At 58.6% G+C, this 41,281-nt stretch carries 32 protein-coding genes; 11 read left to right on the top strand and 21 right to left on the bottom strand.

The annotated features are described in order from the left end of the window. Both FQ185_RS28725 and FQ185_RS28715 read left to right on the top strand, forming a co-directional pair. A partial coding sequence (locus tag FQ185_RS28725) for a transposase (protein ID WP_036984840.1) occupies window positions 1–113 on the top strand: 113 nt, incomplete at its 5' end. A 236-nt stretch (window positions 114–349) separates the two neighbouring features. Continuing rightward, window positions 350–1,216, top strand: a complete 867-nt coding sequence (locus FQ185_RS28715; protein ID WP_149420383.1) for a carboxylate/amino acid/amine transporter — start codon at window positions 350–352, stop codon at window positions 1,214–1,216. A gap of 106 nt (window positions 1,217–1,322) precedes the next feature. Here the strand turns inward: FQ185_RS28715 and FQ185_RS28710 are convergent, their stop codons facing one another. Further along, window positions 1,323–2,621 (bottom strand): mechanosensitive ion channel family protein, encoded by a 1,299-nt coding sequence (locus tag FQ185_RS28710; protein ID WP_149420382.1) that lies wholly within the window; start codon window positions 2,619–2,621, stop codon window positions 1,323–1,325. A gap of 193 nt (window positions 2,622–2,814) precedes the next feature. Between FQ185_RS28710 and FQ185_RS28705 the strand changes: the two genes are divergently transcribed. Continuing rightward, on the top strand, window positions 2,815–4,161 hold the full coding sequence (locus FQ185_RS28705; RefSeq protein ID WP_064679181.1) for a DEAD/DEAH box helicase: 1,347 nt from the start codon (window positions 2,815–2,817) through the stop codon (window positions 4,159–4,161). A 72-nt stretch (window positions 4,162–4,233) separates the two neighbouring features. On the opposite strand, the gene FQ185_RS28700 is transcribed toward FQ185_RS28705, so the two are convergent. Together FQ185_RS28700 and FQ185_RS28695 are read right to left on the bottom strand one after the other, a co-directional pair. Further along, the gene (locus FQ185_RS28700; protein ID WP_149420381.1) at window positions 4,234–4,509 is read right to left on the bottom strand and encodes a hypothetical protein; all 276 of its coding nucleotides are present in this window, start codon (window positions 4,507–4,509) and stop codon (window positions 4,234–4,236) included. A gap of 149 nt (window positions 4,510–4,658) precedes the next feature. Then, on the bottom strand, window positions 4,659–5,393 hold the full coding sequence (locus FQ185_RS28695) for a thioredoxin family protein (RefSeq protein ID WP_149420380.1): 735 nt from the start codon (window positions 5,391–5,393) through the stop codon (window positions 4,659–4,661). A gap of 178 nt (window positions 5,394–5,571) precedes the next feature. On the opposite strand from FQ185_RS28695, the gene FQ185_RS28690 reads away from it, so the two are divergent. Beyond that, entirely contained in the window at window positions 5,572–5,961 is a 390-nt protein-coding gene (locus FQ185_RS28690) for a transcriptional regulator (protein WP_149420379.1), read from the top strand. 125 nt (window positions 5,962–6,086) lie between these two features. Here the strand turns inward: FQ185_RS28690 and FQ185_RS28685 are convergent, their stop codons facing one another. The 3 genes from FQ185_RS28685 to FQ185_RS28675 form a co-directional block, all read right to left on the bottom strand. Then, window positions 6,087–6,956, bottom strand: coding sequence for a DUF6279 family lipoprotein (locus tag FQ185_RS28685; RefSeq protein WP_149420378.1), 870 nt, complete (start codon window positions 6,954–6,956; stop codon window positions 6,087–6,089). 66 nt (window positions 6,957–7,022) lie between these two features. Then, the gene (locus FQ185_RS28680) at window positions 7,023–7,745 is read right to left on the bottom strand and encodes a TorF family putative porin (RefSeq protein ID WP_149420377.1); all 723 of its coding nucleotides are present in this window, start codon (window positions 7,743–7,745) and stop codon (window positions 7,023–7,025) included. Between the two features lie 219 nt (window positions 7,746–7,964). Further along, complete coding sequence (locus tag FQ185_RS28675) at window positions 7,965–8,153, bottom strand: hypothetical protein (protein WP_017337097.1); 189 nt, start codon at window positions 8,151–8,153, stop codon at window positions 7,965–7,967. 352 nt (window positions 8,154–8,505) lie between these two features. Between FQ185_RS28675 and FQ185_RS28670 the strand changes: the two genes are divergently transcribed. Together FQ185_RS28670 and FQ185_RS28665 are read left to right on the top strand one after the other, a co-directional pair. Continuing rightward, entirely contained in the window at window positions 8,506–9,342 is an 837-nt protein-coding gene (locus FQ185_RS28670) for a S1 RNA-binding domain-containing protein (protein WP_149420376.1), read from the top strand. A 77-nt stretch (window positions 9,343–9,419) separates the two neighbouring features. After that, window positions 9,420–10,352 (top strand): DMT family transporter, encoded by a 933-nt coding sequence (locus tag FQ185_RS28665; RefSeq protein ID WP_149420375.1) that lies wholly within the window; start codon window positions 9,420–9,422, stop codon window positions 10,350–10,352. On the opposite strand, the gene FQ185_RS28660 is transcribed toward FQ185_RS28665, so the two are convergent. Continuing rightward, the gene (locus FQ185_RS28660) at window positions 10,297–11,478 is read right to left on the bottom strand and encodes an MFS transporter (protein WP_149420374.1); all 1,182 of its coding nucleotides are present in this window, start codon (window positions 11,476–11,478) and stop codon (window positions 10,297–10,299) included. The two genes, FQ185_RS28665 and FQ185_RS28660, sit on opposite strands and share 56 nt — an antisense overlap. A 104-nt stretch (window positions 11,479–11,582) precedes the next feature. Between FQ185_RS28660 and FQ185_RS28655 the strand changes: the two genes are divergently transcribed. Then, the gene (locus FQ185_RS28655) at window positions 11,583–12,476 is read left to right on the top strand and encodes a LysR family transcriptional regulator (RefSeq protein WP_149420373.1); all 894 of its coding nucleotides are present in this window, start codon (window positions 11,583–11,585) and stop codon (window positions 12,474–12,476) included. A 139-nt stretch (window positions 12,477–12,615) separates the two neighbouring features. Then, window positions 12,616–12,744 carry a PA1414 family protein gene (locus FQ185_RS30785; RefSeq protein WP_007914492.1) on the top strand — a complete coding sequence of 43 codons (129 nt, stop codon included), beginning with the start codon at window positions 12,616–12,618 and terminating at the stop codon, window positions 12,742–12,744. A gap of 218 nt (window positions 12,745–12,962) precedes the next feature. Here the strand turns inward: FQ185_RS30785 and FQ185_RS28650 are convergent, their stop codons facing one another. The 6 genes from FQ185_RS28650 to speB all read right to left on the bottom strand — a co-directional run bounded on the left by FQ185_RS28650 (window position 12,963) and on the right by speB (window position 18,555). Beyond that, entirely contained in the window at window positions 12,963–13,214 is a 252-nt protein-coding gene (locus tag FQ185_RS28650; protein WP_149420372.1) for an acyl carrier protein, read from the bottom strand. A 55-nt stretch (window positions 13,215–13,269) separates the two neighbouring features. Then, entirely contained in the window at window positions 13,270–13,995 is a 726-nt protein-coding gene (locus tag FQ185_RS28645) for an MBL fold metallo-hydrolase (protein WP_149420371.1), read from the bottom strand. A gap of 85 nt (window positions 13,996–14,080) precedes the next feature. Beyond that, complete coding sequence (locus tag FQ185_RS28640; protein WP_149420370.1) at window positions 14,081–15,460, bottom strand: sodium:solute symporter; 1,380 nt, start codon at window positions 15,458–15,460, stop codon at window positions 14,081–14,083. Window positions 15,461–15,621: 161 nt separating this feature from the next. Beyond that, window positions 15,622–17,133 carry a cytosine permease gene (locus FQ185_RS28635; RefSeq protein WP_149420369.1) on the bottom strand — a complete coding sequence of 504 codons (1,512 nt, stop codon included), beginning with the start codon at window positions 17,131–17,133 and terminating at the stop codon, window positions 15,622–15,624. Between the two features lie 54 nt (window positions 17,134–17,187). Further along, window positions 17,188–17,595 carry a nuclear transport factor 2 family protein gene (locus FQ185_RS28630; protein ID WP_149420368.1) on the bottom strand — a complete coding sequence of 136 codons (408 nt, stop codon included), beginning with the start codon at window positions 17,593–17,595 and terminating at the stop codon, window positions 17,188–17,190. Window positions 17,596–17,604: 9 nt separating this feature from the next. Continuing rightward, complete coding sequence (gene speB / locus FQ185_RS28625) at window positions 17,605–18,555, bottom strand: agmatinase (protein WP_149420367.1); 951 nt, start codon at window positions 18,553–18,555, stop codon at window positions 17,605–17,607. 312 nt (window positions 18,556–18,867) lie between these two features. Here speB and FQ185_RS28620 point away from each other — a divergent pair, with 312 nt between their 5' ends. Continuing rightward, on the top strand, window positions 18,868–19,764 hold the full coding sequence (locus FQ185_RS28620) for a LysR family transcriptional regulator (protein WP_149420366.1): 897 nt from the start codon (window positions 18,868–18,870) through the stop codon (window positions 19,762–19,764). Window positions 19,765–19,777: 13 nt separating this feature from the next. Further along, the gene (locus FQ185_RS28615; RefSeq protein ID WP_149420365.1) at window positions 19,778–20,374 is read left to right on the top strand and encodes a tRNA-uridine aminocarboxypropyltransferase; all 597 of its coding nucleotides are present in this window, start codon (window positions 19,778–19,780) and stop codon (window positions 20,372–20,374) included. A 139-nt stretch (window positions 20,375–20,513) separates the two neighbouring features. Here FQ185_RS28615 and FQ185_RS28610 read toward each other — a convergent pair whose 3' ends face one another. From FQ185_RS28610 to FQ185_RS28600, 3 genes are read right to left on the bottom strand one after another with little or no spacing between them, the layout of a single operon-like run. Further along, complete coding sequence (locus FQ185_RS28610; RefSeq protein WP_149420364.1) at window positions 20,514–21,881, bottom strand: HlyD family type I secretion periplasmic adaptor subunit; 1,368 nt, start codon at window positions 21,879–21,881, stop codon at window positions 20,514–20,516. 9 nt (window positions 21,882–21,890) lie between these two features. Continuing rightward, complete coding sequence (locus FQ185_RS28605) at window positions 21,891–24,050, bottom strand: type I secretion system permease/ATPase (RefSeq protein ID WP_149420363.1); 2,160 nt, start codon at window positions 24,048–24,050, stop codon at window positions 21,891–21,893. Between the two features lie 19 nt (window positions 24,051–24,069). Then, window positions 24,070–25,428 (bottom strand): TolC family outer membrane protein, encoded by a 1,359-nt coding sequence (locus FQ185_RS28600; RefSeq protein WP_149420362.1) that lies wholly within the window; start codon window positions 25,426–25,428, stop codon window positions 24,070–24,072. A gap of 594 nt (window positions 25,429–26,022) precedes the next feature. Here FQ185_RS28600 and FQ185_RS28595 point away from each other — a divergent pair. Next, window positions 26,023–32,466, top strand: coding sequence for a retention module-containing protein (locus FQ185_RS28595; RefSeq protein ID WP_149420361.1), 6,444 nt, complete (start codon window positions 26,023–26,025; stop codon window positions 32,464–32,466). 286 nt (window positions 32,467–32,752) lie between these two features. Here the strand turns inward: FQ185_RS28595 and FQ185_RS28585 are convergent, their stop codons facing one another. The 5 genes from FQ185_RS28585 to FQ185_RS31250 all read right to left on the bottom strand — a co-directional run. Then, window positions 32,753–35,392 carry a hypothetical protein gene (locus tag FQ185_RS28585; protein WP_149420360.1) on the bottom strand — a complete coding sequence of 880 codons (2,640 nt, stop codon included), beginning with the start codon at window positions 35,390–35,392 and terminating at the stop codon, window positions 32,753–32,755. A gap of 231 nt (window positions 35,393–35,623) precedes the next feature. Then, complete coding sequence (locus FQ185_RS28580; RefSeq protein ID WP_149420359.1) at window positions 35,624–38,257, bottom strand: hypothetical protein; 2,634 nt, start codon at window positions 38,255–38,257, stop codon at window positions 35,624–35,626. Between the two features lie 144 nt (window positions 38,258–38,401). After that, window positions 38,402–40,342: a cyclic di-GMP receptor LapD gene (gene lapD, locus FQ185_RS28575; RefSeq protein WP_149420358.1), complete on the bottom strand. Its 1,941-nt coding sequence runs from the start codon at window positions 40,340–40,342 to the stop codon at window positions 38,402–38,404. Window positions 40,343–40,364: 22 nt separating this feature from the next. Continuing rightward, window positions 40,365–41,072, bottom strand: a complete 708-nt coding sequence (lapG, locus tag FQ185_RS28570) for a cysteine protease LapG (protein WP_149420357.1) — start codon at window positions 41,070–41,072, stop codon at window positions 40,365–40,367. A gap of 134 nt (window positions 41,073–41,206) precedes the next feature. Further along, on the bottom strand, window positions 41,207–41,281 hold a 75-nt coding region (locus FQ185_RS31250; RefSeq protein ID WP_346243103.1), incomplete at its 5' end, for an IS3 family transposase.

Raw genomic sequence — 41,281 nt, 5'->3', positions numbered from 1 at the left:
AGTTGGAAGGAATAAACAATCGAATAAAGGTCATCAAGCGGATGGCGTACGGTTACCGGGATAGCGAATTCTTTTTCATGAAGATCAAGAGCGTCTTTCCCGGTAATCCGTGATGAACCTTTTTTTTGCCCGGGATTTGATGGGTGTACACAATCTGAATTTGACACAGACCTTGTGGGCGCGAGCTTGCTCGCGATAGCGGTGGATCAAATGACATTGTTGTCGACTGACACTCCGTCATCGCGAGCAAGCTCGCTCCCACAGGTTTTGTGTGTTTCCGACCGGCACCCCTTGTTCGCGATAATCGACAAAAACCGCTATCGTCGCCGCCATTCGAAACGAGGCGAGCATGGGCTATCTACTTTTTGTCACGCTGATCCAGGCGTTTTCCTTCAGTCTGATCGGCGAATACCTGGCCGGTCATGTCGACAGTTATTTTGCGGTGCTGGTGCGTGTAGTGCTGGCAGGATTGGTGTTTATTCCACTGACGCGCTGGCGGCAGGTCGAACCGGCGTTCATGCGCGGCATGCTGCTGATCGGCGCCTTGCAGTTCGGCGTGACGTACGTCTGTCTGTACCTGAGCTTTCGGGTGCTGACGGTGCCGGAAGTATTGCTGTTCACTATCCTCACGCCGCTGCACGTAACCCTGATTGAAGACGCGCTGAACCGGCGCTTCAATCCGTGGGCCTTGGTCGCTGCACTGGTGGCGGTGCTCGGTGCGGCGGTGATTCGCTACGACCGGATCAACCCGGACTTCTTCATGGGTTTCCTGCTGCTGCAACTGGCCAACTTCACCTATGCGGCCGGGCAGGTGCTTTATAAGCATCTGGTGGCCCGTCATCCGAGCGATCTGCCGCATTACCGGCGTTTCGGCTACTTCTATTTGGGCGCATTGGCGGTCGCGTTGCCGGCGTTCCTGCTGTTCGGCAAACAGAACTTCCTGCCTGAAGCGCCGCTGCAATGGGGCGTGCTGGTGTTCCTCGGACTGGTCTCGACTGCGCTGGGTTTGTACTGGTGGAACAAAGGCGCGTGCCTGGTGAATGGCGGGACGCTGGCGGTGATGAACAACCTGCATGTGCCGGTGGGGCTACTGATCAACTTGCTGATCTGGAATCAGCATGAAGAGCTGGGGCGGTTGTTCTTTGGGGCGATGGTGATATTGGCAGCGGTGTGGATCAGCCGGTTGGGTGTACGCCAATCAGTAACAGCCCACTGAGCCTGTGGGAGCGGGCTTGCCCGCGATAGCGGAGTGTCAGGCACCAGATTCGTTGACTGATATTCCCTCATCGCGGGCACGCCCGCTCCCACGGGGTTTTGTGGTGTTACATCAAGTGTTTTTCCGGCTCGGGAATGTTGCTCGCGCCCAACACTGCCGGCAGCAACCCCACGCGTAAATCCGCTCCACTGGGCTGCTGATAAAGGCTCAACCCAAACTCCGGCAGTACCGCCAACAGGTAATCGAAAATATCCCCCTGAATCCGCTCGTAATCGGCCCACGCGGTGGTGCGGGTGAAGCAGTAGATTTCCAGCGGAATGCCCTGCGCCGTGGTCTGCATCTGGCGGACCATACAGGTCATGTTCGGCTGAACTTCCGGGTGGCTCTTCAGATACGCCAATGCATAGGCGCGAAAAGTCCCGATGTTGGTCATCCGCCGACGGTTGGCCGACATCGCCGCGACATTGCCCTGGGCTTCGTTCCAGGCCTTGAGTTCAGCCTGTTTGCGGCTGATGTAATCGGTCAACAGATGAACCTGGGAAAGCTTCAGCTCTTCGTCATCACGGATGAAACGCACACCGCTGGCGTCGATGAACAGACTGCGCTTGATCCGTCGCCCGCCGGACTGCTGCATGCCACGCCAGTTCTTGAACGACTCGGACATCAGGCGCCAGGTCGGAATCGACACGATGGTCTTGTCGAAATTCTGCACTTTGACTGTGTGCAGCGTGATGTCCACGACGTCACCATCAGCACCGACTTGCGGCATTTCGATCCAGTCACCAACCCGCAGCATGTCGTTGCTGGTCAGCTGCACGCTGGCAACGAACGACAGCAGCGTGTCCTTGTAGACCAACAGAATCACCGCCGACATGGCGCCCAGCCCCGACAGCAGCAACAGCGGCGAACGGTCGATCAGCGTCGCGACAATGATGATCGCGCCAAGCACGTACAAGACCATTTTCGCCAGTTGTACGTAGCCTTTGATCGAACGGGTGCGGGCATGCTCGGTGCGTGCGTAGATGTCGAGCAGGGCGCTGAGCAGCGCACTGATGGCCAGCATCAGGAATAGAATGGTGAACGCCAGCGCCACATTGCCAAGGAAGATCAGGCTGGTCTTGCCCAGCTCCGGCACCAGGTGCAAGCCGAACTGGATCACCAGCGAGGGGGTGATCTGCGCCAGGCGATGAAAGACCTTGTTATGCCGAAAGTCATTGATCCAGTGCAGCGCTGGCTGGCGACCGAGAATTTTGGTCGCATGCAAAATGAGGAAGCGCGCCACTCGTCCGAGGACCAATGCCACCACCAGCAACACCATCAGCGCCAGGCTGGAATGCAGGAGCGGGTGCTGATCGAGGGCGCCCCAAAGGTCTTGGGCGTTGAGCCAGAGCTGTTTGATATCCATGGGTAAAAACGGTTCTTCTGTAGGACGCGACGGGGCGATTAGAGCATTTAAGACGCTTTGGATGACGTTTGAAGACAAAAGAGGCAACAAAAAAACCACTGATTAGCGCCGTTTGTATAAAGAAACTCGGCCTCAGCGCTCGAAACCGTTACCCTATGCAGCTGTTTTTTTGTATTTCTTCGAGGTAGCACCCGTGTTTTCCCAATTCGCCCTGCACGAACGCCTGCTCAAAGCCGTGGCCGAGCTTAAATTTGTCGAGCCAACGCCTGTGCAAGCAGCGGCTATTCCGCTGGCGCTCCAAGGGCGTGACCTGCGGGTGACAGCGCAAACCGGTAGCGGTAAAACCGCGGCCTTCGTTTTGCCGATCCTCAACCGTCTGATCGGCCCGGCGAAAGTCCGTGTCAGCATCAAGACCCTGATCCTGCTGCCGACTCGCGAGCTGGCTCAGCAGACCATCAAGGAAGTCGAGCGCTTTGCTCAGTTCACTTTCATCAAGTCCGGCCTGATTACCGGCGGTGAAGACTTCAAGGTCCAGGCCGCCATGCTGCGCAAGGTGCCTGACATCCTGATCGGTACGCCGGGCCGGATGATCGAGCAACTGAACGCCGGCAACCTCGACTTGAAAGAAGTCGAAGTGCTGGTACTCGACGAAGCCGACCGCATGCTCGACATGGGTTTCGCCGAAGACGTCCAGCGGTTGGTGCAAGAGTGCACCAACCGCCAGCAGACCATGCTGTTCTCCGCCACCACCGGTGGTTCGGGCCTGCGCGAAATGGTCGCCAAGGTCCTGAACAACCCTGAGCACCTGCAGCTGAACAACGTCAGCGACCTGAACGCGACGACCCGTCAGCAGATCATCACCGCCGACCACAATCAGCACAAAGAGCAGATTGTGAACTGGCTGCTGGCCAACGAGACCTACCAGAAGGCCATCGTGTTCACCAACACCCGGGCCATGGCCGACCGTATCTACGGCCGTCTGGTGGCGCAGGAATACAAAGCATTCGTGCTGCACGGCGATAAAGACCAGAAAGACCGCAAGCTGGCCATCGACCGTCTGAAGCAGGGCGGCGTGAAGATCCTGGTCGCCACCGACGTCGCCGCTCGCGGCCTGGACGTTGATGGCCTGGACCTGGTGATCAACTTCGACATGCCGCGCAGCGGCGACGAATACGTTCACCGCATCGGTCGCACCGGCCGTGCCGGCAACGACGGCCTGGCGATCTCGCTGATCTGCCACGGCGACTGGAACCTGATGTCGAGCGTCGAGCGCTACCTCAAGCAAAGCTTCGAGCGCCGCACCATCAAGGAAGTCAAAGGCACCTACGGCGGACCGAAAAAGGTCAAGGCCTCGGGCAAAGCCGTTGGCGTGAAGAAGAAAAAGGTCGACGCAAAAGGCGACAAGAAGAAAACCGGCGCCAAGGCTCCGACCAAACGCAAGATCGCCAACCGGCCGAAGACCGACGCCCTGTCGCTGGTCAGCAAGGACGGCATGGCGCCGTTGAAGCGCCGCAAGCCGGAAGCGCCGGCTGCTGAATAAAGCAGCGTCGTGACCCAATAAAAAAACCGGACAAATGTCCGGTTTTTTTATGTCTGGATTACCGAGTCTGGATCAACCGTCCGCTTTCTTCTCCGCCGATCCCAACTCCTTCAACCGCTGATCAATCAACTGGCACTTGTCCGGTAAATCCTTGCTGGCGGTGCCCAGATCCATCTTTTGCAACTCGTCGTTGATCTCCTTGGCCTTGGCCGGGTTCTGCTCGGTGAGTTTGGTCACCTCATTGGCCAGTTGTTCGCGTTTGGCGGTGGCTTCTTCGGGCGTGCAAGCCCAAACGGGGAGGGCGCAGGCGAGAGTGGCGACGAGGGTGAGTTTCAGCAGGGTTTTCATAGGGTGGGCCTCAGTTCCGGTTAAGGCGGGTTATCCGGTTGAGGGTTGAAGTGCGGAAAAAGTTCACAGACAGGAACGGGCACCGTGAATGGCGCCCGTTTTCATTCGTGCGGGCTTGCTCGCAATGGCCGCGACTCGGTCGCTGTGGTTTATCCCCCATGGCAGCAGCTGGCCGCTGCCTTGTCGTCATAGCGATCGTGAAGTTGCACCCACTCCATGATTTCTTCTTCGTTGCGACCCTTGGGCGTGAGATCAAGGTAGTTGTAGGCGCCGACCAACAGGTCCAGACCGCGGGCATAGGTGGAGTAGGTGTGGAAAATCTCACCAGCCTCGTTGCGATAAAACACGCTGAGGCCGGGGAGTTCCTCTTCAGCGCCGTCGGATTTTTCATAGTTATAGGTAGCTTTACCGGCGGCGACATCTTCTGCTCGCGCCGAGACGCCAAAGTCATAGTTGAAATCGCAGCCCTCGGACGACACCCAATCGAATTTCCAGCCCATGCGTCGCTTGAATGGCTGGAATTCGGCGTACGGTGCGTGGGAAACCGCAACCACTGCAACATCATGATGGGCCAAATGTTGGTTGGCGCCGTCGATGTGGTCAGACAGAAACGAGCAACCGGAACAACCTTCGTCCCAGCCTTTGCCAAACATGAAGTGGTAGATGACCAACTGGCTACGATCGCCGAACAGGTCCGTCAGTTTCAGTTCGCCGTTCGGGCCCTGGAAATGGTAGTCCTTGTCGATTTTCACCCAGGGCAGGGCGCGGCGTTCGGCGCTGAGTTTGTCTCGTTCCTTGGTGAAGGCTTTTTCGTGGGCCAAGTGTTGGCGTCGGGCGGTCAACCATTCTTCTCGGGTTACGACTGGATGGTTCTGAATGTTCATTGGATGTTCTCCTGCCGGGTGCTGGGAGGTGACGTACATAGCCTAGTCGTTTGACCTACGCCCATTTCGACATACCGCCGGTCGGTGCCGTTTAAAACCTTGGCTGAACGGCTGCTCATGGCACCGGTCACAACCTATGTAGGCCATCTCAATCGCGGGCATTGGAGGTTGAATCAGGATGACAACTTATAACTGGGATTTGATTGAACGCTTGCTCCACGAAGTGCAGCACGGGGAAGCCAGTTTCACGCCACGGTCCTATGCCGAGCAGTATGCGGCGGAGAAAGCAACGGAGGGCGAGGAGACGGAAAACCTGGATCACCTCAAAGCGGTGGCCGGCGAATACGAAAAGTTACTGCTGGAGCGCGGCTATATCGAGCCTCGTCCCGAGGAGCAGGGGGGCACCGGCTCGAACTACATTTTGACGCCTCGGGGCTCGAGTTTATTGAGCCTAATCGACAGCAGTATTCCGGGTAATGATCATCCGCGGCAGGTGCTGGATGAGCAGGAGGATGCGCTGGATGAGGTGACGTTTGATGAGGTAGCGTCGAAGGCGCAGATTGCCTGAAGATCCCCGATAACCAATGTGGGAGCGAGCCTGCTCGCGAATGCGGTGCGCCAGACAGCAGTGATGTCGACTGTCACTCCGCCTTCGCGAGCAGGCTCGCTCCCACATTTTGACTTGTGTTGGGCTTAGCCTTGCTTGGCGGCTTTCAGGCACTTCAAATCATTGAAGTCCTTGCGTACCCCTTCTATTTTCTTCAGCAACTGCTGGCGCTGTTCCGGCGTGCTTTCGGCCATCAAATCTACAAACAGTCCCCGTGCCTGAGCTTCGGTGTTCGCGAAGGCCTGACGGTAAGCGGGCGTCCATAGACTCTCGCGATTCACCAGAAGCGTCTCGATGCGCTGTGGGAATTCTGGACTCTGGCGCTGCGCAACCGCTGCACTGAACTGCTTCTGCCAATGGGCGCGATTGGCGATCCATTGCGTATTTTGGTCACCCAAGGCATTCGCCCAGGCGACTACCCGTTGCTGCTGACTGGGACTGAGCGGGCCGAGCCAGTCATTCAGGCGTTTTTCCATACGCTGGCCACGTTCCTTGATCTGCTGATCGAGAGACGGTTTGAGGTATTGCTCCTGGCGTTTGCGCTGGTCCTTGGCAAACGCGTCATTCATCTCCGCAACTTGCTTGTCATCCTGCCCCTGCAACAACTCGATGGCCGACGGGGTGATTTCCCGGGCGGTCTGAGCGATGGCTTGTTTGGCTTCCTGGGTGCGGGTTTGCAGCGCGGCGTCGGTGACCTGGTTGGTCTCGACCATGACTTGCAAGCGGTCTAGCCAGTCGAGGTAGCCCGGCAGTTGCGTGGTGCAGTGCCAGCTCAAATGTTCCTTGAGGCGCTCGTTGAACCAGTCTTTTTGCTCGCCGTTCATGTCGAGGTAGTCGCTGAGCGTCCAGGGAATGATCACGTCGAGGTTGCGGTAGGCCAGGCCCATACGGCTGCAGGCACCGAGGGCGAGGCTGAAGATGATGAGGACGACGATATGTTTCAACCAGCGCGACATAGGCGAGTCCTTGCGAAAGCGTAGGTCCTCATGTGGAACGCAGGATGAGCCCGACAGTTCAGCCGATCAATAGAAGGCGTGCTCGGCCCTCAGGGTGACCAGACCGTCACACTGGCTGTTGTGCCCCGAATACGCAGAGCAGTCGCTGCCGCTGAGGCTTGAATCACTGTAGATCAGGTTCAGGTCGATGCCCATGAACGGCCGGGAAAGTTGCACCGACCAATCGGTAAAGCTGCCTACATACCCTCCGTCGACTGACACCGGCGAGTTGAGCTGGTGAGTGGTGTATTTCATGCTGACCCCGATGCCGAAGGGCTGATTGCCGCCCAGGTCGGCGAACAATGTGCTGTTCTGTTTGTCCGGGTCGTTGCTGAACGCTGCGCCGAAACGGCTGCCCAGAAAGGTCAGGCCACCGAACAGCTCCTGGCTGTCGAGGGTGTCCACTTTCGGATAGCTGTAATGAATCATGCCGACTTCGTAACCGAGGGTGTGATCGAAAGGCTGTTTAAAACCCATGTAGGAATCGACTTCAAGATTGCTCCCTGGGCTCAACCCGACGCTCGGTGACCATTGACCCACGTAGAAGCCGCTGTCGTGGCTCAGGTCGAGGCCACCATGGAAGGAGCCGGTGCTGGAAGGTTTGACCAGGCCCTGGGCCATGCTGCGGGTGGGGGTGGTGCCGAGTTTGAGATCGAAGTCGCCCAGTTCACGCTGAAAGATTTGCGCATTGGCGCCCGAGCACGACAGCAGGGTTAGGGTGCCGAGCAATAAATAGGAGGGGTTGAGCATGCGTCACTCCATGACAGCGAGGAGCAGGAACTAAAAATCTACTGAAATGCTTGATCTAGACGTGTGCAAGCATACCGGCGAATGCTCGGCATCGAGGGCCGTTCGTCGATTTTTGAAATATTGATGGGTTTGGCGGGGTGTTGCGAGGAGGTTCCAGTCCAAGCGCTTCGAAGCTCAAAGCGCTTAGGGACCAGGTGACGCGGCGGATCCTGGGGGGAGTTACTTCTTGCCCAGAGTGATCTGCTTGGACGGGCCGAACGTCTGGCCGCTGACGCCTTTGGCAATTTGCTGGATCTCGCCGCCGGACTTGAGGAACGCAGCAATCTGGTTGTTGATCGATTCGCTGGTTTCAACGGCTGGAGCTGGCTTTGCTTTGCTGTTGGATGCTTTTACACGCATGGCGGCCATTAACCTATAGAAAATTAACTTGGCCACGCATCGTACAGGAAATACTTGACAATTGCTTGGTAAATATCCCCCTGAAATACACATCGCGAGTGCTGGGCTAAACGCAAGTTATTATTCGTAATATCCCCCTAAGCTGCTGTTTTAACTAAGAACATCGATGAAAAAATAGTGCTTTTTGGGCTGGCTGGATGCGAAACAGATCGCCAAGTCGGTCTGACGAGCGGCCACGCACAGTCGGAAAAAACCAGAAAAATTAAGGCCTTCAGAGGATTTTCCTGCGCCACCGGGCCGGCCATCGAACGCGGTCCGCAAAACCGGGTAGAATGCCGCCCACGCAATGAGGGTATTGGAAATGGCTTTAGTCGGGCGTTACAACAGTTTGCAAGTGGTTAAACACACTAACTTCGGTTTATATCTGGACGGCGGCGCGGATGGCGAAATCCTCCTGCCTAATCGTTATATTCCCAAAGATATTCCCAGCGAAGATGAAGACTGGCTCAATGTTTTTATTTATCTGGACAGCGATGACAAACTCATCGCAACTACCGAAAAGCCGAAAGTTCAGGTCGGTGAATTTGCCAGTTTGAAAGTTGTTGAAGTCAACAGCATCGGCGTATTCCTGGATTGGGGCTTGCCGAAGGATCTGTTGCTGCCGTACTCCGAAGAAAAGCGCCAGATGACCGCCGGCGAGTATGTCGTGGTGCACGTTTACCTCGACAAGCACACCCGACGCATCACCGCGACGGCGCGTCTGGATCGCTACCTGGACAAGACCCCGGGCAACTACACCCCTGGCCAGGAAGTCGATTTGCTGGTAGCCGAAGCCACCGACATGGGCTTCAAGGCAATCATCAACAACAAGCACTGGGGCCTGATCCACAAGAACGAAATCTTCAAGTTCATGCGCGCCGGTAAAGAAGAGAAGGGCTTTATCAAAGAAGTCCGTACCGACGGCAAGATCAGCCTGAGCCTGCAACCGGTAGGCGAAGAAGCGTCCACCAGCCTGAACTCGAAGATCCTCGCCAAGTTGCGCGAAAACAACGGCAGCCTGCCGGTCAGCGACAAGAGCGACCCGACGGTGATCAGCAGTATGTTCGGTGTCAGTAAAGGCAACTTCAAGAAAGCCATCGGTGCGCTGTACAAGAACGGCCAGATCGTCATTCATGCCGATCGCATTGAACTGAGCTGAATTCGCCCCGGCCTTGCACCGGGGTTTTGTTTTTACGGTTGAGTCACTGCCATGGATTGTGTTGTCGAGGTGTACTTGTGAGCGCCACCCGGCGTAGCGCCGATGGGTTTGCCCTGCAAGTAATGATCGGGTTGTGCCTGATCTGGGGTATTCAGCAAGTAATGATCAAGTGGGCGGCACCAGACATTGCGCCGGTCATGCAGGCCGCCGGGCGCTCGGGTATTTCCGCGTTACTCGTAGGACTGTTGATCTGCTGGAAAGGCGGCTGGGATCAAGTCGGTACTACCTGGCGCGGTGGACTACTGGCGGGTGCGCTTTTTGGCCTGGAGTTCTACTTCATATCCGAGGGCTTGCAGCTGACCACGGCGGCGCACATGTCAGTGTTTCTCTACACCGCCCCGATCTTCACCGCATTGGGCGTTCACTGGTTGTTGCCAAGTGAACGTTTAAGGCCTGTCCAATGGTTGGGCATTTTCCTCGCTTTTGTCGGGATCGCCATCGCGTTTGCCGGTGGTGTTTCCTGGGACAACCTCGATCAGCGCATGTTGATGGGCGATGCCTTGGGTGTACTGGCCGGCGCGTCTTGGGGCGCAACCACGGTGGTGGTGCGCGCCTCGCGTCTATCGGAAGCGCCGGTGACCCTGACCCTGTTCTATCAATTGATTGTCGGTTTCGTCGGTCTGCTAGTGATCGCGATGCTCACCGGCCAGGTCACCCACGTCAGCCTGACCACCGTGGCGGTGGCCAGTGTGTTGTTCCAAGGGTTGGTGGTGTCGTTCTTCAGTTACTTGACCTGGTTTTGGCTGCTGCGTCGTTATCTGGCGGCGAACCTGGCTGTATTTTCGTTCATGACTCCGCTGTTTGGCGTCACGTTCGGTGTGGTGCTGCTGGGCGAAGAACTGAGCTTCAACTTCGTGATTGGAGCGGTGCTGGTGTTGCTGGGCATCACTTTTGTCAGCGCTGAGCAGTGGGTGCGCCGTCGTTTGCGCAAAGCCCTCGGGCAGCACTGACCGGACGAAACAGCAAACCGCCAGCCAGCAGCAAACCACACCCGGCGAACACCAGTGCTGGCTGCAAACCGCCACTGAAATGGCTGCTCAACGCCGCCAGCAACGGGCCGCTGAGCTGGCCTACGGCAAAGCACGCCGTCAGCAACCCGGCGTTGCGCTGAGTGGCGTGGGGCGCCAGTTCCCGGGAACGTTGCATCACCAGTTGCATGCAGGCCAGGAACGGCGTGCCACACAGCATCACCCCCAGTGCCAGTCCCGGACCGCTACCCAACAGGCAGGCAAACACACCGGCGGCTTGCAGCCACAACGTCGCCATTAGCCAACGACGAGTGCCATTCAGCTGCTGGCGACGCAGACTCACCAGCACCACTCCGATGGCCGACGCCAAGCCAAAACATGGCCAGAATAAATCCGCCTGCCATTGGCCATGGAACTGCGCATTGGCCATTTGCGAGAGGAACGTGGCCGGAATGATGTAGCCCAAACCGTACAACCCATAGATCAGGCCTAAACGGCCGATGCCTTGATTGCCCGAACCGGCGACACTGGGTGTGACGACCACGGTCGCGGACGGCTGCGGCAGGAACGGCACAATCCCCAACAACATCACCAGACCAACGGCGGCGTATACCAGCCACAAGGTTGCGGAAGTCTGGCCCAGCAGGTTCGAACCCAGAGCCAACAGTCCTGTGAGAAAAATCCCCAGACCCGGTCCGGCAAATACCAGGGCACCGAGCCGTGGGCGCCCGGCCGCCGTTGCCAGTGGCTGGCTCAATGCGGTAATCATCACCAACACCCAGGCGCTGGCCACACCGGTGCCAAAGCGCAGCAGCAGATGTGACCAGAAACCATTGGCCCAGAACGAGGCCAGGGTCAGCAGCACACACAACCACAAGCCACCCAGCAGACGTCGACGAACTTGCTCCGGGCGGCGAGAGAACATCGCGTCCACCGCGCCGACGAAGTAGCCAAGGTAGTTGGCCGCTGCAATCAGACCAGCGGCGGTCAGGTCGATCTGGCCTTCGCTGAGCAGGTGCGGCAGTTGCGGCGTGAGGGCGAAACGCCCGATGCCCATGGCCATCATCAGGGCGATAAAACTGGCGAGTAAGCGAATCAGAGGAGACATAGGTCTGAGTTCCAACAGAGGATCAATGACCGTTAGGCTAGGATCGATTGACTTTCTTTAAAAATGAATAATAGTGAGTAACTTGTTCTGATTTGGAGAATGGTGTGGAATTCAGCCAATTGCGGATCTTCCAGGCGGTGGCCGAGGAAGGCTCGATCACTCGTGCCGCTGAGCGTCTGCATCGGGTACCGTCCAACCTATCGACCCGGCTCAAACAGCTGGAAGAGCAGCTCGGTGTCGAACTGTTCCTGCGTGAGCGTCAGCGTTTGCAGTTGTCGCCTGCGGGAAAAGTCCTTCTGGACTACACAGGAAAGCTGTTCGCCCTGCATGACGAAGCCAGCGCGGCGGTGCAGGGCGGGCAACCGGCAGGTGACTTCGTGCTCGGCACCATGTACAGCACGGCCGCCATACACCTTCCAGGGTTGTTGGCGGGCTATCACCGCAGTTATCCGGCGGTGAATCTGCAAGTGCGGTCCGGTCCCAGCGGTGAATTACTAGAAGGCCTGCTCACCGGCCGCCTCGATGCGGCGCTGGTGGACGGTCCGTTGGAATTGGCCGGACTTGATGGCGTGCCGTTATGCGACGAACGGCTGGTGCTGATTAGCGAGGCTGATCACCCACCAGTACACAGCGCACTGGATGTGCAAGGGCGATCCGTGTTCACTTTTCGACAGGGCTGTTCCTACCGGATGCGTCTGGAGGCCTGGTTTGCGCACGACCATGCGGCAATGGGCCGTGCGATAGAGATCGAGTCCTACCCGGGGATGCTTGCCTGTGTGATTGCAGGCTCGGGTGTGGCGCTGATGTCGGAGTCGATGCTCGCCAGCCTGCCGGGCCGTGAAAGCGTCGCGGTGCATTCGTTGGCCGAACCGTTTGCCAGCGCGACGACGTGGCTAATGTGGCGCAAAGGCATGGTCGGGGCCAATCTGAACGCGTGGATCGAGCAGCAACAGGCGGTCTATCCCTCGGTGCCGATGCAGGCCAAAGCGATTGTTTGAACTATCGGTCAGGTATTTTGATCAATTCAGTAACAGATCATTGCGACTTTGGGCGAGCAATGCGTAGGACTTCGGACTATTATCAGTGCGAAGCGACTACAGAATTCCGGTCGCTCGGCACTACCCTGAAGGGGGCACCATGAAAGAGAAAATCCAAAACTGGCTGCACGACTTGGGTGTTGCACTCGGTTTGATCGAACCGCCTCTGCAACCTGTGCCTATCCGCACTGACGACGAACAACGCCGACGCCAGCAGCGCCGCCGGTAAGCGCGACGCAGCCGTTGTTGCTGTAGCTGCCGATGGAGCAGCTGCCGAGCCTGCATTCGGCTGCGAAGCAGTCGCAATCTGGCTAACGCGATAAGTCTGAAGGAATGAGGTCGCAGGTTTCACGACGGCTTCGTCCAAACGCGGCCCGCACCGAACGCAGCCTCGCGATGCTCGGCAGCTGCTACGGGGGCACAGGCGAATCCAATTAACGGGCGGTTTCAATGCCGCCCGATTTCAATCAAAAACCGGCTCAAGTCGTTCGCCGTCCTCGCCGTCTTGAGCATCTGATCTTCTTCGGCCGTAAACGCGGTCAACCCCAACTCATCTTCCAGGTGGAAGATCAGTTCCTCAATGTCGTCTTTGTCCAATCCCAACTGCGCCAGGCTGGCGTTGTCGTCGAAGTCATCCTGACCCTCCAGCACGCGGCTGATGAAGCGATGCACGGCAGCACGAACGGCAGCTCTTTTCATGGTTGTTCTTCGAGGGCGTTATTGTTGTTGTCCCTAGGTCTGAGTACAGCAGGCTTCAAGCGTGCGAGCGCTGCCACTCGTCAATCATCGTGCGCAAATGCCCCCCGGAAAAACTCCCGAAATGCCCGCCATGCACCGTGCGGATCGGCAACGCGCGCAAACGCTGCAAACTGCGCGCGTAGTCGTCGAGGTTGGAGTGGTAGGCGTCTTCGATCAGCGGCCCGTCATAGATGATGTCACCGCTGAACAGGGTTTCGGTCGCCGCTTCATACAGGCTGATGCCACCCGGTGAATGTCCCGGTGTGTGCAGCACCTGCAGGACTCGGTCGCCCAGGTCCAGCACGTCGCCTTCTTCGATCAACCCGGTGGCTGGCGCGGCTTTGACTCGATACTCGGCGTAGCACAACGGGCAGTCAGGGTGGGCTTCGAACATCTCGTCGCCGACAAAAGCCGTGGATAACGTGTTCTCTCCGTCCGGTGAGGCGAGGATTTGCGCTTCGGCGGGGTGCACCAGTCGTTCGGGAAATTCGTGGTGCCCGGCAATATGGTCGAAATGGCAGTGACTCGCCACCGCCACCAGCGGCCGTTCGGTAATCCACGGCAATTGCTCGCGCAGACTCACCAGCCCGGAACCGCTGTCGAGCAGCAAGTCCTTGTCGCGACCCTGAATGTGCCAAAGATTGCAGCGGTAGAAGGGACGGATGTAAGGCTCGTGAATCAGGCGCACCCCGTCACTGAGTTGTTTGACCTCGAACCATTGGTCGCGGCTGACGATCTTCATAAGCTGATTCCTTCAGACGAAAAAAAACGGGTGTGGCAACCGACGCCACACCCGTCGAAGAAAACGTTAATCCATTCTTTTCAGCTTAGATGGCGCTCGCCACCGCTGCCGGACGACGGGACAGCAAGCTGATCACCACGAAACTCACCAGACCTACGCCGAGGCTGTAGTAGATCGGAGTGTTGGCGTCCATGCCGTCCTTGATCATGAACACCAGCGCGGTAGCGAAGCCCAGGCCCATGCTGGCGATAGCGCCGGCGGTGGTTGCGCGTTTCCAGAAGATCGCACCGATCAGCGGGATCAGCATGCCACCCACCAACAGGTTGTACGCCAGGGTCAGCGCGCTGATCACGTCGTTGACCACCAGCGCGATGCCGAGTACGGCGATGCCGGTCAGCAGGGTGAACAGGCGGTTGATGCGCAGGCTCGACTGTTTACCGCCGCGCAGTTTCGGCAGCAGGTCTTCGGTCAGGGTGGTGGATGCGGCGAGCAGACCGGCGCTGGCGGTGGACATCATGGCGGCCAGTGCAGCAGCGATCACCAAGCCACGAATACCGTCCGGCAGGGACAGCTTGACGATGGCAGCGAAGGCGTTGTTGACGTTGTCCAGGTCCGGGATCAGGACATGAGCGGCCATGCCAATCAGAGCACAGGCCAGACCGTAGAAGATGCAGTAGATACCCGCGAAGGTACCGGCGTACTGAGCGACTTTGGCTGTTCGGACGGTGAACACACGCTGCCAGATATCCTGGCCAATCAGGATCCCGAAGAAGTAGATCATGAAGTAGGTGATGATGGTGTCCCAGCCAATCGTGGTGAAGCTGAAGGCAGCCTCGGGCAGTTTCAACACCAACTCATCCCAACCGCCGACGCGGTATAGGCAGATCGGCAACAGGATGAACATCAGGCCGACGGTCTTGATCACGAACTGGACGATGTCGGTCAGGGTCAGCGACCACATGCCGCCGATGGCCGAGTAAACCACCACCACGCCACCGCCAAGTAGTACCGAGATCCAGAACGGCAGGCCGAACAGCACTTGCAGCACGGTGCCGATTGCCAGGATCGAGGTCACGCCAATCATCAGCGCATAGGCCAGCATGATCGCCGCGCTCGCGGAGCGGGCCATCGGGTTGTAGCGTTTTTCCAGGACCTGGGTGACGGTGTAGATCTTCAGCTTCAGCAGCGGTTTGGCGAGGAACAGGTTCAGCGCCACGATCCCGCAACCCAGTGCGGCGCAGAGCCAGAAACCGGAAATACCATGGACGTAGCCCAGGCGCACGGTGCCGACGGTGGACGCACCACCCAGAACGGTCGCGGCCATGGTGCCCATGTACAGGGTCGGGCCGAGGTTACGACCGGCGACCAGGTAGTCTTCGTTGGTCTTGGCCTTGCGCATGCCGAAGTAGCCAAGTACCAGCATCGCGGCGGCGTATATGAGAACGACGAATAAATCCAAAGCCATGATGGCGTGTCTCCGATTGTCTTTTTTATGGTGAAACAAAAATATTTCTGTGGGGCATCCCTCTGTGGGAGTGAGCCTGCTCGCGATAGCGGTCTTGCAGTCACATCAATGTTGGATGTGCCGCCGTCATCGCGAGCAGGCTCGCTCCCACAAGGGAAAGGTCAGGCTGGCTGACGCATTCCAGGTTTTGCCGGGATGCTCGTGCCCTTGCTGCGTGCATCATTCGGTCCGAACACCGCGGCCGGTTCCGGGAACAGGCTCAACAGCACCAGGTACACCAGCGACGCCAGGCCCAGGGTGACCGGCAGGCTGATGTCGATGCCGCCCGCCAGGTTGCCCAGCGGACCAACGAACTGTCCCGGCAGGTTCACAAAGCACAAACCCACCAGTGCACTCGGGATCCAGGCACCCAGCCCACGCCAGTTCCAGCCGTGGGTGAACCAGTAACGACCGCCTTTCTCGCCGCGGGTGAACACTTGCAGGTCATCGGGGCAATAGAAGCCGCGACGCACCAGCAGGCCGATGATCATGATCACCATCCACGGAGTGGTGCAGGTGATGATCAGCACCGCGAAGGTCGACACGCTCTGCACCAGGTTCGCCGCAAAACGCCCGATGAAGATGAAGGCAATCGACATCACGCCGATCAGCAGCGTCGCCTTGACCCGCGACAGCACGCGAGGGAACACGCTGGACATGTCCAGCCCGGTGCCATAGAGCGAGGTGGTGCCGGTGGACATGCCGCCGATTACCGCGATCAGGCACACCGGCAGGAAGAACCAGCCCGGCGAAACGGCCAGCAGACCGCCGACGTAGTTGTTGGCCGCGATGTAGTCCGGCGCCTTGATCGCTACGATGGTGGCGGTGGCGAGGCCGAACAGGAACGGGATGAAGGTGGCGATCTGCGAGATCACCACGGCGGCCATGATCCGGCGCTTGGAGGTGTCACGCGGGATGTAGCGCGACCAGTCACCGAGGAACGCACCGAAGGAAATCGGGTTGCTCATCGCCACCAGCGCCGCGCCGATGAAGGCAGCCCAGAAGCCCGGTTGCCCCATGCTGACGGTGCCGGCGTAGTTCACATCGAATGGCCCGACGAAAGCGAAGATGCCCAGCAGGAACAGCAGGCTGGCGCTCCACACGGCGATCTTGTTGACCCACAACAGGAAACGAAAGCCATAGATGCAAACCGTCAGCACCAGGATCGCGAACAGGCCGTAGGCCAGGCCCAGGGTCAGGTCGGTTTCCGGCAGGCCGATCAAGCGTTTGGCACCACCGATCAGCGCATCACCCGAACTCCACACCGAGAGCGAGAAAAACGCGATGGCGGTCAATAGCGACAGAAACGAACCGACGATTCGCCCGTGCACGCCGAAGTGCGCACCGGAAGACACGGCGTTGTTGGTGCCATTGAGCGGGCCGAACAGGCCCATTGGCGCGAGGATCAGCGAGCCCAGCAACACACCCAGCACAATCGCCCAGACGCCTGCCTGAAAAGACAGGCCGAACAGTACCGGGAAACTGCCGAGCACGGCGGTGGCAAACGTGTTGGAACCACCGAAGATCATCCGGAACAGATCCGTCGGGCCTGCGGTGCGTTCGCTGTCCGGGATCTGTTCGACCCCGTAGGTTTCAATGTGCGTAAGGCTTTGGTCTTTGTTGTTGTTATTCATGATCAGCTCCGATCATAAAGGCGCGCTCATCGTGCGTGAGCGTCACCTGTTTGGCTAAGGGGGTGGCAGCCCTTCCGGCATCGCGGACAAATGTTCGTGGCAGGCCAGCCATAGGCCTTGTTGTTGTCGGCGAAACACAATCGTCTCGCGCTCCTGGCTGAAGTGTTGCTCCCCTTGCATGCGCAGCTCGGTGGCCACGTCATGGATGAAAATCGCCACGTCACCTTGCAGGCTGACGAAGGCGTTGCTTGAAGTACACGAAAGCACTTCGAAGCCATCCTCCGAGCGCCAGGTGTCCCACAACGCCTGATAGGCATCGCGCGACAGCAGGGGCTGCTCGAGGGTGTAGAACACGAAGCTCGCGTCGGTGCTGAAGGCGCCGAAGTAAGCTTCGCGATCGTTACGGGCAAAGGCCGACACCAGATCGGCGGCGGCTTTCAATACCTGATCACGTTCGGTCATGACCCATCCTCAGCGGTGGACCACGCCAGGCAGTACGCAGAGCATTTCGTACAGCAGGTTGGCGGCCAGCAGCGAGGTGTTGCCGGTGGTGTCGTAAGCGGGCGAGACTTCTACCAGATCGCAACCGACCAGGTCGAGGCCTTGGCAACCGCGAACGATTTCAATCGCCTGAATGGTCGTCAGACCACCGATTTCCGGGGTGCCGGTACCTGGCGCCCAAGCGGGGTCGATGCCATCGATGTCGAAACTCAGGTACACCGGACCGCCGCCGACTTTCTCGCGAACTTCGGCCATCAGCGGGGCCAGGGATTTGTGCCAGCACTCTTCGGCCTGAACCACACGGAAGCCCTGGTTACGGCTCCAGTTGAAGTCGTCAGCGGTGTAGCCCTGAGCACGCAGGCCGATTTGCACCACGCGGTGGCAGTCCAGAAGGCCTTCTTCGACAGCGCGACGGAAGGTGGTGCCGTGGGCGATTTTCTCGCCGAACATGTGATCGTTCACGTCAGCGTGAGCGTCGATGTGCACCAGACCAATCTTGCCGTGCTTCTTATGGATGGCACGCAGGATCGGCAGGGTGATGGTGTGGTCGCCGCCCAGGGTCAGGGGGATCACATTGTGTTCGAGGATTTTGTGGTAGGACTCTTCAATGATCCGCACGGCGTCCAGCAGGTTGAACGTGTTGATCGCGACGTCGCCGATGTCGGCAACCGACAGCGAGTCGAACGGTGCAGCGCCGGTGGCCATGTTGTACGGGCGGATCATCACCGATTCAGCGCGGATTTCGCGAGGTCCGAAACGGGTGCCGGGGCGCAGCGAGGTGCCGATGTCCAGCGGCACGCCAACGAAGGCGGCGTCCAGGCCAGCAGCAGTTTCCAAATGGGGGAGTCGCATCATGGTGGCGATGCCGCCGAAGCGCGGCATTTCATTGCCGCCCAGTGGTTGGTGAAGAATCTTGTCCACGGGTAAGGCCTCATCGTCGTTGTTTTATTTATGTCGGTTGCGCCGCTCCGGGGAGGTACGGGCACCGTTGGGGGCCGATTCTGCGAAATGTAGTGGCCGGGAAGAATCGCTACGGTCAAATACTTAGTTCAGATTTTTCTAAACTAATGGCAGTGGCGACGATAGACTTGATACCGATCGTTCCCATGCTCTGCGTGGGAATGCATCCACGGACGCTCCGCGTCCCGCTATTTCGTGTATGTGACGCAGAGCGTCACGGGCTGCATTCCCACGCAGAGCGTGGGAACGATCTACAGGTGTCTGGAGACCCCCATGGCCAACGCTTTACCCGACCTGAAACTTTTGCGCATCTTCGTCAGCGTGGTCCGCCATCAGGGGTTTGCCAACGCCCAGCAAGCGCTCAACCTCTCGACCTCGGCCATCAGCACCTACATGAGCCAGCTCGAAGCGGCCCTCGGTCTGGTCCTCTGCCATCGCGGTCGGGGTGGTTTCAGCCTGACCAGCAAGGGTGAATTGTTCCATCAGGAAACCCTGCGTCTGTTGGGCGAACTCGAAGGCTTCGAACAATACGCCGCGGCGCTCAAGGGTGAACTTCGCGGCACTTTGAACCTGGGGGTGATCGACTCCACCGTCAGCGACAAGGCCTTGCCCTTCGCCGAAGCCATCGGTGCCTACACCCTGGAACACCCGGCCGTGCATTTGCACCTATCGGTGATGAGCCCGTATGAACTGCAACTCGGCGTGCAGGACAACCGCCTCGATCTGGCCATCGGTGCGTTTTCCACGCGCATGAGCGGTCTGGTCTACCTGCCGCTCTATCGCGAACAACACTGGCTGTACTGCAGCAGTCGTCATCCGCTATTTACTGAGCGGCGAATTCCCGAGCAAGTCATCACTCAGCAGCGCATGGTCGGTCGCGGCTACTGGAGCCAGGCCGAACTGGCCCGCCACGGCTTCAAACACAGCGCGGCGACCGTGGAAAGTATGGAAGCGCAGCTGATTCTGGTGCTGTCCGGCGCCTACATCGGTTACCTGCCGGAGCACTACGCCCAGGCGTGGGCCGACAAGGGAGATTTGCGGGTTTTACTGCCGGCGACCTTTGGTTACCAGGCGCCGTTTTCGATGATCGTGCGCCGCGGCCGCAGTCGTGAACCGCTGATTCAGACCTTCCGCGACCTGCTCAAAGCGCAACTGAATCAGGCTGTTTAAAGGAAAAAAAGCAATGTCCAGAATCCAGTGCCCGCGCTGTCTACGCCCGCAAACCCATTGCCTGTGCCCACTGATCCCGAACCTCGACAGTCGCACTCGCGTGTTGCTGTTGCAGCATCCCAGCGAAGTGAACCATGCGCTGAACACCGCGCGCTTGGCGGCGCTGGGGTTGAAGAATGCCAAGCTGATGGTGGGTGAGGTGTTCGAGGATTTGCCGACATTGTTGAATCAACCGGGTTATCAGGCGCGATTGCTGTTTCCTGCCGAGGATGCACAGCCGTTGCAGACCTACACCGCCAACGATCAACCGCTGTTGCTGGTCGTCCCGGACGGCACCTGGCGCAAGGCGCGCAAGATGCTGCACCTTAATCCGCTATTAGCGGCGTTGCCGAGGGTGACATTGGTCGAGGGTGCGGTATCGAGATATCGACTGCGCAAAGCACCTCAATCAGGGGCGTTGTCGACGGTGGAGGCGATTGTTCAGGCGTTGCAGACCCTCGAAGCACCGAGCTCTTTCGAACCGTTGTTAAAACCGTTCGAGGTGTTGATCGAGGGGCAGATTGCGGCGATGGGGGAGGAGACCTTTCGGCGCAATCATGGGCCGAAATAGTCGTTGTGATTGAGGGCCTCATCGCGAGCAGGCTCGCTCCCACAGTGGATCGCATTTCTTCTGGAAGAACTCGGTCAACTGTGGGAGTGAGCCTGCTCGCGATAGCGGTAGAACAATCACAGAAAATCCCGGCCAGAGACTACCGCTCGCGCATCGCCTCGGTCCGGGCTTTGAGTACTGGTTTGAGCAAGTAATCCAGCACGCTTTTCTCCCCGGTGATGATGTCCACGGTGGCGACCATCCCCGGAATAATCAGCAACGGTTTCGCATCCCCGCCCAAGTGATTTTTATCCGTCCTTACCTGAATCAGATAAAAGCTGTTGCCCTTGTCATCGGTAATCGTGTCCGCCCCGATCAACTCCAGCTTCGCACTCAGCCCGCCATAAATCGTGTAGTCGTAAGCACTGAACTTGACCATGGCTTTCTGGCCCGGATGCAGGAACGCCACGTCCTGCGGCCGCACCTTGGCTTCGATCAGCAGATTGTCTTCAATGGGCACGATTTCCACCATGTCGCTGCCCGGCTGAACCACGCCGCCGATGGTATTTACCTTCAGCACTTTGATAATGCCGTGAACCGGCGACACCACTGTGGTACGGGTTACCCGGTCGTCGATAGCAATACTCGATGCCGTGATTTTCGACAGGTCGGTGCGTTTCTCATTCAATTCTTTCGCCGCGTCGGAGCGGAAGGATTGTTCGGACTCGTCAATCTTGCTTTTGATCTCGTTGATCGCCGATTCGGCACGGGGAATCGCCAGCGTTGTGGCGTTCAGCGAGCCGCGAATCTCCACCGCGCTGCGTTTCAAACGCAAAATTTCCACCGGTGAAACCGCCCCGGAGCTGACCAGCGGTGCAGACATGTTCATTTCTTGTTGCAGCAGCGCCAGGCTTGAGCTGTATTGGCCCTGTTTGGAGCGGAACTCCGCGAGTTCCTGGGTTTTTTGCCGAAGTTGTTCACTCAGCGTGCGCTGTTCGCTGGCCAGTCGACGTTGCCGTTGTTCGTGCAGCGAGCGTTCGTCTTCGGCCACTTGCGGTGCCTTGGCGATCACTTCAGGCGAGAGCTTGAACGGCCGGCCTTCGGCTTCAGCCGAAAGACGTTCGACCTGCGCGGTCAACGCGTAACGATCCGCCTCGCTTTCGCCCTTGTTCGACAGGAATCGTGTGTCATCCAGGCGCAGCAGAGTGTCGCCCTTGTTCACCATTTGCCCTTCGCGAACGAAGATCTCGGTGACGATGCCACCCTCCAGGTTCTGAATCACCTGAACCTTGCTCGACGGAATCGCCTTGCCTTCGCCCATGGTGACTTCCTGCAGCACGGCGAACTTGGCCCAGACCACGGCGGTGATAATCAGCCCGGCGGCCAGCCACACGGTGATCCGCGACCAGCGCGGAGAATCCTGCAACGAGGCGCCGGCGGTTTCCGGCATGAATTCGCTTTCGGCGCTTTTGCTGAAACTGCCGAAGTAGCCCCGGTCCTTGGATGTGTCGGATGATGAACGGGCCATGGGTCGCTCCTAGACAGCCGCAGAGCCGACACGGCCCTTGCGCAGTGCATCGATGACCGCTTCTTTCGGACCGTCGGCGACGATCCGCCCGTTGTCCAGCACCACCAGCCGATCCACGAGGCTGAGCATCGAGGTGCGGTGGGTGACCAGCAGCAGGGTTTTGCCCTGGACCCAACCGTGAAGTTTTTGCCGCAGAACGTCTTCGCTGCTGTTGTCCATGGCACTGGTGGGTTCGTCGAGCAGCATGATCGGCGGGTCGAGCAACAAGGCCCGAGCCAGCAAAACCGCCTGACGTTGACCGCCCGACAGCAATTGCCCGCGCTCACCCACCGGCCGGTCGAAGCCCTGCGGATGCTGGCGAGCCAGTTCGGTGACCCCGGTGAGTTCCGCCACTTCGAGCATCCGTGAATCGCTGATGTAACGGGCGCCGAGGGTCAGGTTGTCGCGCAGGCTGCCGGCCAGCAGCGGCAGGTCATGGGCAACGTAACCGATCTGCTGGCGCAGGTCGGCGACGTCCAGTTGCCGCAAGTCCAGACCGTCGAGCAACAATTGGCCTTCTTCCGGTGAGTAGAAACCCATCACCAGCCGCGCCAACGTACTTTTGCCCGAGCCGCTGCGGCCGATGATGCCGATTCGCTCGCCGGGTTTCACGCTGAAGCTGATATTGGCCAGGGCCGGAGCGTTCTGGCCGTTGTAGTGGAAGGTCACGCCAACGACGTCCAGTGCACCTTGCAGTTGCGTACGCTCCAGCGGCCGCTGTTTGGCGTCGCGTTCCTGCGGCAAGGACATCAGTGCATCGGTGCTTTTCATGGTCAGCTGCGCTTGCTGGTAGCGGGTGATCAAACCGGCGATTTGCCCTAATGGCGCGAGCACGCGGCTGCCAAGCATGTAGGTCGCCACCAGCGCGCCGACACTGAGGTTGCCGGCAATGATGCTGTAGACCCCGGCGACGATGGTCGCCATGCCGGAAAATTGCTGGATGAACAGCGTGCCGTTGGTGGCCAGCGCCGAGAGGTTGCGCGCATGGCTGTCGAGGCGGGTGAGGGCGCCGTGGGTGCTTTCCCATTTGTGCTGGCGTTCGCTTTCGGCGCTGCACGCCTTGAGGGTTTCCAGGCCGCCGAGGGTTTCGATCAGCAACGCCTGGCGTTCGGCGCCGAGGCTGAGGCTTTTCTGCACGGTGTCGCGTAATCGGACCTGAATCACCATCGCAAAGATGATGGTGATCGGAAACGCCAACAACGGAATCACTACCAGCCAACCGCCGAGCAGGCCGATCACCACCAGCATCAGCACGGCAAAGGGCAGGTCGATCAGGCTGGTCAGGGTCACGGCGGTGAGGAATTCGCGCAAGCCCTGAAAGTCATGAATGCTCTGGGCAAAACCGCCGATGGTCGCCGGCCGCGCCTTCATCGCCATACCGGTGATGCGTTCGAAAAGAGTGGCGGAAAGGATCACATCGGTTTTCTTCCCGGCGGTGTCCAGCAAGTGTGCGCGGACCACGCGCAGCACCAGTTCGAAACCGGTGCCGATCAGCAAGCCGATGGACAACACCCACAAGGTCGACGTGGCCTGGTTCGGCACCACACGGTCGTAGGTCTGCATCACGAACAGCGGCACCATCAGCCCCAACAGGTTGATCAGGAAACTCGCCAGGATTGCATCGCTGTACAGCCATTTCGACAGCTTCAAGGTGTCGCGGAACCATGCCTCCACACGCGGTACCAAGGGTGAGCGCAAGTCTTCGAGTTCATGGCGCGGCCGGGCGAACAACGCCTGGCCACTGTAATTCTCGGCCAGCTCGTCACGGCTGACCCACTGTTCACCGCCATCGGCCTCGCTGGGCAGAATCAGCAGCCGGCCGTCATCGCCGAAGCGCCGCAGAATCGCGGTGCGGCCGTTGTTGAGGATCAACATCACGGGCAGGTTAAGCGCGGAAATATCCGCCAGTTCACGGCGCAGCAAGCGCGCCTGCAAACTGGCCCGGGCCGCTGCGCGGGGCAGCAGGTCCAGGCTCATGCGTTGGTGTGCCATTGGCAGCCCGGCACTCAGGCTGGCGCGACTGACCGTCGCGCCATGAAGTTTGCAGAGAATCAACAGACCGTCCAGAAGCGGGTCATCGAAGCTCAGCCGCGGATCGACACCGGTGTTGCCGGGTTCCATGCTGGTCACATTGATCGCTCCAGTTGCATTACCTCAGTTCAGGCAGACGCGCTTCGTTTTTTACTTCGGTCTGGGCGATCGTATCGGCGGGCAGCACCACCCGTTGTTGGCTCAGCAACTGGCCCATGTTCGCCAGCACGCGGTACATCGAGTATTCCTCGGTGTAGCGCACTTCGGTGTAGCGGCGGTTGGCGTTGTAGAGCTCGTTTTCACTGTCCAGCAGGTCGAGCAGGGTGCGTTGTCCGAGGCCGAACTGGTCCTGATACGCCACGCGCACGCGTCTGCTGGTGTCAGCGTACTCGCGGGCGGTCGGGGTTTGTTTCTTGGCGTTGACCATGGCGTTCCAGGCCAGGTGAATGTTCTCGTTGAGCTGGCGCAGGGCGTTGTTGCGGATGTCCATCGCCTGATTGATCTTGTGCGCATCGGACTGCAGGCGCGCCTTGTCGCTGCCGCCGCGGAACAGGTTGTAGTTCATGACTACACCCACTCGCCATTCGTTGTCGTGGCCTTCTTCGCCCTGCACGTTGTTGTTCGCACCCACGGCCGCTTCAGCGTCGAAGCGCGGGTAGAACGGCGACTTGGCGACTTCGTACTGGCTCTCGGCCGATTGCACGTCGGCTTGGGCGGATTTCAGGTACGGGTTGTTTTCCACCATGCTTTGCTGCGCTTCCGGCAGGGAGGCGGGCAGTTCGCCGCGGATGGACGGCGGTGTTTCGAGTTCATCGGGCAGGCGCCCCGTGACGGCGTAGAAATTCGACTCGGCGTCAGCCAGGTCGACTTCGGCGGTGTCGAGGTTGTTCTGCGCCAGTGCCCGGCGAGCGACGGACTGATCGGAGTCGGCGTTGCTGCCGATACCGCGCTGGGTTCGCAGGCCGATCTGATCGTTCACTCGCAAGTGCGCTTGCAGGTTGTTTGTGGCCAGGGTCACCAGTTCACGGCGCTTGAGCACTTCGAGGTAGACCTCGATGGTGCGCAACGCCAGATCCTGAGCGGTGCCCTGAGCGTAATAGGCCCGGGAGTTGACCACGCCTTTGGTGCGTTCGACTTCATTGGGGGTGTTGAAACCATCGAAGAGCATCTGCCGCAGACGCAGTTCCGATTGGGTGTAAGTCAGGATTTCCGTGTGGTGATTGCCGAACGCCCGTGTGTTGGTGTTGTCGCTGTACCCGCGCCCGTAGGCGGCGTTCAGATCAACTGATGGATAAAAGCCCCCCTTGGCGACTTTCACGTCTTCATCGGCCGAGAGGCGGCTGTCCACCCGTGACGCCAGTTCCGGATGGGTTGCAATGGTGCTCTGGATCGCCTCGGTCAATGACATGGCTTGGGCCTGGGATGAGCAGGCCATGGCCAGAAGAATCGCGCTGCAAAGTGGGGTCAAAACGCGCATGGATGCATCTCCCTGAAGTCCTATGGTGCTTTATCAGTCGCCAATTATTTGACGACATTTATAGGTAAAACCGTTTCATGCTTGTAACAACAGAGCTAAGAACATTCTAGAGAGAAGCTAAGAAGTATTTCTCATAAGGCTTATGCCAATAAAAACTTATGCGCTCTGCAAAATCCAGCACATTGTTCACTCCGAAAGCCTTGATTTATGAGCTTTAGGGAGCTCATTCGGGCCAGAGGAATGTTCCACCCACTTATCGACATAGAGCGGAGAAGTGCTGGAGGGGAGGGAAGCGGAACGGTTTGGAAGCGCCGGTTTTTTGTCACTCTGGTGGGTCAGAACCGTTACGCATCGCTCGCAGGGCAATTTGTTGCGCAACTGGATGCCGATGCCGTTGATTGCATGGGGTTTTATCCCGAATCGCACACGTCGCCCGCGAGCGGCACGCTTGGCGAGAACGTCGCCGGGGCAGCGGCTTGTTTCAAATAACCCAAGCAGCCCGGTAGACGATCCGCAGGGCAACTCCTTTGATCCATGAGCACGTTCTTCGCACAACCAGGGTGCCGACAGCGGTTGGCAGCGGAGGAAATGCACATGGCAACGCTCATCGGTATCGTCAGTAAGGTTATTGGCCAAGTGTTCGCGGTAGCGAACGATGGCACCCGACGCGCGTTGGTCGAGGGCGATCGATTGTTCGCTGGCGATCAACTGATTACCGGTGCCGAAGGCGCGGTGGCGGTGCATCTGCAAAATGGCCAGGAGCTAACCCTCGGGCGTGGCAGCAGCTTGCAAATGACCTCTCAGCTGCTCGCGCATCAGGCGCCCCATGTGGACACCGCTGAAGCGGTGACGCCGACTCAGGCGCAACTGACCGATGTCGAACAACTGCAAAAAGCGATCGCTGCCGGCGACGACCCGACGCAGACCGCTGAAGCGACGGCTGCTGGCCCTGAATCGACTGGAACCCCTGGTGGTGCACTGGGCGGTGGTCACAGTTTCGTCATGCTCGAAGAAGTGGGAGGCCGGGTCGATCCGACCATCGGGTTCCCTACCGCAGGTTTCAACGGCATCCCCGAGTTTCCTCTTGAGCGTCTGGCCGGTGATCCGGACAACGGCGATGACGGTGGTGCAGGCGCTGGGGGCACAGGCGTTGTTCCGGTAGTACCGGTCGTTCCTGAGGTGCCAAACAACCCGGTTACCCTCACCGGCCTGTCGGTGGCGGGGGGCGAACTGACCCTCAACGAAGCCAACCTGGCCGACGGTTCGGCCAGCAATCCCGGGGCGCTGACCCAACGCGGCACCTTTACCGTTTCTGCGCCCGACGGGCTGACCAGCCTGAGCATCGGCGGGATCAACGTGATCAGCGGCGGCGTGGCCGCAGGCTTCCCGCAGTCGATCACCACCCAGTTGGGCAATACCCTGACCGTCACCGGCTACAACCCGGCCACGGGTGTTGTGAGTTACAGCTACACCCTCAACGGCAACGAAACCCATTCGGCCGGTGATGGCATCAACAATCTCAGCGAACAGTTCACCGTGGTTGCCGGGGATCCCAATGGCGATACCGCCACCGGGTCTCTGGACGTCAACATCACCGACGACGTGCCCAAAGCGGTCGATGACAGCAACGCCAGCAACGCCTCGGAAACCCTGTTGACCCTGACCGGCAGCGTGCTGCCCAACGATAGCCAGGGTGCTGACCGCATTCCCGTCGGCCCCGACAGCGGGCCGATTGTCGGCGGTACCTTCATCGGGACTTACGGCACGTTGGTGTTGAACGCCAACGGCACGTACACCTACACCCTGAATACCAGCGACGCTGACTTCAAAGCCCTGCATGGCAATGGTAGTGGCACGGAAACCTTCTCCTACACCATCACCGACGCCGATGGCGACACCAGCACCGCCAACCTGGTGCTGAACATCCACAACAACGACGACCCGGTGACCATCGGTGGGCTCGATGTCGATGGCGGTGAGCTGACCGTCCACGAGTCAAACCTCAGCGACGGCACCAGCCCCAACGCACCTGCACTGACTCAAAGCGGCACCTTCACCGTCACTGCGCTCGATGGTCTGCAAACCCTGACCGTCGGTGGCATCAACGTGGTCACCGGTGGCGTGGCCGCGGGCTTCCCGCAATCGATCGTCACCCCGTTGGGCAGCACCCTGACCATCACCGGTTACAACGCCTCCACTGGCGTGGTCAGCTACACCTACACCCTGGTGGACAACGAAACCCACACGACCGCCAACGGTGCCAACAGCATCACCGAGAACTTCAACGTAGTCGCCACCGACAGCGATGGCAGCACTGCGTCGGGGCAGATCAACGTCAACATTGTCGATGACCTGCCGACCGCCAAACCCGACGCTGCATCGGTGGCGGAGGGCGGAACCGTCAGCGGCAACGTGCTGGACAACGACATCGGCGGTGCTGACGGCCCGGCCCTCAGTGGCGCGGTAGTCGGCGTGCGCGCCGGTAGCGATACCTCGACCTCGGTCATTGGCGGCCTGGGTTCGAACATCAACGGCACCTACGGTTACCTGACCCTGGATGCCAACGGCAACGCGGTCTATCACAGCAACCCGAACGCCGTGAGCAGCCCGGGTGCGACCGACGTTTTCACCTACACCGTGCGCGATGCGGATGGCGATGAAAGCACCACCACCATCACCATCGATGTCAGCAACAGTTGCATCGTGGCAGTTACCGATACTGACGTGACCGTCTACGAAAAAGCCCTGGACTTGACCAAGGACGGGCAGGATCTTGCGCCCGGCACTGTCATCGGCAGCCAGCCCGGCAGCACCGGCGAAACCGCTTCCGGCACCCTGGTCGGCTCGGTTACCGGCGCCAGCGGCGCGATCACTTACACCCTGATTGGCAGCGCGACCGGCACCTACGGGCAGATCCTGCTCAACCCCAATGGCACCTACACCTACACCCTGACCTCGGCGCCAAGCACCACGCCGCATGTCGACGATGGCGCCAATAGCCTGAGCGAAAGCTTCACCTACCAAGCCACCGATGCCTTGGGCAACACCACCACCAGCACCATCGTGGTGAACATTGTCGATGACGTGCCCAAAGCGGTGAACGACAACAACGCTCACGCAGCGTCGGAAACCCTGCTGACCCTCAACGGCAACGTGCTGAGCAACGATGTACAAGGCGCCGATCATGTGGCGACCGGCCCGAATTCCGGGCCGATCACTCCCGGTACTTTCACCGGTACTTACGGCACGTTGGTGTTGAATGCCAATGGCACTTACACCTACACCCTGAACACCAGCGATGCTGATTTCAAAGCCCTGCACGGTGGCGGTAACGGCACGGAAAACTTCGTCTACACCCTCACCGATTCGGACGGCGATACCAGCACCGCAACCCTGGTGCTGAACGTTCATAACAACAACGACCCGGTCATCATCAAGGGCCTGGATATCGATTGTGGCGAACTGACGGTCTACGAGAAAAACCTCAGTGACGGCACTCATCCAGACGCTGCGGCCCTGACCCAGACCGGCACCTTCACGGTCACGGCTCTTGACGGTCTGCAGAACCTGACGGTTGGCGGCATCAGCGTATTGACCGGCGGCGTGGCCGCAGGCTTCCCGCAATCGATCGTCACCCCGTTGGGCAGCACCTTGACGATCACCGGTTACAACCCGGCGACTGGCGTGGTCAGTTACAGCTACACCTTGGTGGATAACGAAACCCATCCGAATGCCAACGGTGCTAACGGCATCACCGAAAACTTCAGTGTGGTCGCCACTGACAGCGACGGCAGCACAGCCTCGGGTCAGATCAACGTCAACATCGTCGATGATCTGCCGACCGCAAAAGCGGATTTGGCGAGCGTGGTAGAGGGCGGCACGATCAGCGGCAACGTGCTGGACAACGACGTGGGCGGTGCCGACGGTCTGGCAGCCGGTGGTGCAGTGGTCGGCGTGCGCGCTGGCGGCAACACCTCGACCCCGGCCGTTGGCGGCCTGGGTACAAGCATCAACGGCGCCTACGGTTACCTGACCCTCGATGCCCACGGCAATGCGGTTTATCACAGCAACCCGAACTCGGTGAACGAACCGGGTGCCACGGACACGTTCACCTACACCGTGCGTGATGCCGATGGTGATCAAAGCACCACTACCATCACCATCGATGTCAGCAACAGTTGCATCAGAGCAGTCACCGATACGGACGTAACCGTCTACGAAAAAGCCCTTGATTTGAGCAGGGACGGTCAGGACCTGGCGGCGGGCTCTGTCACCGGCAGCGAGCCCGGCAACACCGGCGAAACCGCTTCCGGCACCTTGGTCGGCTCCGTCAGCGGTGCCAGTGGCGCGGTCACTTACACCCTGGTCGGCAACGCCACCGGCACCTATGGGCAAATCCTGCTCAACCCTAACGGCACCTACACCTACACGCTGACCTCGGCACCGAAATCGTCGCCGGGTGCCAACGATGGGCCGAACACCCTGAGCGAAAGCTTCACCTACAAAGCCACCGATGCGTTGGGCAACAGCACCACCAGCACCATCGTGGTGAACATCGTCGATGACGTGCCCAAAGCCGTGGCGTCGGACCGTTCGGTGGCGGCTGTGGAGATCGACTCCAACTTGCTGCTGGTGATCGACGTGTCCGGCAGCATGGCCGATGGTTCCGGCGTGAACGGTCTGTCGCGACTGGCGCTGGCCAAACAGGCGATCAGCGCTTTGCTGGACAAGTACGACGACCTGGGCGATGTGAAAGTGCAGATTGTCACCTTCAGCAGCGACGCCACTGACAAGACCTTGGTCTGGGTGGATGTGGCGACGGCCAAGTCGATCATCGCCGGCCTCACGGCAGGGGGTGGCACCAACTACGACGAGGCGGTGGCCGTGGCGCAAACCGCGTTCGAGACCAACGGCAAACTGACGGGCGCACAGAACGTCGGCTACTTCTTCTCCGACGGCAAACCTAACGAAGGGGCTATCGGTACAGCGGATGAGGCCGCCTGGAAAGCCTTCCTCGAAGCCAATGACATCAAGAACTATGCGATTGGCCTGGGGAACAACGTCGGCAATGCCAACCTCGATCCACTGGCCTATGACGGCGTTTCCAACACCAACACCAACGCCGTGGTGGTGACCGACCTCAAACAACTCAACTCGGTGCTGTCGGGCACCGTGGTTGGCGCACCGGTCACCGGTTCGTTGCTGGGCGAGGGCGGTACGTTTGGCGCCGATGGCGGTTTCATCAAAACCATCACGGTGGACGGCACCACCTACACCTATGACCCCAAAGGCAACAGCAACCAGGGTTCGCTGAACTTCAGCGGCGGGGTCAACCACGGTACGTTCAACACGGCCAACAACACCCTGAGCATCGCCACCGACAACAAAGGCACGCTGGTGGTGAACCTCGATACTGGCGAATACACCTACGTCTCGCAGAAAACCACAGCGGTGGTGCTCACTGAAAATATCGGCTTCACCGTCAGCGACAATGACGGCGACCTGGCCAGCTCCACGCTGGTGGTCAAAGTCATTCCGAACGCGCCGCCAGTGGCAGCCGACGACCATGTCATCACCAACGTACTGTCGGGCAGCGTCGTGGTACCGGGCGAGTTGTTGTTGGCCAACGACACCGACCCCAACGGCGATCCGCTGACGGCTTCGCCCACCACGTTCAACACCGGCTGGATTTCCAGAAGCGCAGACTTCACCGGCACCGGGGCGATCAGCTTCTCCTCAACCGGCAACAACAACGCTAACCAGGTATTGGCGAACGTGCGCAGCTCCTTCGCTGCGAACGCGGCAACGATGACGGCGATGCTGGTGGTCAGTGGTTATCTGGGGGCGGTGACCAAAGGTAATGCCAACGATGAGGACCGGATTACCGTCAACCTCAAACAAGGTGAAACCCTGAACCTGGACCACAACCTGGCGGGCGGTCACATCGCCATGGAGTACTCGATCAATGGCGGCGCGTGGTTCGCCCTGGCGGACGGGCAAACCCTGACCGCGACCTCGGACGGAACCTACCAGATCCATATCACCAACATCACCAATACCAGCGGCAGCGGCGCCAACAACGCGGAAAACTATCAGCTGACCATGACCCTCAACTACTCCGGCGGCCACGACATCACCCCGGACGCCCACGGTACCTACACCGCCAACGACAACCACGGCGGCAGCGACAGTGCCGCCGTGACCATCACCTATCAGGACGGCCATACCCTCACCGGGACGGCGGGCGATGATGTGTTGGTGGCGGGCGCCGGTAACAACGTGATCAATGCCGGCGACGGCAACGACGTACTCTCCGCAGGTTCCGGAAATAACGAGTTGCACGGCGGCGCCGGCAATGACTTGCTGTTCAGCGGCGCGGGCAACGACCTGCTCGACGGCGGCACCGGCAACGACACCGCGAGCTACGCCCATGCCACGGCCGGAGTCAAAGTCGACTTGAGCCTGGTCGCCGCGCAGAACACCCTGGGCGCAGGCACTGACACCCTGACCGGGATCGAAAACCTCACAGGTTCGAACTTCAACGATAGCCTCACCGGCGACAACAACAGCAACATCATCACCGGCGGCCTGGGCGACGACATCCTCAAGGGCGGGGGCGGCGACGACTTCCTGATCGGCGGCCTGGGCAACAACACCCTCAGCGGCGGTGCGGGCGCCGACACCTTCCAGTGGCTCAAAGGCAACAGCGGTCACGACGTCGTCACCGACTTCACACCGGGCACCGACAAACTCGACCTGTCACAACTGCTGCAAGGCGAGAATGGCACCACTGCGTCGCTGGATGACTACCTGCACTTCAAAGTCATTGGCAGCGGCGATTCGGTACTCACCAGTATCGATGTCAGCGCCATGGCCGGCGCCGCACCGAACCAGACCATCGAGCTGGCGGGTGTGAACCTGGCCAGCCACTACGGTATAACGCCGGGAGCGGGTGGCGTGGTTGCGGGGGGGCACGATACGGCGACCATCATCAACGGGATGCTCAATGACCATTCGTTGAAGGTTGATACCGTGTGATCTGAAGGCTGAAACGACAAAACCCGCCATCCCGGTAAAGGGATGGCGGGTTTTTTGTCTGCGGAGTCGTCGTTGATCATGCTGATCGTTCCCACGCTCCGCGTGGGAATGCCTCCCCCGGACGCTCAGCGTCTGCTTTTGGGACGCAGAGCGTCCCTTGCTGCATTCCAACGCGGAGTTTGGGAACGATCAATGGCAAATAAATACGTCCCCTTTTTCGTACTTGTTCGTAAATTAATACGTCACTTTATTAACTAATAAATCCTGATTTTTATCTCTTCGGTAGTTAAGCTGTCCAGCTTATATTGTCGATTACCGCGCCTTGATCAAGGGCGACAGGGTCGGATATTGTTATTATGAAGTAATGGCAGTAGGTGCTTGAGCTGAAAGTAATGGTATTTACAATGTGAGCGTCACCGAGTACTAAATACTTAATGTCTATGCGGTTGTCGTTGACGTCAAAGAAGGAAACGTTGTTTTGGCTGTCATGGGAGTTTATATAGATAAAACTGATTTTTCTCGCCACTCCATTAAGTTCAAATCTAAGGCTGATAGGTGATCCGCTAATCATGGATACGTTACCTACTACTCCCCCATAGTGTGATTCCGGCTTGTAAAGCCTCGCGGGGTTACGCCCGCCTTCAATGGGTTGAGTCGTCAGCGTCAGGCCGCTGGCGAAATTTATGGGGGTGTCATAGGGTAATGTTCTTAGTGTTTCCCGTTCCCAGTTTTCATGTCCTGATACGGGCTGTTTCGGTGATTTAACTGTATAGGCGCGTGTAGGGAATTGTGTTGCTTTAATTACATCTTCAACACCATCAAAACTCACCCTGAAGGTAATCGTTACTGTTTTCCCATCCTTAAGCGTTTTCAACCACTCCACCGCCGCCGGCCGGATCAGCCCTGGCAACGCGTTGTGCGGCTCGCCTTTGAGATCCTCAAGGAATACCGCCGCACCACTGGCATTGAATCCGTCATAGCGTAACCACACCCGCTGCCCCGCCATCTGATGCGGCCAGCCCGTCACTCGAAATTGATCGGTGAGCCGCATTTTTGTTACATCCAGTTCATTGCCTACCGCGCCATCAATCGCCGGTGTCGGCAGGCGAATATCCCCATCCGCAATCTTCAGGACGCTCAATTTCACTACCGGTGACTTCCCGGCCTGCCCGCCGCCGCGATTCAGATTCCATCGCAGTTCAATCTCCTTTCCCTGCCGGGCCATCAGAAACGCTAGGGTCAACACGGTATTGACGCGCTTGTTGCTGTTGAACGCCACCAGCGGGAACTGTGGCGAACCGGGCGGCGCATTGACCTCGACCAATCGCGCCCGGTCACCGTCCAGTGCCCCGAGGTATTCAATCCGGATCGTCGGGAGATCACCCAACGGGTCGATCAGCTGTGTGGCTGGCGGTACCGGAAACGGTGGCTCCAATACTACTTGCGCTGCATCGCCAAACATCAATTGCAGCAATTCGGAAAACACCTCTACCTCACCCGGGTTATTCACCGTGCATTGCACGGTCAAAGGGGTGCTGGCGTACGGGGCGATATATTTGGCTGGCACCTGGAAGATGACGGGCTGTACCGGGTCGGTGACAACCAGCTGGAAAATGAACAGCGTCACAATCCCGTCCTGATCGGTGGTTTGCCAGTTGAGTTTGACGAACGCACCTTTTTTCAAGGGCCAGTATTCGGCGACCCGAACCGTGGCCGTGGCGGTGTCGACCGGTAGCTTGTTGTCCACCAGCGGATCGACAATCGGCAGGCCCAATGGCAGGGATGTGCCGGTGAAGGTGGCGTCGGCGGGTTTCGAGCGCTGGGTCTTGCCTGCTTTGGTCACCGTATAAGAGGCTCGCGCCGAACCTCCAATCAGGTTGCGTACCCACTCATTCAACACCGGAAAGTCCAGGGCTCTGCTCGCGGCAGCCAGCGTCACGCTGAAGGTGTGAGTGACTGGGTCGCCACCTTTGGTGAACCCTTCCAGGGTCAGCTCGATCAGATCATTTTCTGCAAATACACCGGTGGCCAGGATCGTCATGGCACCGCCGGCGAGCCGATCGTGATCCACCACGTTGTCGGAATCGGCCAATTCAAAAATCGGTGCGGCTAGCAGCACCATGCCGGGTTTGAACGTGAGGATGAGCGCATCCGACCAACCACTGGAGTTTTCCACCACGTCGAACACTTCCCAACGCACCACCAGGCTGTTGGTCGGCGCCAGGGTGGCGAGCATTTCCGGTGTCAGCTCAAATACTACATCCCCTAATACGGTGACACTGGTCTCCAGGAGCAATGATCCGAAGGCAAGCACCACTACGTCACCGATCGATTGATTGAAGTACGCCGGCACGGTCACGAACATGCCGTCATCGATCACGGTCTGATCGACGACGCTTTCCGAGGCAATGGGCAACTTGAGCCCTTGGTTGAATGGCTTGCCGCCGTCGGTGTCCGCTTCGCCCGGCGCTGGATGTTTGTAGAGCATCGAAACACGCGGCGATACTTCGGTGCCGTTGCCGCTCACGCGCACAGCCTCGAACCAGAAGGCCTTGTTCTCGGATTGCGGAAACCTGGCTTCCATGTCTTTGGCGGAAATATGAAACGGAATGTTTTTCGCTTCCCCTTGAGCATCGAAATGCGCGTCGGTGACCGAGAATTCAGCGACGGGAGCGTTTTTTGTTTCGATGTAAACCTTGATGTTGTCGCCGATGGCCATGTTCAGATAGGCCAGGATGTAAACCAGCAATCCGTCACGGTCACCGTGCACCATATTGATGTTGATCCCTAGGGCGCCGTCGCTCTGCGGTTTGAAACCGGGCGGATAGGGCGCGACGACCGCCAGCACGCCGATGCCGCGATCGGGAGGAAATACCACGACTTGTCCGTTGGACGCGGGGGCAGCGTTTGTCACTGGGCTATTCATGAATGAGTACCTTCCATAGGGGCGCCTGGCTTCCCGAGTGGGCGGCACCGGCATGGATGGATTAGATCGTCCGGCGTGAATGATTGCCTACTGTCAGATCTGACAGGTATTCACAGGTTTAAGACGAGTGGTCGAATCCTTGCATCGGCCCCGGCGGTCCGATCAACCTGCCCAAACAGCCTCAGCTCCCTGATCATCTCCAACTCACTTTGCGTCCCATTTTCCGAAATTTTAGAGATCGAATTGAAAGTGGTCTAATAAGTAAGCGTCATTGTTTCCCCGGATTTCGATTCCTATAATTCCGGGGTAAGATCCTACAAGATTATGCAGTCCTGAGGGAGACTCATTGGAGTTAAAGGATTGTTGCCCAAGAACACCGCGTGTTCCAAGAAAGAAGACAGTTGTAGTACTTTTGGTTTGATTGTACCAAAAACTAATTCTTGAATAAGCTGCCTTGAAGGATAGAGAGATAGTTACGTTAGTATTAGTTGAGTCTAAAAATAGTACATGTTTTTCCATTCTCCCAGGTTGTTGTTGCGGAACAGGAAAGTGTGTCGTTAATGTGCGTGAGTCTGCAATTTTTAAAGTGGCGTTTGCTGATAGAATTCGGATTGTCATGCTGGGTGTTTCAATAGTTTGACCTATTCCGATGGACTGAACTGGAGTGGAGTCAAAATTTTCTTCTAATACAACATTTACAATGTTGTATTTGCGCTCGGGGAAGATGACTGTTGTTTTGCCAGTGGAGTCATTAAACGATACGGTGAAACTGATTTTCAGAGTGCTCCCGTTTTTGAGTTTTTTTAATTCCTCAATCGGCAACGTTTTATTCAGGCCCGGTGGGGTGGATGGCTCATTTTTAAGAAATTCCAAATAAAAACCTGTGCCGTCAAGCCTCGTACCTTCAAAGGTTAACGAAACAAGTTCATTCCAGAAATGCAGCCAGGGAGCAACGGTTATCGGATCCGTGCTCAGCAGTCGGGTCACATCCAGTTCCTGCCCTGATGCACGGTCTATGGTTGGAGTTGGCAAGCGAATATCCCCATCCGCAATTTTCAGCACACTCAATTCCACCACCGGTGATTTCCCGGCCTGCCCGCCGCCGCGATTCAGATTCCACCGCAGGTCAATCTCCTTTCCCTGCCGGGCCGCCAGGAACTCTGGCGTCAACTTGGTATTGACGCGCTTGTTGCTGTTGAACGCCACCAGCGGAAACTGTGGCGAACCGGCCGGCGCATTGACCTCGACCAATCGCGCCCGGTCACCGTCCCGTGCCCCGAGGTATTCAATTCGCATCGTCACCCCTTCCGGATAGGCCAATACATCAATCGGGCTGACCGCCGGCTTGACCAGAAACGGTGGCAACAATTCGAGCTTGGCCTCCTCGCCAATTACCAATTGCAGCAATTCGGAGGTCACGGCCACTTTCCCCGGGTTAGCGATGTCGCAATGCACCGTTAACGGCTGACCTGCGTAAGGCGCGATATATTTAGCGGCGACGTCGAAGGTGATGGGCAGGCTGGGGTCGGTTGCGGTGCGGCCGAAAATAAAGCGGCTCATCACGCCATCCGCTCCTGTTACTTGCCAATACAACTTGACCGTCGCCCCGACTTTCAGTGGCCAGTAAGAGGGCACGAGTACCTGGGCCATTGCAGTGTCGGCGGGTAACTCATCCGCCACAGCCTGTTCAACTGTCGGTGCACGCAGTGGGCTGGACGAGCCACTGATAGTGATGTCAGCAGGTTTCGAATGCTGTGGTTTACCGGTGCTTTTTTTGGTCAGCACGTAAGTCAACCGCAGTGCGCCCCGGATCAGCGCCTGTACGCGCTCGTTTTCCACGTCAAAGAACACCGTCCTGCCGGAACTGCTCAGGGTTTTGCGGTAGGCATGTGTCACCGGCTCACCGGAGTGGGTAAACCCCGCCAGCGTCAAAACGATTTCGTCATCAGTAGCAAATACACCGGTAACCAACACCGACATGGGGTTGCCCGCCAGAGTGTCGTGATTGACCACGTTGAATTCGTCCGCCAGTTCAACCACCGGTGCCGACAGCAGCGTGACGCCGGGCTTTGCCTGCAACTTCAAGGCGTCCGACCAGCCACTCTGGTTATGTACTTTGTCGGTCAATTGATATCGCACGATCAGAACATCACTGGCGGAGAGTTGGCCCAACAGTTCCGGCGTGAGATCAAAGACGATATCGGCTGTGGGGTCCGTGACCGTGAAAAACAACGCCAGTGGCCCAAAGGCGAGCTCCACCACATCATCCATGGCTTGATGCAAGTAGGCCAACACGGTCACGGTCATGCCCTCAGCAATCACGTTCTGATCGATGATTGTTTCTGAGGCGATGGGCAGGGGCAGCCCCTGGTTGAAAGGCTTGCCACCGTCAGTATCGGGATCTCCAGGTGGGAAACTCTTGTAAAAAAGATCAAACGGCGTTGATTTTTCCTCGTTTCCACCCAAGCGCTTTACACCAAATCTGAACGGCAGGTTCCCAGGCTGTGGGTACTTGTTTTCCATGGTCTTGACCGGAATGTAGAAGGGAATGTTTTTGGCATTTCCTTCAGCATCGAAATCCTTGTCAGTGACCGAGAATGACGCGACGGGGGTGGTGCCTGGCCCGAGGAATACATCGATCTGGTCGCCTATCGTCATCTGCAAATAAGTCAGGATGTAAACCAACAACCCTCGAAGGTCGCTGTGCACCATGCTGTAGTTGACGCCCAACGCATTGTCGCTCAACGGTTTGTAACCGATGACGTAGGGCGGCGAGATTACCAGCACGCCGATACCGGGCTCGGAGGGAAATACCTGGATTTGTCCAGTGGAGTCGGCGGTAGAACCTGTAAATTGGCTGGTCATGAGCGAGTGCCTTTATCCATAAGTGATGCGTAAACGCCCGAGCGGGCGGCAATCGATATGGATGGATTAGATGCTCAATGCCAGTGTCTGCCTACTGTCAGATCTGACAGGTGAAGGCAGGTATAAGACAAGCGGTCGGACGAATCACATCGGCTCCGGCGGCCCGATCAACCTGCCCATCACCCCAAACACCCCCAGCTCCCTGATCACCTCCAATTCGCCTTGCGTCTCGACCATCTCCGCAATCAACGGCAAATCAATGCTGTTGGTTGCCCTGAAAATCGCCTCGATGAACAGCCGTTTATCACTCTGTTCATCAATGCCCCGAATATACGCACCGTCGATTTTCAAGTAAGCCAGCCCCAACTGAGTCAGATTGCCTATCTGACTGAAGCTGCCACCAAAATGCTGCAAACCGATGCGGTAGCCGGTATTGAGAAGGCTGTGGCTCAAGCGCTGCAATTCGTCGGGTGGCGGCCGCTGGCGTTCGTCGATTTCCAGGATCAGCAAGGGCGCCAGTTCGGGCAGCGATTCAAGCATGTCGAGGATCTTTTGCAGCTGTACTTGATCGCGCAGGGTGCTGCCGGACAGGCTCAACGCCAGGGGCCAACGGTTGACGACGAGGTAGTCGAGGGTCGCTTCGAGCATCGCGAGATCGAACCGCGCGGACCAGCCGAGACGCTCGATCCACGGCAGGAAATACCCGGCAGCAATCGCCTCGCCTTGTGGGTCGAGCAGGCGTGCGAGGACTTTGTGGTGCAGCACCTGGCTGGTGTCGGCGCATTGCACCACCGGTTGGAAATACAGCTGCATTTTGCTTTCGGTCAGGGCATCGTCGATCCAGGCGCGCCAATCGCTCTGGGACTGGTTCGGCGCGGTAGTGGAGTGGGCCAAGTGAACCCACGGCCGCTCGGGATGTTGCTGGGCCTGGGTCAGCGCTTGATCAAGGCGCATCAGCACCTCGCTGGCCGACTCGCCAGGGTGATAGGCGACGACCCCAATATGCGCCACGGGCATGCAATCGCTGGTGCCGGTCAGGCGCAGGTTTTCCAGGGTGGCGCTGATTTCGGCGGCCAGGCGTGCGGCGTCCTTGGTGTCGAGACCGGGTGTCAGCAGGCTGAACTCGCCACCGCGATTGCGCGCTGCCAGCCAGGTGCGACGTTCCCCAAGTTGGGTCAGACGCGTGAGCAATACACCGACGGTGCCGATCAAGGCATCAGTGCGCTGGCCGCCCAAACGCTGGTTGAGGCCGACCAGATCGTTGAGCCGCAACAACAGCAAATGGCCGTCGCTGCTCTGCTCCGAAACCAGCAAATGGTCGGCCAGGTGTTCATCCAGCAAGCGTCGATTGGCCAGCCCCGTCAGGCTGTCCTGATAGGACTCGGCCCGCAGCTTTTCACTGCGCGCCGCCTCCTCGGCGAACAACGCTTTGAGCTTCTCGACCATCTGGTTCATGGCCAATACCACACGTTTCAATTCAGGTGTGCGTGGCAGTTTCGGCAGGCTTAAAAATTCGCGTTTACTGATGGCTTCGGCCTGTTTGACCATGACGTCGAGCGGCCGGAATTGCCGCCGCAACAACCAACCACCAAACACCGTGCTGAGCAGTCCGCACAGCAGCAGCCAGATCAGGCTGCCGAGGGTGCTGTCCCAGAGTTTGGCCAGGGCAAACTGCGGATTACTCAAAACTTCAACCCGTGCCACCTGTTCCCAGCCACGCATGATCAGCGCTTCGCCGCCCTGTGGACGCAGGTTGACCAGACTGACAAACCAGGCGGGAACACCGTCGATTTGCGCCGGTGCGCTGCGCGCCACCAGCACCTGCTCAGTCCCGATGTTGATGATCCGGATGCTGTTGAAATAGCCGCTGTCGAAAATCGAGCTGACCATCAACTCGATCATGGCCGGATCATCGATCTGCGCCGTCAACGACAAACCCAATGCGGTGGCCGCGTCCTGGGCGTGGGAGCGCAACTGGCCGAGCATCTGGTCGCGAGAGCTTTCCAGACTGACAAAAAAACTGCCGCTGAACGCCACCAGCAGGAACAGGCAAATGGCGAGAAACAACTGTTTGCGTAATGACATAAAACGCTCCTTGCTTTGGCAGCTAGCCGTCGCCCACGGCGAACCCTTCGGCCTGCATCTTTTTCAGTACGTCTTGCCAGCGCGACAGATTCTTCGAGTCGCTGCTGCGTTTGCTGCCATTGGTTCCCGGCAGGTACAGGCCTTCGGCGTTGAAGGCGTACACCGGCAGCAAGTCTTTGCGTTGGGAGGCGGGGCGGATCTCGCCGATCAAGTTGTCCAGCACCAGCGGATCGGCCGTGGGGCTGTTATAGAAAGTCAGCACCATGTGCACCTGGTTCCGGGCCAGCGCTTTAACGTAGGTAGTGCGCAGTTTCTCGCTGGGAATTGCGAGGTGGCGCAGGCTGAAATACTTCGCCAGGGCGTAGTCCTCGCAGTCGGCGGCACCCTTGATCAGCGATTCGACAGGCGTGGCCCAGTAATCGCTCTGATGCCAGATGTGGCTGTCGTCCTGAAAACTCAGTTGTTGATTGAAGAAGCGATTGACCGCGTTCAGTTGCTCGGGCGCGGGCGCGTTGACTTCGCTTTGCAGCATTTGGCCCCACGCTGCGATCCGCCCCTGAGCCGGGCCGAGCGGGCCGTAGCGGATTTGGGCGGTATTGAGAGTTTGCGCAAAATTCCAATCGGCCCAGACGCTGCCGAGCCCGGTCAGCAGCAAGCTCGTCAGCAGAAGCCATCCGCCGAACCGAAGTCGGAGCGTTGACCCTCCTGGACTACGCGGACTGCGGGACATGTCTGGCTGCTCAAATGCAGATGCCTGAAGTCTAGGCGGTGTTTTTTGAAAGGGACGGTAGGTCGTCGGGTGGGTACGCGGACTGATCGTTCCCACGCTCTGAACTGACCCCACAAAGTTGGACGTTTACCCATCTATGCCTGAGCGGCCTGAGTTCTGTATTCAACAGGACTCAGGCCGTTTAGCTTCAGTCTGATACGCGAGTGATT

This window comes from Pseudomonas sp. ANT_H12B (assembly GCF_008369325.1).
Classification (GTDB): domain Bacteria; phylum Pseudomonadota; class Gammaproteobacteria; order Pseudomonadales; family Pseudomonadaceae; genus Aquipseudomonas.
The sequence above is the reverse complement of the archived record's forward strand: the minus strand, read 5'-3'. Positions and strand labels throughout refer to the sequence as shown.

Coding starts and splice junctions, on each gene's coding strand:
- FQ185_RS28715 (WP_149420383.1), top strand. CDS start 350: ATGGGCTATCTACTTTTTGTCACGCTGATCCAGGCGTTTTCCTTCAGT.
- FQ185_RS28710 (WP_149420382.1), bottom strand. CDS start 2,621: ATGGATATCAAACAGCTCTGGCTCAACGCCCAAGACCTTTGGGGCGCC.
- FQ185_RS28700 (WP_149420381.1), bottom strand. CDS start 4,509: ATGAAAACCCTGCTGAAACTCACCCTCGTCGCCACTCTCGCCTGCGCC.
- FQ185_RS28695 (WP_149420380.1), bottom strand. CDS start 5,393: ATGAACATTCAGAACCATCCAGTCGTAACCCGAGAAGAATGGTTGACC.
- FQ185_RS28690 (WP_149420379.1), top strand. CDS start 5,572: ATGACAACTTATAACTGGGATTTGATTGAACGCTTGCTCCACGAAGTG.
- FQ185_RS28685 (WP_149420378.1), bottom strand. CDS start 6,956: ATGTCGCGCTGGTTGAAACATATCGTCGTCCTCATCATCTTCAGCCTC.
- FQ185_RS28680 (WP_149420377.1), bottom strand. CDS start 7,745: ATGCTCAACCCCTCCTATTTATTGCTCGGCACCCTAACCCTGCTGTCG.
- FQ185_RS28675 (WP_017337097.1), bottom strand. CDS start 8,153: ATGGCCGCCATGCGTGTAAAAGCATCCAACAGCAAAGCAAAGCCAGCT.
- FQ185_RS28670 (WP_149420376.1), top strand. CDS start 8,506: ATGGCTTTAGTCGGGCGTTACAACAGTTTGCAAGTGGTTAAACACACT.
- FQ185_RS28660 (WP_149420374.1), bottom strand. CDS start 11,478: ATGTCTCCTCTGATTCGCTTACTCGCCAGTTTTATCGCCCTGATGATG.
- FQ185_RS30785 (WP_007914492.1), top strand. CDS start 12,616: ATGAAAGAGAAAATCCAAAACTGGCTGCACGACTTGGGTGTTGCACTC.
- FQ185_RS28650 (WP_149420372.1), bottom strand. CDS start 13,214: ATGAAAAGAGCTGCCGTTCGTGCTGCCGTGCATCGCTTCATCAGCCGC.
- FQ185_RS28645 (WP_149420371.1), bottom strand. CDS start 13,995: ATGAAGATCGTCAGCCGCGACCAATGGTTCGAGGTCAAACAACTCAGT.
- FQ185_RS28640 (WP_149420370.1), bottom strand. CDS start 15,460: ATGGCTTTGGATTTATTCGTCGTTCTCATATACGCCGCCGCGATGCTG.
- FQ185_RS28635 (WP_149420369.1), bottom strand. CDS start 17,133: ATGAATAACAACAACAAAGACCAAAGCCTTACGCACATTGAAACCTAC.
- FQ185_RS28630 (WP_149420368.1), bottom strand. CDS start 17,595: ATGACCGAACGTGATCAGGTATTGAAAGCCGCCGCCGATCTGGTGTCG.
- FQ185_RS28620 (WP_149420366.1), top strand. CDS start 18,868: ATGGCCAACGCTTTACCCGACCTGAAACTTTTGCGCATCTTCGTCAGC.
- FQ185_RS28615 (WP_149420365.1), top strand. CDS start 19,778: ATGTCCAGAATCCAGTGCCCGCGCTGTCTACGCCCGCAAACCCATTGC.
- FQ185_RS28610 (WP_149420364.1), bottom strand. CDS start 21,881: ATGGCCCGTTCATCATCCGACACATCCAAGGACCGGGGCTACTTCGGC.
- FQ185_RS28600 (WP_149420362.1), bottom strand. CDS start 25,428: ATGCGCGTTTTGACCCCACTTTGCAGCGCGATTCTTCTGGCCATGGCC.
- FQ185_RS28595 (WP_149420361.1), top strand. CDS start 26,023: ATGGCAACGCTCATCGGTATCGTCAGTAAGGTTATTGGCCAAGTGTTC.
- FQ185_RS28585 (WP_149420360.1), bottom strand. CDS start 35,392: ATGAATAGCCCAGTGACAAACGCTGCCCCCGCGTCCAACGGACAAGTC.
- FQ185_RS28580 (WP_149420359.1), bottom strand. CDS start 38,257: ATGACCAGCCAATTTACAGGTTCTACCGCCGACTCCACTGGACAAATC.
- lapD (WP_149420358.1), bottom strand. CDS start 40,342: ATGTCATTACGCAAACAGTTGTTTCTCGCCATTTGCCTGTTCCTGCTG.
- lapG (WP_149420357.1), bottom strand. CDS start 41,072: ATGTCCCGCAGTCCGCGTAGTCCAGGAGGGTCAACGCTCCGACTTCGG.